Source organism: Anoxybacillus sp. P3H1B (assembly GCF_001560855.1).
Taxonomy (GTDB): domain Bacteria; phylum Bacillota; class Bacilli; order Bacillales; family Anoxybacillaceae; genus Anoxybacteroides; species Anoxybacteroides rupiense.
In genome coordinates this window covers 230,037-287,707 of the sequence record NZ_LPUG01000009.1, presented here as the reverse complement: position 1 = coordinate 287,707, position 57,671 = coordinate 230,037, and the positions used below count along the sequence as shown (strand labels likewise).

The 57,671-nt window shown below is 43.4% G+C and carries 60 protein-coding genes, 3 pseudogenes and 1 riboswitch (1 of these 64 only partly in view); of the genes and pseudogenes, 54 read left to right on the top strand and 9 right to left on the bottom strand.

Annotated elements, in window-relative coordinates; genetic code table 11:
• Positions 1–101: 101 nt before the first annotated feature.
• From AT864_RS01765 to AT864_RS01735, 7 genes are all read left to right on the top strand, one after another.
• The gene (locus tag AT864_RS01765) at positions 102–1,559 is read left to right on the top strand and encodes a spore germination protein (RefSeq protein ID WP_066146543.1); all 1,458 of its coding nucleotides are present in this window, start codon (positions 102–104) and stop codon (positions 1,557–1,559) included.
• A 338-nt stretch (positions 1,560–1,897) separates the two neighbouring features.
• Positions 1,898–2,110 carry a YqgQ family protein gene (locus tag AT864_RS01760; RefSeq protein ID WP_044744522.1) on the top strand — a complete coding sequence of 71 codons (213 nt, stop codon included), beginning with the start codon at positions 1,898–1,900 and terminating at the stop codon, positions 2,108–2,110.
• A gap of 7 nt (positions 2,111–2,117) precedes the next feature.
• The gene (locus tag AT864_RS01755; RefSeq protein WP_066145852.1) at positions 2,118–3,074 is read left to right on the top strand and encodes an ROK family glucokinase; all 957 of its coding nucleotides are present in this window, start codon (positions 2,118–2,120) and stop codon (positions 3,072–3,074) included.
• Between the two features lie 233 nt (positions 3,075–3,307).
• Positions 3,308–4,759 carry a 4-hydroxyphenylacetate 3-monooxygenase, oxygenase component gene (gene hpaB / locus AT864_RS01750; RefSeq protein WP_066145849.1) on the top strand — a complete coding sequence of 484 codons (1,452 nt, stop codon included), beginning with the start codon at positions 3,308–3,310 and terminating at the stop codon, positions 4,757–4,759.
• Between the two features lie 1,001 nt (positions 4,760–5,760).
• Positions 5,761–7,623 carry an LTA synthase family protein gene (locus AT864_RS01745; protein ID WP_066145846.1) on the top strand — a complete coding sequence of 621 codons (1,863 nt, stop codon included), beginning with the start codon at positions 5,761–5,763 and terminating at the stop codon, positions 7,621–7,623.
• A gap of 322 nt (positions 7,624–7,945) precedes the next feature.
• Entirely contained in the window at positions 7,946–9,112 is a 1,167-nt protein-coding gene (locus AT864_RS01740; RefSeq protein WP_066145843.1) for a M14 family metallocarboxypeptidase, read from the top strand.
• Positions 9,113–9,178: 66 nt separating this feature from the next.
• Positions 9,179–9,535 carry an MTH1187 family thiamine-binding protein gene (locus AT864_RS01735; RefSeq protein WP_044744517.1) on the top strand — a complete coding sequence of 119 codons (357 nt, stop codon included), beginning with the start codon at positions 9,179–9,181 and terminating at the stop codon, positions 9,533–9,535.
• Between the two features lie 63 nt (positions 9,536–9,598).
• Here AT864_RS01735 and AT864_RS17410 read toward each other — a convergent pair whose 3' ends face one another.
• Together AT864_RS17410 and AT864_RS01730 are read right to left on the bottom strand one after the other, a co-directional pair.
• Entirely contained in the window at positions 9,599–9,775 is a 177-nt protein-coding gene (locus AT864_RS17410) for a DUF2759 domain-containing protein (protein WP_044744516.1), read from the bottom strand.
• Between the two features lie 63 nt (positions 9,776–9,838).
• Positions 9,839–10,261, bottom strand: coding sequence for a hypothetical protein (locus AT864_RS01730; protein ID WP_066145840.1), 423 nt, complete (start codon positions 10,259–10,261; stop codon positions 9,839–9,841).
• Positions 10,262–10,347: 86 nt separating this feature from the next.
• Between AT864_RS01730 and AT864_RS01725 the strand changes: the two genes are divergently transcribed.
• The gene (locus AT864_RS01725; RefSeq protein WP_066146540.1) at positions 10,348–10,980 is read left to right on the top strand and encodes an MBL fold metallo-hydrolase; all 633 of its coding nucleotides are present in this window, start codon (positions 10,348–10,350) and stop codon (positions 10,978–10,980) included.
• Positions 10,981–11,138: 158 nt separating this feature from the next.
• Entirely contained in the window at positions 11,139–12,266 is a 1,128-nt protein-coding gene (locus AT864_RS01720; protein ID WP_066145837.1) for a class I SAM-dependent methyltransferase, read from the top strand.
• A gap of 233 nt (positions 12,267–12,499) precedes the next feature.
• On the opposite strand, the gene AT864_RS01715 is transcribed toward AT864_RS01720, so the two are convergent.
• Positions 12,500–12,742, bottom strand: coding sequence for a DUF2626 domain-containing protein (locus AT864_RS01715; RefSeq protein ID WP_044744513.1), 243 nt, complete (start codon positions 12,740–12,742; stop codon positions 12,500–12,502).
• A gap of 138 nt (positions 12,743–12,880) precedes the next feature.
• Positions 12,881–13,588 carry a metalloregulator ArsR/SmtB family transcription factor gene (locus tag AT864_RS01710; protein ID WP_066145834.1) on the bottom strand — a complete coding sequence of 236 codons (708 nt, stop codon included), beginning with the start codon at positions 13,586–13,588 and terminating at the stop codon, positions 12,881–12,883.
• A gap of 241 nt (positions 13,589–13,829) precedes the next feature.
• On the opposite strand from AT864_RS01710, the gene comGA reads away from it, so the two are divergent.
• The 9 genes from comGA to AT864_RS01665 all read left to right on the top strand — a co-directional run bounded on the left by comGA (position 13,830) and on the right by AT864_RS01665 (position 18,970).
• Positions 13,830–14,894: a competence type IV pilus ATPase ComGA gene (gene comGA / locus AT864_RS01705; protein ID WP_066145831.1), complete on the top strand. Its 1,065-nt coding sequence runs from the start codon at positions 13,830–13,832 to the stop codon at positions 14,892–14,894.
• Positions 14,887–15,915, top strand: coding sequence for a competence type IV pilus assembly protein ComGB (gene comGB / locus AT864_RS01700; protein ID WP_066145828.1), 1,029 nt, complete (start codon positions 14,887–14,889; stop codon positions 15,913–15,915). Before comGA ends, comGB begins: the two co-directional genes overlap by 8 nt.
• Before the next feature lie 17 nt (positions 15,916–15,932).
• Positions 15,933–16,229, top strand: a complete 297-nt coding sequence (gene comGC / locus AT864_RS01695; protein ID WP_080862312.1) for a competence type IV pilus major pilin ComGC — start codon at positions 15,933–15,935, stop codon at positions 16,227–16,229.
• The gene (gene comGD, locus AT864_RS01690; RefSeq protein WP_066145823.1) at positions 16,213–16,659 is read left to right on the top strand and encodes a competence type IV pilus minor pilin ComGD; all 447 of its coding nucleotides are present in this window, start codon (positions 16,213–16,215) and stop codon (positions 16,657–16,659) included. Before comGC ends, comGD begins: the two co-directional genes overlap by 17 nt.
• On the top strand, positions 16,643–16,996 hold the full coding sequence (gene comGE / locus AT864_RS01685; RefSeq protein WP_066145820.1) for a competence type IV pilus minor pilin ComGE: 354 nt from the start codon (positions 16,643–16,645) through the stop codon (positions 16,994–16,996). Before comGD ends, comGE begins: the two co-directional genes overlap by 17 nt.
• Positions 16,947–17,405 carry a competence type IV pilus minor pilin ComGF gene (gene comGF / locus AT864_RS01680; RefSeq protein ID WP_231734572.1) on the top strand — a complete coding sequence of 153 codons (459 nt, stop codon included), beginning with the start codon at positions 16,947–16,949 and terminating at the stop codon, positions 17,403–17,405. The genes comGE and comGF overlap by 50 nt, the downstream gene beginning before the upstream one ends.
• Positions 17,402–17,788, top strand: coding sequence for a competence type IV pilus minor pilin ComGG (gene comGG, locus AT864_RS01675; protein ID WP_066145817.1), 387 nt, complete (start codon positions 17,402–17,404; stop codon positions 17,786–17,788). Before comGF ends, comGG begins: the two co-directional genes overlap by 4 nt.
• Before the next feature lie 462 nt (positions 17,789–18,250).
• Positions 18,251–18,766 (top strand): shikimate kinase, encoded by a 516-nt coding sequence (locus AT864_RS01670; protein ID WP_044744504.1) that lies wholly within the window; start codon positions 18,251–18,253, stop codon positions 18,764–18,766.
• A gap of 24 nt (positions 18,767–18,790) precedes the next feature.
• Positions 18,791–18,970, top strand: a complete 180-nt coding sequence (locus AT864_RS01665; protein ID WP_044744503.1) for a YqzE family protein — start codon at positions 18,791–18,793, stop codon at positions 18,968–18,970.
• Between the two features lie 292 nt (positions 18,971–19,262).
• Here AT864_RS01665 and AT864_RS01660 read toward each other — a convergent pair whose 3' ends face one another.
• Both AT864_RS01660 and AT864_RS01655 read right to left on the bottom strand, forming a co-directional pair.
• Positions 19,263–20,057, bottom strand: coding sequence for a YqhG family protein (locus tag AT864_RS01660; protein ID WP_044744502.1), 795 nt, complete (start codon positions 20,055–20,057; stop codon positions 19,263–19,265).
• Positions 20,044–21,705, bottom strand: coding sequence for a DEAD/DEAH box helicase (locus tag AT864_RS01655; protein ID WP_369815481.1), 1,662 nt, complete (start codon positions 21,703–21,705; stop codon positions 20,044–20,046). The genes AT864_RS01660 and AT864_RS01655 overlap by 14 nt, the downstream gene beginning before the upstream one ends.
• A 243-nt stretch (positions 21,706–21,948) precedes the next feature.
• A riboswitch (glycine riboswitch) is annotated at positions 21,949–22,037 on the top strand.
• Between the two features lie 156 nt (positions 22,038–22,193).
• On the opposite strand from AT864_RS01655, the gene gcvT reads away from it, so the two are divergent.
• Genes gcvT through gcvPB form a run of 3 tightly spaced genes read left to right on the top strand, consistent with a single transcriptional unit; the run spans position 22,194 to position 26,105 of the window.
• Entirely contained in the window at positions 22,194–23,288 is a 1,095-nt protein-coding gene (gene gcvT / locus AT864_RS01650; RefSeq protein ID WP_066145810.1) for a glycine cleavage system aminomethyltransferase GcvT, read from the top strand.
• Between the two features lie 23 nt (positions 23,289–23,311).
• A complete protein-coding gene (gene gcvPA / locus AT864_RS01645) occupies positions 23,312–24,658 on the top strand; it encodes an aminomethyl-transferring glycine dehydrogenase subunit GcvPA (protein WP_066145807.1) in 1,347 nt (448 codons plus the stop codon).
• Positions 24,651–26,105 carry an aminomethyl-transferring glycine dehydrogenase subunit GcvPB gene (gene gcvPB, locus AT864_RS01640; RefSeq protein WP_066145804.1) on the top strand — a complete coding sequence of 485 codons (1,455 nt, stop codon included), beginning with the start codon at positions 24,651–24,653 and terminating at the stop codon, positions 26,103–26,105. The genes gcvPA and gcvPB overlap by 8 nt, the downstream gene beginning before the upstream one ends.
• 612 nt (positions 26,106–26,717) lie before the next feature.
• Here gcvPB and AT864_RS01635 read toward each other — a convergent pair.
• Entirely contained in the window at positions 26,718–27,041 is a 324-nt protein-coding gene (locus tag AT864_RS01635) for a rhodanese-like domain-containing protein (protein ID WP_275900426.1), read from the bottom strand.
• Between the two features lie 195 nt (positions 27,042–27,236).
• Here AT864_RS01635 and AT864_RS01630 point away from each other — a divergent pair, with 195 nt between their 5' ends.
• The 9 genes and pseudogenes from AT864_RS01630 to AT864_RS01590 all read left to right on the top strand — a co-directional run bounded on the left by AT864_RS01630 (position 27,237) and on the right by AT864_RS01590 (position 36,735).
• A complete protein-coding gene (locus AT864_RS01630; RefSeq protein ID WP_066145801.1) occupies positions 27,237–28,073 on the top strand; it encodes a biotin/lipoate A/B protein ligase family protein in 837 nt (278 codons plus the stop codon).
• A gap of 295 nt (positions 28,074–28,368) precedes the next feature.
• Positions 28,369–29,154: pseudogene (locus tag AT864_RS01625) on the top strand (ribonucleotide reductase N-terminal alpha domain-containing protein); the annotation flags it as partial.
• A gap of 357 nt (positions 29,155–29,511) precedes the next feature.
• Positions 29,512–30,678: pseudogene (locus AT864_RS01620) on the top strand (ribonucleotide-diphosphate reductase subunit alpha); the annotation flags it as partial.
• Between the two features lie 770 nt (positions 30,679–31,448).
• A complete protein-coding gene (locus AT864_RS18610; RefSeq protein WP_080862319.1) occupies positions 31,449–31,766 on the top strand; it encodes an HNH endonuclease in 318 nt (105 codons plus the stop codon).
• Between the two features lie 85 nt (positions 31,767–31,851).
• Positions 31,852–32,466, top strand: a pseudogene (locus AT864_RS01610) (hypothetical protein); the annotation flags it as partial.
• Between the two features lie 110 nt (positions 32,467–32,576).
• Positions 32,577–33,986, top strand: a complete 1,410-nt coding sequence (locus tag AT864_RS01605; protein WP_066145795.1) for a LysM peptidoglycan-binding domain-containing protein — start codon at positions 32,577–32,579, stop codon at positions 33,984–33,986.
• A 219-nt stretch (positions 33,987–34,205) separates the two neighbouring features.
• Positions 34,206–35,231 (top strand): spore photoproduct lyase, encoded by a 1,026-nt coding sequence (splB, locus tag AT864_RS01600; RefSeq protein WP_066145793.1) that lies wholly within the window; start codon positions 34,206–34,208, stop codon positions 35,229–35,231.
• 94 nt (positions 35,232–35,325) lie between these two features.
• Positions 35,326–35,754 (top strand): transcriptional regulator MntR, encoded by a 429-nt coding sequence (gene mntR / locus AT864_RS01595; protein ID WP_066145790.1) that lies wholly within the window; start codon positions 35,326–35,328, stop codon positions 35,752–35,754.
• A gap of 96 nt (positions 35,755–35,850) precedes the next feature.
• Positions 35,851–36,735, top strand: coding sequence for a patatin-like phospholipase family protein (locus AT864_RS01590; protein ID WP_066145786.1), 885 nt, complete (start codon positions 35,851–35,853; stop codon positions 36,733–36,735).
• 15 nt (positions 36,736–36,750) lie between these two features.
• Here AT864_RS01590 and AT864_RS01585 read toward each other — a convergent pair whose 3' ends face one another.
• Together AT864_RS01585 and AT864_RS01580 are read right to left on the bottom strand one after the other, a co-directional pair.
• The gene (locus AT864_RS01585; protein ID WP_066145783.1) at positions 36,751–37,125 is read right to left on the bottom strand and encodes an SA1362 family protein; all 375 of its coding nucleotides are present in this window, start codon (positions 37,123–37,125) and stop codon (positions 36,751–36,753) included.
• A gap of 22 nt (positions 37,126–37,147) precedes the next feature.
• Positions 37,148–38,080, bottom strand: a complete 933-nt coding sequence (locus tag AT864_RS01580; RefSeq protein ID WP_082741630.1) for a DUF1385 domain-containing protein — start codon at positions 38,078–38,080, stop codon at positions 37,148–37,150.
• A gap of 726 nt (positions 38,081–38,806) precedes the next feature.
• On the opposite strand from AT864_RS01580, the gene AT864_RS01575 reads away from it, so the two are divergent.
• The 24 genes from AT864_RS01575 to ahrC all read left to right on the top strand — a co-directional run.
• A complete protein-coding gene (locus AT864_RS01575; RefSeq protein ID WP_066145776.1) occupies positions 38,807–39,316 on the top strand; it encodes a YqhR family membrane protein in 510 nt (169 codons plus the stop codon).
• Positions 39,317–39,390: 74 nt separating this feature from the next.
• Entirely contained in the window at positions 39,391–39,849 is a 459-nt protein-coding gene (aroQ, locus tag AT864_RS01570; protein WP_066145773.1) for a type II 3-dehydroquinate dehydratase, read from the top strand.
• Complete coding sequence (locus AT864_RS01565; RefSeq protein ID WP_066145770.1) at positions 39,837–40,898, top strand: Xaa-Pro peptidase family protein; 1,062 nt, start codon at positions 39,837–39,839, stop codon at positions 40,896–40,898. The genes aroQ and AT864_RS01565 overlap by 13 nt, the downstream gene beginning before the upstream one ends.
• 27 nt (positions 40,899–40,925) lie before the next feature.
• Entirely contained in the window at positions 40,926–41,483 is a 558-nt protein-coding gene (gene efp / locus AT864_RS01560) for an elongation factor P (protein ID WP_044744485.1), read from the top strand.
• 314 nt (positions 41,484–41,797) lie between these two features.
• On the top strand, positions 41,798–42,079 hold the full coding sequence (locus AT864_RS01555; RefSeq protein ID WP_044744484.1) for a YqhV family protein: 282 nt from the start codon (positions 41,798–41,800) through the stop codon (positions 42,077–42,079).
• Positions 42,080–42,112: 33 nt separating this feature from the next.
• Positions 42,113–43,036: a stage III sporulation protein AA gene (spoIIIAA, locus tag AT864_RS01550; RefSeq protein ID WP_066145767.1), complete on the top strand. Its 924-nt coding sequence runs from the start codon at positions 42,113–42,115 to the stop codon at positions 43,034–43,036.
• Positions 43,033–43,545, top strand: a complete 513-nt coding sequence (gene spoIIIAB, locus AT864_RS01545; protein WP_066145764.1) for a stage III sporulation protein SpoIIIAB — start codon at positions 43,033–43,035, stop codon at positions 43,543–43,545. The genes spoIIIAA and spoIIIAB overlap by 4 nt, the downstream gene beginning before the upstream one ends.
• A gap of 16 nt (positions 43,546–43,561) precedes the next feature.
• A complete protein-coding gene (spoIIIAC, locus tag AT864_RS01540; RefSeq protein WP_027407755.1) occupies positions 43,562–43,768 on the top strand; it encodes a stage III sporulation protein AC in 207 nt (68 codons plus the stop codon).
• 22 nt (positions 43,769–43,790) lie between these two features.
• A complete protein-coding gene (gene spoIIIAD, locus AT864_RS01535; RefSeq protein ID WP_066145761.1) occupies positions 43,791–44,174 on the top strand; it encodes a stage III sporulation protein AD in 384 nt (127 codons plus the stop codon).
• A 16-nt stretch (positions 44,175–44,190) separates the two neighbouring features.
• Positions 44,191–45,357, top strand: a complete 1,167-nt coding sequence (gene spoIIIAE / locus AT864_RS01530; RefSeq protein ID WP_066145758.1) for a stage III sporulation protein AE — start codon at positions 44,191–44,193, stop codon at positions 45,355–45,357.
• Between the two features lie 14 nt (positions 45,358–45,371).
• Positions 45,372–46,004 carry a stage III sporulation protein AF gene (spoIIIAF, locus tag AT864_RS01525; protein ID WP_066145754.1) on the top strand — a complete coding sequence of 211 codons (633 nt, stop codon included), beginning with the start codon at positions 45,372–45,374 and terminating at the stop codon, positions 46,002–46,004.
• Entirely contained in the window at positions 45,988–46,623 is a 636-nt protein-coding gene (gene spoIIIAG, locus AT864_RS01520; protein ID WP_044744478.1) for a stage III sporulation protein AG, read from the top strand. The genes spoIIIAF and spoIIIAG overlap by 17 nt, the downstream gene beginning before the upstream one ends.
• 16 nt (positions 46,624–46,639) lie before the next feature.
• Positions 46,640–47,224, top strand: coding sequence for a SpoIIIAH-like family protein (locus tag AT864_RS01515; RefSeq protein WP_044744686.1), 585 nt, complete (start codon positions 46,640–46,642; stop codon positions 47,222–47,224).
• 548 nt (positions 47,225–47,772) lie between these two features.
• Positions 47,773–48,282 carry an acetyl-CoA carboxylase biotin carboxyl carrier protein gene (gene accB, locus AT864_RS01510; RefSeq protein ID WP_066145752.1) on the top strand — a complete coding sequence of 170 codons (510 nt, stop codon included), beginning with the start codon at positions 47,773–47,775 and terminating at the stop codon, positions 48,280–48,282.
• Between the two features lie 14 nt (positions 48,283–48,296).
• On the top strand, positions 48,297–49,652 hold the full coding sequence (accC, locus tag AT864_RS01505) for an acetyl-CoA carboxylase biotin carboxylase subunit (RefSeq protein ID WP_044744476.1): 1,356 nt from the start codon (positions 48,297–48,299) through the stop codon (positions 49,650–49,652).
• Positions 49,653–49,666: 14 nt separating this feature from the next.
• A complete protein-coding gene (locus AT864_RS01500; protein ID WP_044744475.1) occupies positions 49,667–50,068 on the top strand; it encodes an Asp23/Gls24 family envelope stress response protein in 402 nt (133 codons plus the stop codon).
• Positions 50,069–50,288: 220 nt separating this feature from the next.
• Complete coding sequence (gene nusB / locus AT864_RS01495; RefSeq protein WP_044744474.1) at positions 50,289–50,696, top strand: transcription antitermination factor NusB; 408 nt, start codon at positions 50,289–50,291, stop codon at positions 50,694–50,696.
• Between the two features lie 379 nt (positions 50,697–51,075).
• The gene (gene folD, locus AT864_RS01490) at positions 51,076–51,942 is read left to right on the top strand and encodes a bifunctional methylenetetrahydrofolate dehydrogenase/methenyltetrahydrofolate cyclohydrolase FolD (RefSeq protein ID WP_066145749.1); all 867 of its coding nucleotides are present in this window, start codon (positions 51,076–51,078) and stop codon (positions 51,940–51,942) included.
• 14 nt (positions 51,943–51,956) lie between these two features.
• Positions 51,957–53,309 (top strand): exodeoxyribonuclease VII large subunit, encoded by a 1,353-nt coding sequence (gene xseA, locus AT864_RS01485; protein ID WP_066145746.1) that lies wholly within the window; start codon positions 51,957–51,959, stop codon positions 53,307–53,309.
• Entirely contained in the window at positions 53,302–53,532 is a 231-nt protein-coding gene (locus AT864_RS01480) for an exodeoxyribonuclease VII small subunit (protein ID WP_044744471.1), read from the top strand. Before xseA ends, AT864_RS01480 begins: the two co-directional genes overlap by 8 nt.
• A gap of 6 nt (positions 53,533–53,538) precedes the next feature.
• The gene (locus tag AT864_RS01475; protein ID WP_066146533.1) at positions 53,539–54,414 is read left to right on the top strand and encodes a polyprenyl synthetase family protein; all 876 of its coding nucleotides are present in this window, start codon (positions 53,539–53,541) and stop codon (positions 54,412–54,414) included.
• 224 nt (positions 54,415–54,638) lie between these two features.
• Positions 54,639–56,531, top strand: coding sequence for a 1-deoxy-D-xylulose-5-phosphate synthase (dxs, locus tag AT864_RS01470; RefSeq protein ID WP_066145743.1), 1,893 nt, complete (start codon positions 54,639–54,641; stop codon positions 56,529–56,531).
• 3 nt (positions 56,532–56,534) lie between these two features.
• On the top strand, positions 56,535–57,377 hold the full coding sequence (locus AT864_RS01465; protein WP_044744469.1) for a TlyA family RNA methyltransferase: 843 nt from the start codon (positions 56,535–56,537) through the stop codon (positions 57,375–57,377).
• Between the two features lie 55 nt (positions 57,378–57,432).
• Positions 57,433–57,671, top strand: the 5' portion of a protein-coding gene (gene ahrC / locus AT864_RS01460) for a transcriptional regulator AhrC/ArgR (RefSeq protein WP_044744684.1). 211 nt of this gene lie beyond the right edge of the window; only the first 239 of its 450 coding nucleotides appear in the window; it begins with the start codon at positions 57,433–57,435; its stop codon lies beyond the right edge, outside the window.

Here is a 57,671-nt window from a genome sequence, read left to right as displayed (position 1 = left end):
TTTCACCAATGTATATGCAGAGAATTTGGAAAATATGTATGAATTCTCGCGCGTCTGTCAATGCTGGAGGATAAATGAGAGATCGTGCAGGTGAAAAAACGATGGAACGAACAAAGCGGGCTATTTCCACATCATTGTCTGAAAATGTTGCTTATTTGCGTGAGCGTCTAGGTGTTGGCAAAAGTTTTGATGTTATTCATTTAGATGTAGAATATGCAGGACGCAGCATGGCTTTTTTTATGATTGATGGATTTGTCAAAGATGATATCTTGCACTATATCATGAAGTTTTTAGCAACCCTTGATCAACAAGCGCTTCAGGAAAGTCCGATCGAGAAATTGTTAAAAACATATTTGCCTTATGTTGAATTAGAAAAGACGGATGATTTAAATCGAATTGTCGATGGAGTGCTTTCAGGTCCTACGGCATTAATGATTGATGGGATCGCTTATGCTATTTTGATTGATGCTCGCACGTATCCGGTTCGCGGACCGCAAGAGCCGGATATGGAACGGGTGGTCCGCGGCGCACGTGACGGCTTTGTCGAAACCATTGTTTTTAATACGGCGTTGACGAGAAGGAGAGTGCGCGACCGAACGCTGCGTATGGAATATATGCAAGTAGGGAGGCGATCCAAAACCGACATTTGTGTCTGTTATATTGAGGATATCGCAAATCCGGAAATTGTTCGTAGTGTGAAGGAATCGATTTCCAAAATTGATACAGATGGGCTGCCAATGGGAGAAAAAACACTTGAAGAATTTATTTCTGGACGACATTGGAATCCTTATCCGGTTGTCCGGTACACGGAACGGCCAGATACGGCGGCCGTTCATTTATATGAAGGTCATGTCTTGGTCATGGTTGACGGCTCACCCAGTGTCTTGATTATGCCAGCGACATTTTGGCACCATTTACAGCATGCGGAGGAGTATCGCAATAAACCCATTGTTGGCGCCTATTTGCGCTTGGTCCGCTTTTTAGCTGTTTGGGCCTCGCTTTTTCTGCTGCCGCTATGGTATTGGGCGATGACTAATTCTGATCAGCTGCCTAGTGCCCTTTCCTTTATTGGGAAAGCAAGTACAGGAGATCTTCCGTTATTTGCCCAGCTCATTGTGATTGAACTCGGTATTGATATGCTAAGAATGGCGGCGATTCATACGCCTTCCTCCTTAGCGACGGCACTGGGACTTGTGGCGGCTCTGATGATTGGGGGAATTGCTGTAGAGGTCGGCATTTTTTCCAATGAAGTCGTTCTTTATTTTTCTATTGCAGCGATTGGTACATTTGCGACACCAAGCTATGAGCTGGGATTGGCGAACCGCCTTGTGCGCATTGGCTTACTCATTGCTACCTCTTTATTTGGCGTTTACGGTTATATCGTTGGAATTACGTTGTGGGTTATGATGCTAGCGCGCATGAAATCCTTTACGATTCCTTATTTATGGCCCTTTATTCCGTTTTCCTACCGGGCGATGCGCGACGTGTTGATCCGCTCTCCTATTCCGTTAAAAAATCGAAGACCGACCGTGCTGCATCCGCGTGATCCCGATCGATAAAAAGGCTTATCTTTTCGTAAGATAAGCCTTTAACTGTTGATAAACGCTTTCATTCTGCATTACTGGTTTCGCTCGTCTCCTACATTTTGTTCGATTTGCATCTTCCCTCGTCTATGTTTCTTGTTAACCAAGCATTTTCAAGCGAATCTGATATAGAAAAATCATAATTAATTTAAATAATGACCGGCAAAGCCAAAAGTGACTTTTTCTACAATCTGAAGCCTTCTTTTATGTTTTTTATAGTAGGGATCGTTTCCTTTCTTGACGGCTTGCTCCGTTTGTTTATAAATTTATAATATGTACAAAAACGATATATAACATATAGCGCGGGTGAAAAGATGAAAACGGTTTATGATGTTCAGCAGCTTTTAAAAAAGTTTGGAACGATTATTTATGTAGGCGATCGGGTAGCTGATTTAGAGTTAATGGAGGAGGAGCTAAAGGAGCTATATCAATCGCAGCTGATTGATGTGCAGGAATACCAAATGGCGCTGTTGATCGTGAGGCATGAGGCACAAATGGAACGAGAAAAACGAATGAAAAAGGGATGAATAGAACATGGAAAAATGGTTAGCAGGTGTTGATTTAGGTGGCACAACAATTAAAATGGCGTTTATCAATATATATGGGGAAATGATTGATAAATGGGAAATCGATACAAATCATACTGATCACGGAAAACATATTGTTACTGATATTGCTAAAGCAATTGATCAAAGGTTGGAAAAGCACGGTCAAGGAAGAGAGAAGCTACTAGGGATCGGCATGGGGGCGCCTGGTCCTATCAAAGGAGACACAGGAGTCGTTTATGAGACAGTCAATATTGGCTGGAAAAACTACCCTTTGAAAAACCTGCTTGAGGCGGAAACATCGCTTCCTGTTGTTGTGGATAACGATGCTAATATGGCAGCCATTGGCGAGATGTGGAAAGGAGCAGGGAATGGCGCAAAAAATTTAGTTTGTGTCACGCTTGGGACAGGAGTTGGCGGCGGTGTGATTGCCAATGGTCAAATCGTGCGCGGAACGAATGGTGCAGGTGGTGAAATTGGCCATATTACCTCCATCCCGGACGGAGGAGCTGCTTGTAATTGCGGAAAAACGGGCTGCTTAGAAACGATCGCTTCGGCAACAGGAATTGTGCGTATCGCAAAAGAAAAGCTGACCAATAGCGAAGCTGATAGTATATTGCGGCAAGCAGAACATGTAACGGCCAAAGATGTATTTGACGCAGCTAAAGCCAATGACAGATTGGCGCTTGAAATCGTTGACTTTGTCACCTTTCATCTGGGACTGGCTCTCGCTCATGTTGCCAATGCCTTGAATCCGGAAAAAATTGTCATTGGCGGCGGTGTATCCAAAGCTGGTGACATATTAGTTCAGCATACCGGCCATTATTTTAGACGTTTTGCTTTTCCTCGTGTAGCAGAGGGAGCTTCTATTGTTACGGCAACGCTCGGCAATGATGCTGGAGTGATTGGCGGTGCTTGGCTGGCCAAACAAGCGTTTTTATTATAGCAGCATAAAAGACTGATTGTTTCATGCAATCAGCCTTTTTCTTATATGAACCGCATGGCCAAGTTTATTCGTCATTTTAAAGAGACGAAGGGAAAGAACGGCTGACATGTAGTAAAATGAGCGATCTCTCCATAAAAATAGAATGATGGTTCATGGTGAAATCACTCGTACATCCTTCTGAGCATACAATACTCGTAAATATTTTGGGGCAGCGGCCAGAAGGAGGAAGAACCATGGGGATTATTAGAGGAAGCGAGTATATTGAAAGGATTGACAATCAGCAGGCGGATGTTTGGATCGATGGTACCCCCGTCACGGGGAAACGATCTGAGCATCCAGCTTTCTCGGGAATTATGCGCAGTCAAGCGAAATTGTATGATGCTCAGCATCATCCAGATAAGCAACACATTCTTACGTTCCGGGCTCCAAACGGCGAATTAGTAGGTGCTTCTTTTTTGCGTCCGACGACAAAAGAGGATTTGGAAAAAAGACGTCTCATGTTTCAGGAGTGGGCGAAAATCAGTGCCGGCATGATGGGAAGATCACCTGACTACATGAATACAGCTGTCATGGCCTTAGCTGCTGCTGCCGATATGTTTGCGGAGCAACGACCTGAGTATGGCGAGCATGTACGTCATTTATATGAGCAAGCAATGAAACATGATTGGTCTTTTACACATACGTTTATTAATCCTCAGAAAAACCGTTCTCTTGGTTATATAGAAGATAATGAGGAGATTGTGGCGGCTAAGGTCGTCGATGAAACAGCCGATGGCATTGTCTTAAAAGGAGCGCGTCTTTTGGCTACTCAGGGAGGAATCACGGATGAGCTCCTCGTTTTGCCTGCTGGCGGCAATTATATTGGTGATGAGTATATTTACGCATTTTCTCTTCCGACAAACACGTCAGGATTAAAGTTTATTTGTCGCCCATCGTTTGCAGGCGGCTCGTCGGCGTTTAATTATCCGCTAAGTTCGCGATTTGATGAAGTGGATGCGCTTGTTGTTTTTGATCATGTGCTTGTACCGTGGGACCGTGTATTTTTATATAAAAATGCATGGCTGGCTAAAGAACTGTATACAGAGAGCCATTTATCGGCGATGCTTTTGCATCAGGTACTTTCCAGGAGAGTAGTCAAGACGGAATATTTTCTTGGGGTCGTGCATTTGCTGATTGAATCAATTCAAATTGGGGAATATCAGCATGTCAAAGAAAAAGCAAGTGAAATTGCTGCTGCATTAGAAGCGTTAAAGGCATTGCTGCTGGCATCAGAAAGGGAGGCGAAACCAGATCGCCGCGGTACGATGATTCCTGCCCTAGAACCGTTATCTGCGTCAGCCTTTTTATATCCGCGAATGTATCCGCGTTTTGCAGAAATTGTTCAATTGCTTGGCGCCAGCGGCCTCGTTTGTTTGCCGACAGAAAAGGATTTTGCTTCTCCTATTCGTTCAGATTTAGATCGCTATTTACAGGCAGCGACGCTGGAGGCTGAAGATCGGGTACAATTGTTTCGCTTGGCATGGGATATGACCATGAGCGCGTTTGGAACAAGACAAACGCTTTATGAACGCTTTTTTTTCGGTGATCCTGTGAAGTTTTCCGTCAGTTTTTACAACGGGTATGATAAAACGAAATGTGTTCAAATGGTGCAGCAGTTTTTAGAAAGTACGAATGCTAACGGATAAAGCGAATGGAACTCTCCAACCTGCCATCTTACAAAACTAAACATAAGGTTAGACCTTATTGATAAAACGGACGATTGGTTCATAAAGGCAGAGGGAGCTTCTATTGTTCCTAATCCCCACTTAGGAAAGAAGTCTCCCTTTTTAAGCGTGTAAAAATGGTAAGGAGAGATAAATTTCGGTGGGCGATCACCCCGATTTTTGCTATATTCGATCGCTCATGTTCTTTGTTCGCCGGATATATGGGGTGTCTGGAGAAAAAGCGTGCGAAAACCAAGCATTTTTTCATGCACAAAATATCCTAAGTACGAAAGCACTCGAATTGTCGGATACTAAGCGATCAAATCACCCAAAGGAACGTTGAGGACCATTTTCGTTGTGGAGCAGAGAAGCTTCTATGTTCAAGCGTTAGGGTAATCCCCAGAAGAAGAATCCCTATTTTCTCGACGATCGGCTCCCTGTTAAAATCAGATCATCCCCTGCTCACTTTGGAACAAAGATGGACGCATCTCCCTATTATGATGATTGAACAAATCCAAGTGAAACTTTTTCTTGGTGACAAACGTATATCCATGATGCATGCAGTACCTTCAGAAAGGCCCTTTTTACATAGAAATGTGGCTTGCGAGTCAAATGGCTAATAGACTGCTAGCATGAAAAGTTTTGTCGCGACTCTGGAAGGGTTGAATGACTAGCTCTCTATATCAAACTGAAAAAATATGTCCGGAAGGTTCTGAGCCCTATCGCTTTCAGGCCCATGGATGGTTCTGTGAAGCAGCATTGCTTGATCGTTCGACTGTCAACAAACAGTTTTTACCCTCTATTTATACAAAAATGAACGTGTCGAGTTACATCTATAGGAAGTTGTTGCAAAAAGTTTATGTATCGGCCATATAACAAAAATAAGTTGCCTTTTTGTCAAAAGAATATTAAGATATATGGTGGAAAATAGGAATAATATCCATTTTATGGTTTGTTTCTGGTAGAAGAAAGGATGGAACAAAATGATCAGAAAGCATCGCTTTTTGCTGATCGCCATAGTTTGGTTATGGCTGAAGACATATATTGTCTATAAAACTAGCTTTGATATTGAAATTGAGTCATCGCTTCAAGAGTTTATCTTATTTATTAATCCATTAAGCTTTTTATTGCTTGTTTTCGGATTTGCTTTATTTATGAAAGAAAAATGGCGCAACCGCTACATTGTTGCCATTAGCTTTTTAGTCACCGTTTTGTTGTATATTAATGTAATGTTCTATCGATTTTTTAACGATTTTATTACGCTTCCCGTACTGTTTCAAACGAGTAATTTAGGGGATTTAGGGAATAGCGTGTTTGAGTTGTTCCACTTTGCTGATTTATTGATGTTTGTCGATGTTGCTCTATTTGCATGGTTGGTTTGGAAAAAATCGTCGTTTGTGGCATTTGAGCGCGTGACAAAAACAGAACGCTCTGCTTACTTTTTAATATTGACCGCGCTTGTTTTAGTGAATCTCGATCTTGCAGAAGGACAAAGACCGGAGCTATTAACGAGAACGTTTGACAGAAAAATGCTGGTCAAAAATATCGGCATGTACAACTATTTAATTTATGATGCCGTTTTGCAATCGAAGACAAAAGCGCAAAGAGTGTTAGCGAATGGCAACGAGCTCGCTGAAATTGAAAACTATATTCGCGCGAATGAAAAGGAACCAGATCAGCAATTGTTTGGCATCGCTAAAGACCGCAACGTGATTATTGTGTCAATGGAATCGTTGCAGAGCTTTGTGATCAATAACCAGGTCAATGGACAAGAGATTACTCCGTTTTTAAATGATTTTATCAAGGAAAGCTACTATTTTGATCATTTCTATCATCAAACAGGACAAGGGAAGACATCTGATGCGGAGTTTTTAATTGAAAACTCCTTGTATCCGCTTGGACGCGGCGCGGTTTTCTTTACTCATGCGACCAATGAATACCATGCCACTCCGGAAATTCTAAAAAACAAGGGCTATTATACCGCCGTATTTCATGCTAATAATAAAAGTTTTTGGAATCGCGACGTAATGTACCATTCGCTTGGTTATGACCGATATTTTTCCTTGGATGATTTTCATGTGACAGAAGAAAATTCGGTAGGTTGGGGATTAAAGGATCAGCATTTCTTTGAGCAATCCGTTGCGCATTTAAAAACATTGCCGCAGCCGTTTTACGTTAAGCTGATTACGCTGACTAACCATTTTCCATTTGAATTAGAGGAAGAGGATCGAATGGTGCCGGAGTATACGTCGAATGATCGGACTGTCAATCGCTATTTCCCGACGGTTCGTTATATGGATGAGTCGCTGAAAATGTTTGTTGAATGGCTGAAGAAGGAAGGGCTCTACGAAAACTCTGTCATTATTTTATACGGCGATCACTATGGCATTTCGGAAAACCATAATGAAGCGATGGCGCAGTATTTAGGAAAAGAGGAGATTACTCCTGTCGACCATGTTCAATTACAGCGGGTTCCTTTAATCATCCATATTCCAGGGGTGACCGATCAGCATCCAAAAGTCATTTCGAAAGTAGCGGGACAAATCGATGTGAAGCCAACTTTGCTTCATTTATTAGGAATTGACACGAAAAATGATATTCATTTTGGTCAGGATTTGTTTGCTCAAGACAAGCTAAATTTGGCGATATTGCGAGATGGAAGCTTTGTTACAAAAGATTATGTTTATAAAGATAATACTTGTTATGATAAAAAGACAGGATTGAAAACAGATAACTCACAGTGCGAGCCGTATGCGGAAAAAGTGAAGCAGGAACTTGATTATTCCGATAAAATTATATATGGAGATTTACTCCGTTTTTATAATGAAAAAGCGGAAAACGAGTAGTCGCTTGCCGACTACGGCAGAAAAGTCAGGAATCTAGCGTATCAATCGGGTTGATTGGATGATCCACACACTGGTTATGTTATATCTAAATGTAGTTTGTCGGTTGAAAAAATTCGTGGCTCCCAATCTAATTGCTTCACTTATTGTCTTCGGGTGGTAATCAATATGGTGAATGAACGGTAACTGTCAAAACTCATTAGACAGAAAGCGCTACAGGCCCCATTCATGATGGAATGGGGCCTGCGCTTGTTTATCGGTCATTTTCTTTTCACTCCATCATATGTTGAAAAGAAGGAAAGAAATGAAGGAGGCGATACAACGGATGATTCGTGCCCGACAAGGCGATACGTTGCATATGTATAGCCAATGGCTGGCTATTCCGCACGAGTTAATAGCGGAAGCAAATCCGCATGTAAGTAATGAATTGCATGATGGTGAAATCATTCAAATTCCAGGATATGATGTCGTCGCGTATCATAGTCAAACATCAGAAACACTGGAGCAAATCGCCTGCTCGGCTTCGCTGCCTACAGAAGTGCTGCAGCGAATGAACGATGACCGTCTTCCATTACGAATTCCCCGGCGGATTGAGGCGACATTGGTTAATGGACAAAAACCGTATGATTTTGCTAGTATGAAACAAGATATTGACGACCTATGCACACATTACCCCTTTATTAAACAAAAAGTAATTGGAACAAGTGTATTAGGGCAGCCGATCATAGAGTTGACGATTGGATGCGGCCCGAAAAAAATTCATTTGAATGGCTCCTTTCATGCGAATGAATGGATCACGACGGCGGCCATTATGTCATTTATTAATGAGTATGTACTGGCATTGACAAATGGAAATGTCTTGTTTGGACATACGCTAATGGATTATTACAAAAAAGTAACATTGTCAATTGTGCCGATGGTCAATCCAGATGGAGTAGATTTAGTGTTGAACGGACCGCCAAATCAAGAACCATATCGAAGCGAAGTATTGCGGATCAATCAAGGAGAACGAGATTTTTCGCAATGGAAAGCGAATATTCGCGGAGTCGATTTAAACAATCAGTTTCCAGCTAAATGGGAAATAGAACAAGCCAGAAAAATCCCGAAATCACCTGCCCCTCGCGACTTTCCGGGATTTTCCCCTCTGACAGAGCCTGAGGCGAAAGCCATGGCAGATTTAGCCTACAATCGTGATTTTGAAATAATAGTGGCGTTTCATACCCAAGGAAAAGAAATTTATTGGGGATATGAAGGCTGGGAACCGGAAGACGCGGAACCGATTGTAAACGCATTAGCAAAAGCGAGCGGATATCAAGCAGTCCGTTATATTGATAGCCATGCCGGTTATCGTGATTGGTTTATTCAAGAATGGAAACGTCCAGGCTATACGGTTGAGTTGGGTGAAGGAGTCAATCCGTTGCCGCTCGAACAGTTCGGACAAATTAAAGAGCATGCTTTAAAAATGCTGCTTTCCTTATTGGCCATCAGTTGAAGAAACGAAGCTCCTCCGATTATAATTGAGGTAGAAAAAGAAACTGAGATAAAGGGAGCTAGACAAATGGCCATTGTTGATGTAACAGTAATTCCAATCGGAACGCAAGGACCAAGCGTAAGTGAGTATGTAGCTGAAATTCAAAAAGTGTTGGAAGTGTATAAACGAGAGGGAAAGATTGATTTTATGCTGACGCCAATGAATACGATCATTGAAGGGGAGCTTTCCGTATTGTTTGAAGTCATTCAAGCGATCCATGAGGTTCCATTTTCCAATGGAATTCAGCGGGTAGCGACCAATATACGAATTGATGACCGACGCGATAAAAAACGAAGCATGGCTGAAAAAGTGACAAGTGTCCGCGAAAAATTAAACGAAAATAAAAACTCAAGCCCGTCTCGTGTGGACATATCACCTGAATAGAGACCGCGTAAAAATGGTTGTAGACAAAGCCGATTTTGACTTTGTCTACAACCTGTTCTTGTTTTAATGTGTGCCCGTTGGAAATCCGTGATGAATGACGGTCATAATGGTAAACCAGCCGAATACAGCCGCTGTTCCTAAACCAAATAATAAAGCAAGTATATTCTTTTGACGCAATGAACGTACAATTCCGTAAAGCGCTAACAATGTCACAAGTGCAAAAATGATGACCAATCCCATTATACTTACCCCCCTTTTCGCAAGTAAAACTGTATGTAAAGAAATGAAGAATCACTTTACATTTTAATCGTTTTTTCCCATTTTGTCGAGGTCGAAAATGTGAATAACAACATGGTAGACCGCTGCGTTTTTCACCAGCAATTCCTCATATTGCCCATCGATCCAATAGATGATGGTGCCTGTTGACTCTTGGGCAATCATGTATTCTTCAAGCTGAAGCAGAAACATGTCGATTTCCAAAGGATCGCCATCCACAATGGAAAAGGCAGTGACCAAAGATGCAAACAGGTAGAAGCGCCCATTTGCTGAGAGAAAGCCATAATCGCTAAACAACGATGTAGTGGTAGTCGGCTGTTCCAGCTCAAAAAGCGTTTCATAGCTGGAGATCAAGTTAGGGAGCTGTGAAACAATGACCCATTCCTCATCTTGATCAAGGATCGTGCTGTTTATTTGTTCGAACGGCGAAAGCGCATATCGCTTTATCATATGATTCCCTCTTCTTTTTCTTTTTATTGTAACAAATAAAGAGGTAGAGTAAAATGATGGATATAAAGAATGAAGGGAGTATGTTTATGAAATGGAACCGCATTCCGCTTGGACCACTGGAAACTAATGCCTATATTTTATCTCACTCTGATGGAACGTGCCTCATTTTTGATCCCGGAAGCGAAGGGGAGAAGCTGATCCGTTCGATTGAACAGCAAGGATGGGAGCCGTTGGCGATTTTGCTGACACATGCTCATTTTGACCATATTGGAGCGATCAATGACTTGCTAATCAGATGGAAGCTTCCGATTTATTTGCATGAGAAAGAAAAAGCTTGGCTCTCTAACCCATCATTAAATGGATCTGCCTATTTTATCGGTGAGAAGGTGCAGGTTGCACATGAGCCACATTGTTTGCAAAACGAAACAACGTTGACGATCGGCTCATTTGCCTTGGAGGTTTTGGAAACGCCAGGGCATTCACCAGGCAGTGTTTCCTACTATTGTCCTGAGATAGAAGCGGTGTTTTCGGGAGATGTATTATTTGCTGGAAGCATCGGGCGCACGGATTTACTAGGAGGAAACTATGAAGAGCTTATGCGGAGCATTCATGAGCGCTTGCTTGTTTTACCGGAAGAAACAGCGTTATTACCGGGACACGGACCGGAAACAACCATTGGAACGGAAATGGACACCAATCCATTTTTGCATGGTTTTTAAAAGGGCTTCATAAAAAAAGCCCTTCTCAATAATTGAGAAGGGACTTTGGGGGATGTTCTATCCATATAATGGGAGGGGATATAGTTAAGCTACTATCATAACAATATAATAATATTTTCACTATGTCAATAGTGAAAAACTCCAAAGGAGAAAATAAAATGTGTAATTTTTTGTTGGAGAAGCTTAAGGCATCGCCAAATCAACGAATGTCATATGCCGATTACATGAATGCAGCTTTATATGACGAACAGCATGGCTATTATATGAACGAGCGTATAAAAATTGGCCGTCATGGTGATTTTTATACGAGCAGCCATGTATCGAGTGTGTTTGGCACATTATTTGCGTCTTTATTCATTAAACTAGTGGAAACGGGGCGCATTCCTCCATGTATTTGCGAACTCGGCGGGGGAGATGGGGTTTTTGCTCGTGCTGTTTTGCAGGAATGGAAAAATCAATCACCGCATACTTACCAATCATTAACCTATATACTCATTGAAATTAGTCCATACCAGCGAACAAGGCAAGCAGAAATACTAGGAGAATTCGCTGAAAGAGTGATACAGTACCGGCATTTTGACGATTTTTGTAAAAAGCATGCGCCGTTTTCAGGAATTATGTTTAGCAATGAATTTTTTGATGCGCTTCCTGTGCATGTGATAAAGAAAGAAAAGGGACAGATATATGAGCTGTTTGTCGCTTTGCGTGAGAATGAACTGGTAGAAGAGCCGCATATGTTGCAAAATGAACAGATTATCGTTTATTTGCAGGAACGAAATATTGTTCTAAAAGAAGGGCAACGATTGGAAGTTCCGCTTGCTATGAAATCTTTTCTATTAGAAAATGCTCATGTATTTGCGGAATGTGTGATGATTACTGTCGATTATGGCTACACCGATGAAGAATGGGCAAACCCCGCCCGTCATCAAGGAAGCTTGAGGGGGTATTATCAACATCGGCTTATCCGAGATCCTCTCGCTTATCCCGGACAAATGGATCTAACCGCTCATATCCAATGGGATGCCCTGAGAATGTATGGAAATATCGCTGGATGGGAATGGGTGCAAACCATTAGGCAGGATCGTTTTTTATTGGCGGCAGGAATATTAACACAATTAAAGGAGCATGATGGCAGCGACCCGTTTTCAGAACAAAGCAAGCGTAACCGAGCGATTCGTTCGCTGATGATGGATGAAGGGATGAGCGCATTTTTCCAAGTGATGATTCAGCAGAAAAATCTCCAAATGGATTGGGAGAAAATTTGGGTGGAGCCTAGCTTTTTATAAGTGCCGCCACGCAAAAAAGCGATGGAATTCCATCGCTTCAGACTATTGACAAACGCTTTCATCCTTTGTCAAGGACCTCGTTCGTTTTGGTTTGATTCGCGTCTTCATTCGGCAGCGTTTTTTGTCTACCAAGCATGTTCAAACCAGTTTGATGTGAAACCATCACTGTCCATGAAGAGGGTGAAAATGATGATAGACAAAGCCAAGGTTGGCTTTGTCTATCATTTTGTAGGTTATTCCCCTACTCCGGGCACAAGCATAAATGTGGTCCAATACGTAAAGGCCGCGAAGAAAATCGTTAAGTATGCACCAAAAATATAGATGTACATCCGCTCTGTCAGCTTTAAGTAGCCTAACAATAAGAAGAACAGCGTTTGGCCGAAGAAAATCAAGGAAGTGGTATGCATATGGCCAAGGTAAAACATTACTGCAAAAATACCAGTCCAGAACGATAAAACACGGAACATGCGGTCCATCTTATGTATCCCTCCTTTTTGCCCTAATAGCTGCCTCTACATATTATAATGTACAGATTATAGCTGTGTAAACAGCGCTTTCAATTTTCGGAAAGAAGGCCGACCGCAGCGGATGAAACGATGGCCTTCCAAGCGCATTTATTCGCAAGCGGATGCGAATTCTGCGCGATAAGAGCAGGAATCGCATCCGTTTGCCATATTATCAAGTTCGATTAGCTCCACGTTATCAAAAAGCGCTTCAAACATGCCGCGCAAAAAAGCATGATGCATGCCACAGACCGTTTGTGGATGATGCAAAGCGATCTCTTTAAATGGACAGTTAAAAATTTGAAAATAAATTTTCTGCGTTGTTTCGTTATAATCAAACGAAGGATAAAATCCAGCGGCTTCAGCCGCTTCTTTTAAAAGCTGAACTTTTTCGGCAAATGATAAATGGGCGATTGGCCGATCATGTGGAAAGCGTTGCTGAACCATCTCTTTTCCAAAGTTTTTTCCTGTTTCATATAGCGCCTGTTTCCCCTGTTCCCCTAATGACATCATTGTCTGAATCGCGATTTTGGCAAGAAGCTGATAATCGCGAAACGGGAAATGCAGATGAATCACATCCTCCGACAAACGGTATAGCCGGCTTGGACGTCCTCCTTTTCCAGTCTTTTGCGTCTCCGAAACAAGCATGTTCACATCTTCCAGCTTTGTTAAATGAAGCCGTGCCACATTTGGATGGATGCTGAACACCTCTGCAATTTCCTGAACGGACACTTCTTTGTGTTTTTTCGTAATGTATTCATAGATATGATACCGGGTTGGATCAGCTAATACATTTGTAATTTTTAAAACTTGATCCATGGTTATTCACTCCTACACAATCGGATGCTATTTCTATTATATTACATTTAATTTTCCATTGGAATGATATTTATAGTAATTAATGGTCTTATTGATGCAAAATTCATAAATTATTCACGATTTTGCTTCCACATCAATCAAAGGATGAAAAAATTTTTTAGATGAAGATGCAGGAATTTGTAGAAAAATGGAGAATTTATAATTTGGTGCTGATTCTATCTAAGAGAAAAGGGGTGAATGGATGAACGAAATTGAACAATTAGCGGATCGTCTCGTAAAAGAGGCGAGCGAAATCGGTGCCTCAGATATTCATATCGTTCCAAGACGAGATGATGCCCTCATCCAGTTCCGCATGGATGGAGCGCTCGTTGTGAAGGACATGCTGGAAAAGGGGTTATACGAGCGGCTGCTTGTTTATTTTAAGTTTTTGGCGGATATGGATATTGGAGAGCGGCGTCGCCCGCAAAGCGGAGCCATGGAAATCACTCAAAACGGAGTTCATGTCAGCTTGCGCTTATCTACGCTTCCGACGCTTCATGATGAAAGCCTCGTGATTCGTCTCCTTCCTCACAACTCACTTCTTCCTCTTTCACATCTTGCTTTATTTCCAAGCACAACGCGAATATTGCTGTCGCTTTTGCATCATTCCCACGGTTTGCTTATTTTTACGGGACCGACCGGTTCAGGAAAGACGACCACTTTATATACGCTGTTAGCAGCATGTCAGAAAAAGTGGCCGCGCAATGTCATTACCTTGGAAGATCCTGTGGAAAAACGGATCGAAAATATGTTGCAAGTTCAGGTCAATGAAAAGGCGGGGATCACGTATGCAACAGGGCTAAAGGCGATTTTGCGCCATGATCCCGATGTCGTGATCGTCGGCGAAATCCGCGATGAAGAAACGGCGAAAATCGCGGTACGCGCCGCTTTGACAGGACATTTAATCTTATCGACGATGCATACAAAAAATGCTATCGGTGCGATTTATCGCTTATTGGAGTTTGGCGTTTCTTGGCGGGAAATCGAACAAACGATGCTGGCTGTGACAGCCCAACGCCTTGTTGAACTGATGTGCCCATTTTGCAAAGAAGCGTGTTCGGCTTTTTGCCGCCGGCAAAGGAAGATCAGACGAGCGGCCGTTTACGAATGTTTGCATGGAGAGGCGCTGGCAAGAGCGATTCAAGCGGCAAGAGGCGAAGAGGTGGAGTATCGGTATCGCACGCTGCAGCACATGATGAAAAAAGGAGTGGCGCTCGGCTTTTTATCACCTTCCGTTTTCAAAAGAGAGATGATAGAAGATGCGTAAAAAAACATGGCCGCTTCAAGAGCAGGGACAATTTTTATGGCGGTTAGGTCAGCTTCTTGAAAAAGGCTACTCCTTATCTCAGGCGATAGAATTTTTAGAAATCCAGCAGCCCGTTTTGCGCCGTCGCGATTTGCAGCACGCTCTTTCCCTTCTTCGCTCCGGTTTCGCTTTTTATAAAGTGCTAGAAGCTCTTTCTTTTCATTCGGAAGCGGTAGGATCGATCTTTTTCGCTGAACAGCACGGAGATTTAGCTCAAGGACTGGCGGAAGCAGGGAAATTACTGCTCAGCAGGGCGCGCTATTGGCAACGAATTCGCAAAGCAGCTCGCTATCCTCTTTTTCTTCTTTGTGCGGTTGCGATCATGCTTGCCTTTATTCAGCAATTGCTTCTTCCGCAATTTGTGCAGTTGTCATCCTCTTTGGATTCTCATCGCTTTTCGTTTTCCCAAATCATTCTTCAGCTTTTTTCGATTTTCCCCTCTGTTTTCACTGCTCTTTCATTTCTTATTGGCGCAGCGATAGCCGGTTACTATTTTTGGCTGAAAAAGCTGCCTCCGATCGAACAAATCAAAATATATCTTCGCATCCCTTTTGTTCGTCATCTTTCCATGTTATATCACACCCATCTATTTGCTTTGCAGTTCAGTCATTTATTAAACAGCGGCTTATCTGTCTATGAAGCGCTTCAAGTATTTGAAAAGCAAGAAAATGTTCCATTTTTGAGAGCCGAAGGCGCAGCGTTGAAAGAACAGCTGGTTAAAGGACAACGATTAGAGGAGATGATTGGCAGCCGATCTTATTACGAGAAGGAATTAGGGCTTGTCATTCGTCACGGTCAATCCAATGGCGAGCTGGCGATGGAGCTGTTCCATTATAGCCGGCTAGTGCTCGAAAAGCTGGAAGAGAAACTTGAAAAATGGACACGTACGATTCAGCCGATCCTCTTTTCGTTTATTGGGCTACTCATCGTTTTGATGTATTTATCGATTTTGCTGCCGATGTTTGAAGCGATGAATAAGTGAAAAAGGAGGAACCGATGATGCAAGAAAAAGGATTCACATTGATCGAGATGCTTATCGTTTTGATGGTGATTTCAGTTTTATTGCTTATTGCCATTCCCAATATCGTCAAGCATAACCAAATGATTAACGATAAAGGATGCGAAGCATTTGTTAAAACCGTGCAAGCACAGGTTAAGGCCTATCAGATGGAGCATGATACACTTCCAACTATCCGACAGCTTGTTGATGGAAATTATATTAAATCGAATAAATGCCCTAACGGCCGCACCATTTATATCGATAGCAGCGGGGAAGTGCATGAGGGTGAGAAATAAACGCGGGTTTACCCTAATCGAGCTGCTCGTTGTTTTAACGGTTATCGGCGTTCTTACAGCGGTCTGTATCCCGCATATGGATCAATTTTTGCAGGCTAGTGAGGAGAAATACGTGATTGAGCAGCTGACAGATGATTTGTTGTATGCACAGCAATATGCACTTACTCATAAAACAGCTGTAATGCTCATCTTTTATAATGGTCAAAGGAAATATCGGATTACAGAAAGCTATACATTCGGAAGGACGTTGATTGAACGCCAACTTCCTTCGTCATGGATGATTGAGCTGGCAACCTTGCAAAGCCCCCTTTCTTTTTTGCCGAACGGAAATGTAAACAAATCAGGCACCGTCTTTTTTAAAAAGGGGTCATCCGTTTATAAAGTTGTATTTTTACTTGGAAAAGGGAGATTTTATGCACAAAAGCTGTAAAGGATTTACCTTAGTAGAAACCGTTATAGCGCTGTCTCTTTTATTGTTTGTTACGGCTATCTTGCTACCAGCTATTACTCAAGTGATGATGGAGCGGCAAAATCAAGCATTAAAGAGCCATGCCCAGCAGCTGCTGAACAAAGAAATGGGAAATCAGGAGCCAGTAATAGAAAAAGCCGTTGTGGTTGAAGGAGTAGAATACAAGGTTTTGCGAAGTCACAACGAAAATGGAGTGATGAAAATCTGCATTCAATGGCATGATTATATGGGAAGGAAGGCGGAAAGATGTGGATATTACAAAAACAGTGAGACAAAGCCGCGGCTTTACGATTATTGAGATGCTCATTGTGCTATCTGTTGTTTTGTTGATTGTTAGCTTTTTTCCAATATTGTTGGATATTCGTTGGCTGCGGACAGAGAAGCAGCCACAGTTTAATCGTTTGGAATGGCAAGTACTTCTTCAGCAATTAAAGCAAGAGGTGCGCGAGTCTCGACAGATTGCGAGCGATGGAGAAAAGCTGTATCTGTATAAGCGGGGAGGAGAAGAGGTTTGTTTGGAACAATATGGCTCGTTTATCCGTCGGCGAGTAAATGGTCAAGGGAATGAAATTGTCCTCCAATCTATTTCTAGCATTCAGTACAAATTGGAGGAAAATGGTGTAGAAGTAGTGGTAATAGCGAACGACGGAAAACGTTATTCAGCGTTTATTTCTACATTTTTCCCAATAAAGGTGAAGCGGCTGTGAGAAATGAAAAAGGAATGATTTTTCCGATGACCGTCATGTTTTCATGTGTCTTTCTCTTTTGTCTGCTTCATGTGCTGTGTTTATATGAAATGGAGCTGGAATTTGCTAAAGATGAGCAACAATCGTATGAGGCGGATTCATTAATGCAAATGGCTGTTGCCGACATCAAAGCGAGCATTGCATCCCATGTGCCGACTCAACAGACAAACAACGGAATGTTTGTTTACCCTAATGGCAGAGCGGAATATAGCTGGCAGCAATTAAGCAACGATCAAGTTAAAGCAAAAGTTTCTGTTTTTTCCAATGAAGGGGTTCGCTATACGGCTGAATTTACAGTCTCTTTCCCCAATTTGGAGCTTCTTGAGTGGAAAGAAAGCTTTTGATAGGACATATTTGGTGATGTCGGCTAAACACATGCAGCCTTCTACTTTAACACCATCTACCGAGAAGTCTCCCACCCCCAAACGAAGGGAAGGTGGGGGAAGCCTCATGATCGATCTTTCGGGGTATCAAGCTACCATCATTAAAAAATAGGATGTCCCAACAAATGGCCGCGATGAACAGCATTTAGCTTTTTATCGTCGGAGCGTCATATCGAGTGACCATTGGTTTTGCAGAGGCAGGCAATCCAACTGTGAACCGCTTCAAAGACTGATTCGTCGATCGAAAGCGAGCGCAGTTTGGATCTTGGCCATATGAATCCGTCATTGTCGTCTATTGATTTTTCAAAGACCATTCGTTCTAGTTCAAGCGGCATTTAGCGTAGCAAACGAACAAGAGGGGAGTTCACCATTCAGCGATGATGTGGTATGTTTGAGAAAAAGCGAAAGAAAAGGAGACGAACGATGCAACGAATTTATTTGACCGGTTTTATGGGAGCTGGAAAAACCACGATCGGCCAATGCTTAGCTAAGCGATTAGGCCTTTCGATGATCGATACAGACGAATACATTGAAGAGCAGATCGGAAAAACGATTAAGCGCATTTTTGCGGAAGAAGGGGAGGCGGCATTTCGGCAATATGAAAGGGAGTTTTTGCGCGCCTTGCCTCTTGATAAGATCATTGTGACAACAGGGGGCGGCATTGTCATTCAAAAGGAAAATCGTGATTGGATGAAGCGGACAGGAACGGTAATTTATTTGCATTGTGAGTTTGCCGAGCTCTTGAAAAGGTTGGAGCATGATGATACGCGCCCGCTTCTTTCCCAGCACCACCGTCAAGGTTTAGAAGAGCTGTGGCAGCAGCGTTTGCCGTATTATCAAGAAGCGGATTGGATCATTGATACGACGGGACAAAGCATTGAACAAATTGTGGATGAAATCACGAAAATGATTAAAAACGATCCGCCATGGAAATACTAATAGCCAAAAAAAGGCGGTGTGAGAATGTCTGCCAATGACTATGTTCGATTTGTTACTCAACAACTGGTGCGCTACATGGATCAGCCAAAGGAAGAACGGAAAAAAAGACGGGAAGAGCGAAAGCAAGGAAAGGAGCCGATTTTATATCGCTTATTTGGAATGATTCCTCTTTCCCTTAAACTTCTTTGGCGAAGAAAATCATAGCGAGAAAAATGCTCGATTGCGAAGTGACTCATATGGTAGACGAAAGAAGTATCATATAGATGTAACTTACCATCTTAATATTTGCCATGATATGAAACCGTTTGTTCACAGCCTAAGAGCTCAGATATCAAATCTGAGCTCTATTTTCTTAAAAAAGCCATCTTTTTTGGAGGTATATTCCGCATTCACACGACAAAGAAAAAAGCGGTGATTTTTTCAAATGCTGAAACGGTTTCCTCCTTTTTTTCTGATTCTGCTTGCTCTATCTTTAAGTTGAATGAAGAGCGTCAAGTTAAGCCGTGCGCGGTTGCAAATAAAACAGCCCTCCGTTAATAATAGAAACGGTAATTTTTGGCTTATATTGCTCCTCAAGCGCTTCTTCCTCAATATAGTAGCACTCCGGTTTTTCCGCTATATCTTCATAAAAATGGTCCAAAAGCGCCTTATCCTCTTGCCAACGTGCGATCGCTTCTTCTGCCCATGTATGATCGTCTTGGTCAATGATTCGTTTGACGTATTGCTCTAATCTTCCAATGCCGCTGCTTGGTTTAATAATGGGCGAAATGGTGAAGCAATAGTCAGGAATTTTAGGAGTCAGCGCAAGACGCTGCAGCTTCTCGTGAAATTGTTCGACAATCGCCCCGCTGATTAAATGTAAGCCAAGAGATAAAAATTGGTCTTTTTTTCGATCGCATTGATAGGAGATCCTCATATTTAAACCAAGCCAAGGATGGAGCGGAATAGAAGATGGCCCGATTGCTTGTGCCTGTTCATAAAGACGAATATAGCTGCCGCGGCGCTGCGCCGACTGAAAAATTTGATGAAGTCTAGGTGATCCGAAATGAAGCCGCTCTCCTGTGAGCGAGCGGGTTTGCTCATTTTGCTTCGTAATAAGCGTTAGCTTCATCGGTGCTGGCGTGCCGCCTGTCCGCTCAATATAATGCCAATAAAAGGGGCGGTTCATCAGTTCTTTATCTAATTCGACGGATAGCTGGACTGTGAGATGGCCGTCCGTTTCTTCCACAATGCTGCAATCGTTGGTTTGAAAATAGCGTTTCAGAAACTGTTGAATGTCATTTTGCTGCATAGTGCTCCCCCTTTGTTAGTTGATCAGCCAAATCAATCATAGAAGTTAGATTTTCCATTTTGATTTGCATTTCCCGTTCATTGTGTGAATGAAAGAATATATCATGCAAATAATTTTCTAGGTTATTCATATTCATTCTAGTTAAAATATCGTCTAATTCACCAACCACTCGTTCAAATAAGCGGATTTTGTCATAAAGAAGCTTTAAAATATGCTCTTCTACTGTATTTCTAACAGCGAAATTGTAAATGTGAACATCATTTGTTTGCCCTAGACGATGCACACGTCCAATTCGCTGCTCGAGGCGCATTGGATTCCAAGGCAAATCGTAGTTAATGACATGATGACAAAACTGCAAATTGATTCCTTCGCCTCCAGCTTCAGTTGCAATAAGAACTTGGACACGATTTTTAAACAGTTCTTTCATCCAGTCTTTTTTGCCGCGTTTAAATCCTCCGCGAAAGGGAACAGAAGAAATGCCATTTTGCTGTAAAAACCATTGTAAGTACAATTGGGTCGCTCGATATTCGGTGAAAATAATGACTTTGTCATCAATGCGGCGAATGAGTTCCAAAGCTTTTTCGGCCTTGGAATTGGCAGTGACAGCATTGATTTTTTCCATTAGTGCTTGAAAATATGAAGGGATATTTCCTTCGTATTTGTTGATCATGTTTTTAAGGGTGAAAAACAGGGCTTCGCGGCTGCTGCAAGCTTCACGAAGCATCGTGATGAGCGAAAACTGACTGTTAAGCATAGCGCCATTAGATTTCAGCATTTGTACAGCTTCGTATAGTTCGCGCTCTTCTTTTGAAAAGTCAATCATGACGGTTTCGACATGGCGCTTCGACCATTCAATGCCGGTATTGGCACGCCGGTTTCGGATCATTACTTTATTTACAAGCGCTTTTAAATGCTCATCTGTCTGTAATGACCGCTCTTTTCCATATGTTTCAGCAAAGTAAGTGGCATTTCCTAAATGTCCAGGCTTCAACAATGAAACAAGATGGAAAATTTCCTCTATCCGATTTTGGATAGGAGTAGCCGTTAATAATAAACAAAACTTCTTTTTTAAATTTTGGACAAACTCGTAATTTTTTGTTTTATTATTTTTTAACTTGTGCGCTTCATCGATAATGACCATATCATATTGCTGCTCGTAAATGATGTCGCGGTGAGGACTTCTTTTGGCTGTATCGATCGATGACACAACGACATCACATTGTTCCCAAACGTAACTCTTTTTTTGCGGGACGGCAGGGATGAAGAACTTTTCGTTTAATTCCATCGCCCATTGGGAAACGAGGGATGCCGGAACGAGGATGAGCACTTTTTTTACTAATCCGCGAATCATATACTCTTTTAAAATCAAACCCGCTTCGATCGTTTTTCCAAGTCCTACTTCATCCGCCAAAATTGCTTTGCCGTTCATTTGTTCAACCACCTGCTTTGCAACCTCCAACTGATGCGGCAAAGGAGTGAGATGAGGCAGATGTTTAGGAGCTTGCAAGCCATCAAACTCTGGAATGAGCAGATGCTCAGCAGCTTCTAATGCCAGCTGGTACATCTCCCAGCTAGCCCAAGGCCCATCCTTTTCGATTCGTTCCACAAATGATTCTTGCCAAGATGAATCAAATTCGATTTCGATCATCATTATCTTCTCCTTTAATAACGAACATTTTTATTTATGAAACATTGAATATGCGGTTAATTGTTAATTATTTACTTGGTTACGAAATAAAAAGTTCGGTTATTTTTCTTGTTTTTCAGCGAATTTTTATTGCTCTTATGCGCATGTTAATGGTAGTATAATAATAAATTAGAAAGTTAAAAAAATTATTTTCCTGCTTTTCCTATAGTTTGACCATTTTTATCGAATTTTATATACCGGCGAATGAGAGCAAGGGGAGAGACTACAAATTGTAGCGCCGAAGGAGCAAGTGGCAACACGAATCTCTCAGGCAAAAGAACTCTTGCTTGACGCAGCTCTGGAGAGTGTTCACTCATGTGAACCACCCAAGGGGAAACCTGTGTTTAAACGCGGGGAAACTTTCAGGTGAAAGGACAGAGACTTCTTTGCATTTTTATATGTGGGAGTCGTCTGTCCTTTTTTATGTATTTTAAGACAGGAGGTTCTATATGCTAAGACGCACACCTTTATTTTCTGTGTATGCCGAATACGGGGCAAAAACGATTGATTTTGGCGGTTGGGAGCTGCCTGTTCAATTCTCAAGCATTAAAGAAGAACATGAAGCCGTTCGTACACGCGCGGGATTATTTGATGTATCGCACATGGGTGAATTTGAGGTGAAGGGAAAAGATAGCCTTGCCTTTTTACAAAAAATGATGACAAACGACGTTTCGAAATTAGCAGACGGCCGGGCACAATATACGCTTATGTGCTATGAAAATGGCGGTGCGGTCGATGATTTGCTTATTTATAAGAAAGCGGACGACCATTATCTTCTCGTGGTTAATGCTGCAAACATCGAAAAGGATTTTCATTGGCTCCATGAACACCTTTTCGGCGATGTAGAACTTGTGAATATTTCCGATGAAATCGCACAGCTTGCTTTGCAAGGACCGCTTGCTGAGCGTGTACTGCAAAAATTAACGACTATTGATTTATCTGCGCTGAGATTTTTCGGCTTCCAAGATGATGTTGATTTACAGGGGGTAAAGGCCCTTGTGTCCCGTACAGGGTATACAGGTGAAGATGGTTTTGAAATTTATTGTCGCGCAGAAGATGCGGTGACGCTTTGGCATGGGATTTTAGAAGCTGGAAAAGGGGGAGGGGTGCTTCCGTGCGGTCTCGGTGCGCGCGATACGCTTCGATTTGAAGCATGCCTGCCGCTTTACGGCCAAGAGCTGTCTAAAGACATCACGCCTATTGAAGCAGGACTCGGTTTCGCTGTGAAAACGAATAAGGAAGTCGACTTTTTTGGAAAAAGTACATTGCAGCAACAAAAAGAAGCAGGAACGAGCCGAAAGCTTATCGGCATTGAAATGATTGATAAAGGCATTCCGCGCCATGGGTATGACGTGTTTTCAGAAGGAGAATGGATCGGGATTGTAACAACAGGAACACAATCGCCGACATTGAAGAAAAATATTGGCTTGGCGCTGATTCGAACAGAATGGGCTGATGTAGATACGGTGGTAGAGGTCGATATTCGCGGGAAACGCTTAAAAGCGAAGGTCGTCGCTACACCATTTTATAAACGAGCAAAATAGATCAAAAGAGGAGAGAGGATTTTATGCTTCATCGTTATTTGCCAATGACCGAAGACGACAAACAACAAATGCTAAAAGCCATTGGTGTCGAGTCGATTGATGAACTGTTCTCCGATATCCCAGAGAGCGTCCGCTTTAAGGGAGAGTATCGGATTAAGCAAGCAAAGTCAGAGCCGGAACTAATGAAAGAGCTGGCAGCGCTTGCAGCCCAAAATGCTGATCTTAAAAGTTACACTTCGTTTCTTGGTGCAGGTGTATACGACCATTACATTCCAGTTGTTGTTGATCATGTGATCTCCCGCTCTGAATTTTATACGGCATACACGCCGTATCAGCCGGAAATTTCCCAAGGGGAGCTGCAAGCCATTTTTGAATTCCAAACGATGATTTGTGAGTTAACGGGAATGGATGTGGCCAACTCGTCGATGTATGACGGTGGAACCGCGTTAGCTGAAGCAGCCTTATTAAGCGCAGCTCACACCAAAAAGAAGAAAGTCTTGCTGTCAAAAGCTGTTCATCCGGAATACCGAGATGTCGTTAACACATACGCAAAAGGTCCGGGGCTTGAAGTTGTTGAAATTCCGCTGCAAAATGGCGTGACGGATTTAGAAACGCTAAAAAAGGAAATGAACGATGATGTCGCCTGCGTCATTGTGCAATATCCGAACTTTTTTGGCCAAATTGAGCCATTAAAGGAAATGGAGCCGATTGCTCATTCAGGAAAAGGAATGCTGGTTGTAGCAAGCAATCCGCTTGCGTTAGGGGGATTGACACCTCCAGGAGCGTTTGGCGCTGATATTGTTGTTGGAGATGCGCAGCCTTTCGGAATCCCAGCTCAATTCGGGGGACCGCACTGCGGTTATTTCGCGGTCAAATCAGCGTTGATGCGAAAAATACCTGGGCGCCTTGTCGGGCAAACGACAGATGAAGAAGGTCGCCGCGGCTTCGTGTTGACGTTGCAAGCGCGCGAACAGCACATTCGCCGCGATAAAGCGACTTCTAACATTTGCTCGAATCAAGCGTTGAATGCGCTAGCAGCCTCTGTAGCGATGACAGCCCTTGGCAAACAGGGAGTCAAAGAAATGGCGTTGATGAATATTCAAAAAGCGCATTATGCCAAAAATGCCTTTGTTGAACGCGGCTTTACAGTGCCATTTACGGGCCCATTCTTTAACGAGTTTGTAATCAAGGTAAATAAACCAGTGAGGGAAGTCAATCAACGGCTGCTTGAAAAAGGCATCATCGGCGGCTACGACCTTGGACGCGATTATCCAGAACTAGAAAATCACATGCTTGTGGCGGTCACAGAGTTGCGGACAAAAGAAGAAATCGACATGCTTGTGAAGGAATTGGGGGATTGTCATGCATAAAGATCAACCGCTTATTTTTGAATTAAGCAAACCGGGACGAATTGGTTACAGCTTACCGGAGTTGGATGTTCCTGCAGTAGATGTTGCTGAAATGATTCCAAGCGATTATATTCGCATGGAAGCAGCGGAGCTTCCTGAGGTGTCGGAGCTTGATATTATGCGTCATTACACTGCCTTATCGAAACGCAACCATGGCGTGGATTCCGGCTTTTATCCGCTTGGATCTTGCACGATGAAATATAACCCGAAAATTAACGAAAACGTGGCGCGGCTTGCCGGCTTTGCCCATCTTCACCCGCTTCAGCCGGAGGAGACGGTGCAAGGGGCACTTGAACTTATGTATGATTTGCAAGAGCATCTAAAAGAAATCACTGGAATGGACGCGGTGACGCTGCAGCCAGCAGCGGGAGCGCATGGAGAATGGACAGGGCTGATGATGATTCGCGCGTATCATGAAGCAAACGGCGATTTCAACCGCACGAAAGTGATTGTTCCGGACACCGCGCACGGAACGAACCCGGCGTCGGCGACGGTTGCTGGATTTGAAACGGTCACCGTTAAATCGACGGAGGAAGGGCTTGTCGATTTAGAAGATTTAAAACGGGTAGTTGGCCCGGATACAGCGGCATTGATGCTGACAAATCCGAACACGTTAGGTCTTTTTGAAGAGAATATTTTAGAGATGGCGGAAATTGTGCACAGCGCTGGCGGTAAATTATATTACGACGGCGCCAATTTGAATGCGGTATTAAGTAAAGCAAGACCTGGGGATATGGGCTTTGATGTTGTGCATTTAAATCTTCACAAAACATTTACCGGCCCTCACGGCGGCGGTGGACCTGGTTCAGGACTAGTAGGCGTCAAAGCAGATTTCATTCCATTTTTGCCAAAGCCGACCGTTGAAAAGGGAGAAAACGGCTACTACTTTGATTACGATAGACCGCAGGCGATCGGCCGCGTCAAGCCGTTTTACGGAAACTTTGGCATCAACGTCCGCGCTTATACGTATATTCGCTCGATGGGGCCAGACGGCTTAAAAGCGGTGACCGAATACGCTGTATTAAATGCGAATTACATGATGCGCCGCTTGGCAGAATATTATGATTTGCCATATGATCGCCATTGCAAGCACGAGTTTGTTTTATCAGGCAAACGCCAGAAGAAGCTCGGTGTCCGCACGCTTGATATCGCAAAACGTCTGCTGGATTTTGGCTATCATCCGCCGACCATTTACTTCCCATTGATCGTTGAGGAATGTATGATGATTGAACCGACGGAAACCGAATCCAAAGAAACGCTTGATGCGTTTATTGATGCGATGATTCAAATTGCGAAAGAAGCAGCAGAAACGCCAGAAATTGTGCAAGAAGCGCCTCATACAACTGTTGTGAAGCGTCTTGATGAAACCACAGCAGCACGAAAGCCGATTTTACGCTATCAGAAATAAAAGAGAGAAGGTTATTTTGCTTTATACAGACTGACTTGGAAAAGATTAGCAGTGAAGAAACGCAGCCGAGCGAAGCCAGTGACACAAGGTACCCCCGTTGTTGGTTAACAATCTAAAAGAGCAGGCGCATGCCTGCTCTTTTAGGTGTATATGGTTGCTTTTTTCTAAAAGCCATTAGGGCTGCAAAACGATTCTTATACTTTTCAATCAATGAATAGAGTCGATCAAGTGATCTACTTAGTCTCTGCTATATATAAGTGATGAATAATTTCGATTCACTTGTGGATGATATTTACCCAACGAGAAGATCGAGCATATGGTCGATTCAAAAGCAGGATCGATGGTCAAAGACAATCAGTGGATTGGTTAAGTCACACTAAAGCGTGACCTGAAGGCGCTGTTGTTTCATCGCCCAGTCGCCTGCTTATTTGAGGGGGATATTGTGACACAGGCAATGAAATTTGTATCGTGAACGGTCAGTGCCACTAAATGGCGCTGTTAAAATGGAAAGAGTATGGATGGCCTAATTCAAAAGGGGGGAAGAAGGGCGCAACGGGAGCTGTTGTTTGCATGCGAAAGTAAAAAGGGTGACAAAAACAGTCTGTCACCCGATCAAGCTTTTTTCTTCACTTTTCCCGTCCATGTTTTAAAGCCACCTTTTAAGTGGTAAAGATCGCGGTAGCCTTTGCGGTAAAGCATTTGTGCTGCTCTTCCACTACGCAGCCCGCTTTGGCAATATAAATAAATAGGCTGATCCTTTCGCAATTCCTTCATTCGCATTCGCATTTGCGTTAGCGGGATATTGCGCGCCCCTAAAATGTGCCCAGACGCATATTCATCTGCTTCACGTACATCGATCAGCTGCGCTTTGCGGTAGCCTGCACGAAACTCTTCTTCTGTTAGCGCTTTTACCATTCTGCGCTGCATAAAGTACATGGTTACTGAATAGACGATGATGGCGCCAAGCAAAATCCATATCCACTGCACGAGCAGAAAGCCCCCTTTTCCTCAACTTTCGACAACTTCTATTATATAGATGTCGAGCCTATGACGCAAAGTATTTTCACTTTTCTTTGCTTCTTTTGTTTGTTAAACTTATAAGCGCAAATAAGGAAAAAAGAAGGGTTGAAAATGGGAAAAGAAAGATGGCGATTTATCGATTCTGGAGATTGTTCTCCAGCGTTTAATATGGCTTTAGACGAAGCGCTGCTTGAGTGGCACAGCGAAGGCAAAATTCCGCCGACCGTTCGTTTTTATGGCTGGAATCCGCCGACGCTGTCGGTTGGTTATTTCCAAAAAGTTGAAAAAGAAATCGATATGGATGCAGTACGAAAAAACGGCCTAGGCTTTATCAGAAGGCCGACAGGTGGACGAGGAGTGCTTCACGACAAAGAGCTCACCTATAGCGTCATTGTGTCTGAAGCGCATCCAGCTATGCCGGAAACGGTGACAGAGGCATATCGCGTCATTTCGCAAGGAATTTTAGAAGGGTTCCGTTTGCTAGGGCTTGACGCTTACTTTGCTGTCCCAAAAACGGAGGAAGAAAAGGCTAGTTTAAAAAATCCGCGCTCCGCTGTCTGTTTTGATGCTCCATCCTGGTACGAGCTTGTGGTGGAAGGAAGAAAAGTGGCTGGAAGTGCACAAACAAGACAAAAAGGAGTTATTTTGCAGCATGGCTCGATTTTGCTTGATTTAGATGAAGATTTGCTATTTAGCTTATTCAAGTATCCGAACGAGCGAGTCAAAGCTCGCCTGCAGAAAAATTTTAAAAATAAAGCGGTAGCTATTAATGAGCTCACCGATCGAAAAGTGACGATTTCGGAAGCAAAGGAAGCGTTTTATCAAGGATTTGAAAAAGGCCTTGATATCATTTTGGAGCCATACACGCTATCAGAAGCGGAAATTGAGTATGTCAACGAACTCGCTAGAAAAAAATATGAGAGCGACGAATGGAATTTTAAGCGATAAACGCGGGCGACCACCGCGTTTTTCCGTTTTTTTATAAAGGCAACTGGCAAAATGTTTCGTTTATCAGCAAAATGGCTTGAATTTTAACGATTTTCTTCTTTTTTCTCTAGTTTCTATTGTTTTTTTTATTTGACAAAATGAAAGAGAGTTGACCAATCATACAATATATAGTAGGTGTTGTTAAAAAAATAATACTATATATTGTTTTTTTGCTGGCGGTATGGTAATTTAATCTAGACAGAATTTGCAGGCAGAAAGATCATGTAGAATTAGAAAGAAGAGGAGAGATTGGAGAATGACGGTTGCGTCTTCGAAAAAAATGGGCATTAATATTGAAAAGCTGAATGAGGATATTCGCCTTTTTCCGCAAGTGCACCCAATTACAGAAGATATGAACATTACGCATAAAGGCGTGTCCCGTTTAGTGATGCTGGACCGCTACTCATTTAAGGACACGGAAAAGCTAACGATGAGCGTGGGCGATTTTGTTGTATTGACGGTCAAAGAGGATCCGAAGTTTCCAGCGCGTGGACTTGGCTTTATTGTCGATATGGATTGGGAAACGAAAAAAGCGAAGGTGCTGGTTGAAGAAGACTATCGCGGCGTGCTAGATGGTGAGGAAGCAGAAACGGGAATTGTCGTTCGCTCGTTAGATACGATTGACAAGCCGCTTGAAATTTTTTATGAGCAAATTGCCAAGCGAAATGCAACAGGGCTTGCAGCTGTGGAAGCAACAGAAGAAAAGCGGAAGGAATGGTTTAACAAGTTTTATCAAGAATTGTCCAGCCTCAATTTTATTCCGGCAGGACGCGTATTATACGGTGCTGGGTCGGGAACAGAAGTAACCTACTTTAACTGCTATGTCATGCCGTTTGTTAAAGATTCGCGCGAGGGGATTTCCGAGCATCGCAAGCAGGTAATGGAAATTATGAGCCGCGGTGGTGGTGTCGGTACAAATGGTTCGACACTTCGTCCAAGAAATGCGCTGGCCCGCGGCGTAAACGGAAAATCATCCGGATCGGTCTCATGGCTTGATGATATTGCCAAGCTTACCCACCTTGTTGAGCAAGGAGGCTCCCGTTAACCAAGCGCCACCGGCGGGAGTAAAATCTCGTGAATTGCTGGGACGCCCTAAAGCCAACTTGACCACAACGTAGCTGGCAACGGCAAGCGTGACGGTTGAAAAACAAGTTGGATGAAACAATGGGCTATCAGCAGCCAAGCTTCTCTGGAAACGGAGATGAAGGTTCAGAGACGATCGAAACCTCCTAAGACACTTAGCGTTAAGGAGGGAGTAGACTAAGCGGGCGGCAACGCTCGTTTAGAGCGCGAGACAAGGAGATACGTTCTCTTTGATGATAGAGTCCGACCTCTAGTGAAAGCTAGAGAGCTAGGCAGAAATGGCCTAGCCCGCTCCGATCGAGCGAGTAACAAAGAGCGAGGCGCACAAATGATTATGCTGGCAGACTGGCATCCGGATGTGATTGAGTTTATCATTTCGAAGATGCAAAATCCGCGCATTCTGCGTTATTTACTAGAAAATACAGAAGATGAGGGCATTCAAAAAGCGGCGAAAGAAAAATTGAAATTCACTCCGCTTACCGAGCAAGAGCGTGCGATGTACCAAGGAATTGTGAACTACAAAAATATGCCGGGATATGGCGGATTTTCCGAAAAGATTATTAAAGAAGCGGAAGAAAAGCTGCGGACGGGTGGCACTTACACCGTGCATAATCCAGATTTTCTAACAGGAGCAAACATTTCTATTTGCTTAACAAAAGAGTTTATGCAAGCGGTTGAGAACGATCAAGAATATGAATTGCGCTTCCCAGATGTTGAGACATATTCAGAAGAAGAAATGCGCATTTACAACGAAAAATGGCATGAAGTTGGCGATGTACGTGAATGGGAAAAGATGGGGTATCGCATCCGTGTCTATCGCAAAATCCGTGCCCGCGAGTTGTGGAAGCTGATTAACATTTGCGCTACATACTCTGCGGAACCAGGTATTTTCTTTATCGACAATGCCAATGACATGACAAATGCAAGAGCGTACGGCCAAAAAGTCGTAGCGACGAATCCATGTGGTGAGCAGCCACTTGCACCATATTCTGTCTGCAACTTGGCAGCTATCAACTTGGCGAATATGGTCGATAAAGAAACAAAAACGGTTAACTATGACAAACTGAAACAAACGGTAGAAATTGGCGTAAGAATGCAAGATAATGTCATTGATGCAACACCATACTTCCTTGAAGAAAATAAAAAGCAAGCACTTGGTGAACGCCGCGTCGGCCTTGGCGTAATGGGATTGGCCGATTTGCTCATTTACTGCGAAAAGGAATACGGCTCCGAAGAAGGTAACCAACTTGTTGATGAAGTATTCAAAATGATCGCGACGACGGCATATCGCGCCTCGATTGAACTGGCGAAAGAAAAAGGCAGCTTCCCGTTCTTGGTTGGCGAGACGGAAGAAGAAACGATGAAGCTGCGCGAAGCGTTGATTAATACCGGCTATATGAAAAAAATGCCGGATGATATTCGCGAAGACATTTTAAAATATGGCATTCGCAATTCGCATTTGCTAACGGTGGCTCCGACGGGTAAATAGTTGCCCCCTGTATTTGTAAAAATACAGTGAAAACTCGGCTGTATGCGGGGAACTCTGGCGTATCTCTTGCTACCTGTGCCTTGCCAGCACACAAAGAGGTAAAAATGCAAGAGTGTTGGATGAATCCTACCAGACAATCCGCAGGGAAGTCGTGGCTGACCCCTCAACGACTATACGCCGAGCAACCAAAATTCTTAACAGGAACACAAGTTCGTTGTATAATAATCTTATGGGAATATTAAAAAAGAGGTGTTCCTGTGAAAAAGAAATGTCTAAATTGCGATGGACAAATTTATGTAAAACCAAGCCAAGTTGAGAGAAAAAAGTTCTGTTCTCGGTCTTGTAAAGCTGAATATTTTAAAAAACCCCCCATCGTTTTGGAAAGAAATGAGTAAGAAAAGACTCGTTAATTGCTCATTCTGCGGGAAAGGAATCATCCGCAAACCTTCTGAAATTAGAGAAACCAACTTTTGTGATAGACATTGTAGAAGGAAGTATCTATAGCAAATAACGATAAAATTAATCAACACTTAAAAAGAAGGGTAGAGCTAAATTGCAAATTTTGTGGACAAAAGGTTAGTGTTCCGAAAAATAGGGCGTTAAGCGCAAAATATTGTTCTAAACATTGCTTAGTCAAGGCAAATGGACAGAGAGGAAAGGTTCAATATTCAAAAAGAGTTATTGTCGTATGTAATAACTGCGGAACAAAATTTGAAAAAAAGCCTTCTGTTGTTAGGAACTTAAATTTTTGTTCTATAAAATGTATGGGGGATTATTATGGAAAGAGTGGAATGTTTTCCGGAGAAAATAGCGGCACTTGGGCAGGTGGAGATATAGAATATTACGGGCCCAATTGGAGAATTCAGCGTAGAAAGGCTAGAGAACGAGATAATTTTACTTGTCAAGATTGCGGAATAACAGAAGCAGAATACGGACAAGAACTCTCAGTTCATCACATTATACCTTTCAGAGCCTTCAACGGCGACTGGAAAAGAGCCAATGACTTGTCAAATTTAATAACTCTATGTGAACACCCTTGTCATCGCAAGAGACATTCAAAAGAATTTTGGTTGAAGATATAGTCTGACCCATATGGCGACATATGGAGCAGGTAGCAATCTTACCTGCCTTCTGTCCAATGTTGTATAGATAGAAGTAACACAAGTGAGTACCGGAACCATGGTCGGCGTTTCAACAGGATTAGAGCCTTACTTTTCCTTCTCTTATTACCGAAGCGGCCGTCTCGGCAAGTTTATTGAAGTGAAGGCCGATATTGTGCAAGAATATTTGGACAGCCATCCAGAGGCAGATCCAAACAACCTGCCTCACTGGTTTGTAACGGCAATGGATTTATCGCCAGAGGCGCACGCGGATGTGCAATGCATCATCCAGCGCTGGGTTGACTCCAGCCTTTCGAAAACGGTCAATGCGCCGCGAGGCTATACAGTTGAACAGGTACAAAAAGTGTACGAGCGTTTATGGCGCGGCGGCGCGAAGGGCGGCACCGTCTATGTTGACGGCAGTCGAGATGCGCAAGTATTGACGTTGAAAGCAGAAGAAAACACATTTGAAGAACAGCTTGAATTAATTCCAGAAGAAGAAAAAGAAACAAAACGGGCGGTTGTATTAATTGATACGATCCAAGATTTGCGCACGACCGATGTGACGATCGGTTCGGAAGTCGGCAACATTTGTCCGGTATGCCGTGAAGGAACGGTTGAAGAAATCGGCGGCTGCAACACATGCACAAGTTGCGGCGCACAACTGAAATGTGGTCTGTAAGCAATAAAAAACTGGCTCCAATCAATCGTGGAGCCAGTTTTTTATTCATAAAACGATGAAAGAGCAAATATAGTAGTATGAGGCATAATGAATAAATAAGGGGGAGAACGATGCTGATCCATGTTGTACAGAGGGGGGAAGCGCTCTGGACGATTTCTCAGCGTTACGGAGTATCGATCGAGGCGATTATTACAGCTAATAAGCTGAAAGATGCTAACCGTCTTGCGATCGGACAGGAGCTCGTCGTTCCATCTTTATACCGCTATCATACGGTTCGTACAGGAGAAACATTATGGGCTATTGCTAGACAATACGGCGTTTCGCTTGAGTCTATTATTCAAGCTAATCACATCAGCAACCCGTCTGTTCTTTATTCGGGCACAGTCCTTCTGATTCCGCCAAGAACTCACACCGTACAGCGAGGAGAGACGCTATCACAGATCGCTGCTCGTTATGGAACGACTGTGCAAGACATCGCGCGAGCTAATCAGATTGCTGATCCGAATAGGATTGTCGCTGGCATGGCATTGATGATTCCTCATCCTAAACCAACTATTGAAGTGAACGCTTTTACGATTGATGGAGGGGAAAAAGGAGCGCAACAAGTCCGAGAGGTAGGGCGTTATTTAACATACGCCTCTCCATTTGCTTATACGATGAGAGCCGATGGCGGACTTAATCCGCCTAATGATGCTGCCATTATTGAAGCGGCAAGGTCGGAAAACGTTGTTCCGATGATGGCGATCACGAATTTTACGTATACAGACCCAGGCTCACGATTGGCGCAGACGATCCTTTCCAATCCGCAATTACAAAACCGGCTGCTTGATCATATAGTTCGTACGATGCACGAAAAAGGCTACCGTGGAGTGAATATCGATTTTGAAAATGTCTATCCATCTGATCGTGAACGGTATAACCAATTTTTGCAAAACGCTGTCGAGAGACTTCATCGTGAGGGCTACTTTGTTTCTACTTCCCTTGCTCCTAAAGTAAGTGGAGAACAACAAGGAATCTTATATGAGGCACATGATTACCCAGCGCATGGAAGAATTGTCGACTTTGTTGTGTTAATGACGTATGAATGGGGATACAGGTTTGGGCCGCCGCAGGCTATTTCCCCAGTTCATCAAATTAGAAGGGTGCTTGATTATGCCGTTAGTGTCATTCCGCGGAATAAAATTTTTATGGGGTTTCAAATTTATGCGCGGGATTGGGTTCTTCCTCATGTACAAGGACAAGAAGCGGAGACATTCAGTCCGCAAGAAGCAGTGGAACGCGCGATTCGTTATGGTGCGGTGATTCAGTATGATTATACAGCCCAGTCACCGTTTTATCGCTATGTCGACAGTCAAGGAAGAACACGTGAAGTTTGGTTTGAGAATGCTCGCAGCGCTCAAGCGAAGTTTGAACTAGTGAAAGAGTATCAGCTAAGAGGAATCAGCTATTGGGTTCTTGGTTATCCTTTTCCAGAAAACTGGGCGCTATTAGAAGACAATTTTCACATTCGTAAGCGATAATAAAAATGGTGCGTGTAAAGAAGGAAGATTCCGACGGCACGCACCTTTTCGTTTTGTTATTGACGGCAGGAAATATGCGCGTGCTGTCGCTGAAACCGATGGCATGGCCGCTGGTTTCGCTGGAAGCTTGATTAAACAAAAAAATCCCAAGCAACATCGCTGTTTTGTTGGTTCATACTAACCATAAGTATGAACAAAACAAGGAGGCGTACCTCAGCTATGGAACCATTTATTCCGCGGCTCGTTTATTTTGAACCAGAGGCGTTGCAATATTCTTTAGGCAAAGAGTTATATGAAAAATTCAAAAGTATGGATATTGAAATACGCGAGACAACGTCGCATAACCAAGTGCGCGGCATTCCTGGGGAAACGGAGTTGCAGCGGTACCGAAACGCGAAATCAACGCTCGTTGTCGGCATTAGGCGCACATTAAAGTTTGATACGTCCAAGCCGTCGGCAGAATACGCCATTCCGCTTGCGACAGGGTGTATGGGGCATTGCCATTATTGTTATTTGCAAACGACGCTCGGAAGCAAGCCTTATATCCGTGTATACGTCAATCTCGATGAAATTTTTTCCCAAGCGAAAAAGTACATCGATGAGCGCGCACCGGAAATTACCCGTTTTGAGGCCGCTTGTACGTCCGATATTGTCGGCATTGATCACTTAACTCATTCATTAAAAAAAGCGATCGAATTTATTGGAGCGACGGAATACGGACGGCTTCGCTTTGTCACGAAATATGAGCACGTCGATCATCTGCTTGATGCGAAGCATAATGGGAAAACCACCTTTCGTTTTAGTGTGAATTCGCGCTATGTCATTCGTCATTTCGAGCCGGGAACATCATCATTTGAAGCAAGGATGGAAGCGGCGCGAAAAGTGGCTCGCGCCGGTTATCCGCTCGGTTTTATTGTTGCTCCGATTTATCGGCATGATGGGTGGAGGGAAGGCTATTTAGAATTGTTCCAACGTTTGTCTGAACAGCTTGCAGGAGTCGAGACACCTCATCTTTCGTTTGAATTAATCCAGCATCGCTTTACGAAACCGGCAAAGGCAGTGATTCAAAAGCGTTATCCAAAAACAAAGCTGGATTTGGATGAAAGCAAGCGAAAATACAAATGGGGGCGCTACGGCATTGGCAAATATGTATATCCAGATTCAGAGGCCAAGCAGCTGAAAGAAGCACTCGAGTATTATATTGCACAATTTTTCCCTGAGGCAGAAATTCAATATTTTACGTGATTCGCTCTTTTCCTTGTCATTTCACTATAGCATGGTATAATAATACTGATTGTGATTTTTGGATGAGTACGGGTAAGTATGGGAGGGAATTATGATGCCGACACCAAGCATGGAGGACTATATCGAGCAAATTTATAATTTAATTGAAGAAAAAGGATACGCGAGAGTATCGGATATTGCCGAGGCATTGTCCGTTCATCCCTCCTCTGTTACAAAAATGGTGCAAAAACTTGATAAAGATGAATATTTAGTATATGAAAAATACCGTGGCCTTGTTTTAACCGCTAAAGGGAAAAAAATCGGCAAACGACTTGTATATCGTCATGAACTGCTTGAACAATTTATGCGCATCATTGGCGTAGATGAAGGGAACATTTATCAGGATGTAGAGGGAATTGAACATCATTTGAGCTGGAACGCTATTGATCGTATTGGGGATCTCGTTCAATACTTCCAAGAAGATCCAGTGCGTCTTCAAGCGCTCCGCAATATTCAAAAACAAAATGAACAACAGACAGAGTAAGGATTTTCTTACTCTTTTTTATTTTTGATACTAAATCTCTTCCTCCGCTCTTATACATATATAAGATACGAATCGTCGCAGAGAGGGGCTGGCAGCATGGAGATTGACATCGTGCTTTCGGGGGGAGGAGTAAAGGGATTCGCGCTAGTGGGCGCCTATGAAGCGATCGAGGCAAAAGGGCTCCAATTAAAGCGAATCGCCGGCACGAGCGCAGGTTCAATGATTGCAGCGCTCATTGCAGCAGGCTATACAAGCCAGCAAATGATTGAGTTGATTGATCATTTGGATTTAAAGCAGCTGCTGGATAAGCGCAAGGAAGTTCTTCCATTTTCATTAATGAAGTGGGTGTTTTTATATTGGAAAATGGGATTATATAAGGGACAGGTGCTGGAGGAATGGATGGAGGAGGTACTGGCAGCCAAGGGAATTCGAACGTTCGGCGATTTGCCAAAAGACCGTTTGTATATTGTGGCATCCGATGTAACAAGCGGACGTATTTTGGTGCTGCCGACTGATTTGCCGCAATATGGAATTGATCCTGATACGTTTTCAGTAGCAAAAGCGGTGCGCATGAGTGTCAGCATTCCTTATTTTTTTGAGCCTGTTAAGCTCCAGACGGATGCCGGGAAATTTGTGGTTGTCGATGGGGGAGTACTTAGCAATTTTCCTTTGTTTATTTTTGATGAAGAAAAAAAGGTGAAAAAGCGGCCTGTTCTTGGCGTTCAGCTTAGCGCTCGGCTTGATAAGCGGCCAAAAAAGCAAGTTCGCAATGCGATTGAGCTGTATGAAGCGCTATTCAGTGCCATGAAGGAGGCGCATGATGCTCGGTACATCTCGCGGCGGCATGAAAAAAACATTATTTTTATTCCTGTTCGTAACGTATTATCTACAGAATTTTCAATGACCGATGAGGAAAGAGACCATTTAATCGGCTATGGCAGACGCAAAACAGAGCTTTTTTTAAAAAAATGGACATACTAAAAAAGAAGAATCGAGCTAAAACAAAGCTCGATTCTTCTTTTTTCCTTTTTTCCCTTCGATGACTGTTAAGTGGGATGATGTTCGTTTTTTCGGTAAGCGGTGGTGCGTTCCTTTCTTCGAATAGGACAATGCTTTTGCTGAAGGTCTTCGGTCCCGGTTCACATGAAGCTTTTTCGATTGGTTGACCGCTCTTAAATAGGCGGCATTTTCTTTATTGAAACGCCGCTGGGAAATCCAACGAAAAAGCGCATATATAATGGCGATCGTAAGACCGATAAAGATGATGCGGCGGAGCAGTATCACCGGCTCGGAAAATAGTGTAAATGCCAGGCCGAAGGCTCCTAATAATAGAACAATCCCAATCAATGGATGAAATGTGCGACGGAACATTCCGCATCCACCTCCCTGATAATTACCGAACGGCTTTGGTTGCCTCCTGTCCTTCTTCTAGCCGAAGGAGCTCCTGAAATGAAGCAATCGCCACTTCCACTTGCTCGTCGCTCGGTTCTTTTGTTGTCAGCAGCTGCAGCCATAAGCCCGGATAGCCGAGCCAGCGCAGTACGGGAATGCTTCTTAACCGGTTAGTAAACTGCAGGACTTCGAAAGAGATCCCCAGCACGACCGGAATTAAGGCAATACGGTTAACAATTCTCAACCAAAGCGGATCTGTCGGAACAGCCAAGTAGACAAAGACACCGACAATAACAGTAAATAGAATAAAGCTGCTGCCGCACCGATAATGCAGGCGCGATTGCCGCTGAACATTTTCGATCGTAAGCGGAACGTTACTTTCAAAGGCGTTGATCACCTTATGCTCCGCTCCGTGGTATTGGAATACACGCTTAATTAACGGCGTCAGAGAAACAGCGTAAATATAAGCAAGCAACAGCAGTAGCTTAAACGCTCCTTCCACCAACACCTGCGCTGTTTTCGTCGGAAAAAGAGGTTTTGTAAAATTCGCTAAAAACACCGGAATAATGGTGAATAAAAATTTCCCGAACAGAAATGATAAGACGCCAATGACTGCTACGCTGAGAATCAAAGACAGCTTCGACTCTTCTTTTTTTGGCTCATTCAGCGTGTCGTCATCTTTTGGGTCTAAATCGTAGCGTTCACTAGCAAACTGAAAATGCTTGGCGCCGTTTGCGCTCGCTTCTAAGATAGCGACAATTCCGCGAATCAAAGGAATCCTTTTTAAAAATGATAATGTTGGATTTGTTTGGCGAAGCATATGAAAATATTCGATTGTCTGATCTTTTCGGCGAATCGCGGTTACAGAATGCTTTCTTCCTGCAAACATCACGCCCTCTACCACGGCTTGCCCGCCATATATCGGTTTGATCATTTTCTCCATCGTGTCGACACCAACCTATTTCGTTATTTATATTCTATTCTACAAGAAATAGCGAGAAACCTCTAGGTCGATGCTATGATTATCATTTCCAAAAATAAAAATGGATAGACATGCCAAACGAGTTTTTTTAAATTTATATGGATATAAATGCAACTTGTTGCGAATGGTCTCTATGGAACACCGACGGTCGGAGAAGTTTTGGGGAGCTTTTTGTCACGTGAGCATGTGGCAAGAATTCGAACAGCCGAATCATCTATGGATCGATGAAGCGGCGCTGTTCGTCCCTCAACCACATTGTTCAGATACATGTTAAAGTCTTAAGTTGCATCTATAATAGATACAGCTAAAAGGTTGAACCGATAGCCCATTCCAAAGCAGAGTCCCATTTTTTCAACGACTGAATGCAAGGCGGTGACGGATCTTCGTTATGCCAAAGCGCGGCGGAGTGCCCAACCGTCGAAAAATGTCCCCAACTTCCTATCGCTGCAAGTGCTAAGAGGTCAAGTTACATTTATATAGTCAGTTATGTTGATGATCCAACTAATATTGCCCGGTTCTTGGTTGTACGAGCCACTTGCTTGTCGACTGGACATGCTGACCGCTTATGTGTGGCCAGATGATTCTGTACGAAAATAATGGACAATCAACACTTGTGATATATAGTCATGAATTTGCCGATGAAGGGCCATACTAACAAAAAGGAGGTGTCAAGCATTCATGAAGGACAATGGGCAATCACTTGAACAAAATCAGCGTGAACAACCGATGTCGCTGTTAATGAAAGCGATGATTACTGGATTTGTCGGCGGTATATTTTGGAGTCTGCTGGGATATTTGGCTAGCTTTTTTCATTTTACGGAATTAAGTCCTAATATGCTTCTGCTTCCATGGAATTTTGGTGATTGGAAATATGGAAAGACGGGAAATTATCTTGCCGTTTTCCTCATCGGTTTATTATCTATATTAGTGGCTCTACTTTATTATGTGCTGTTGCGTAAAATAAAAAGCATGTGGGCGGGCATCGGATACGGTGTGGCATTATGGATTATTGTGTTTTATGTGCTGAATCCGCTGATTCCGGGATTGCGTTCTGTCTCTGAGCTTGAACGGAATACGGTTATTACAACCATCTGCTTGTATATTTTGTATGGTCTGTTCATCGGTTACTCCATTTCGTTTGAACATCAAGAAAGCGAGTATACGCAAACACAGGTAAGAAATGAGTAGTGGTCCAACCCTTTTTATGCTAAAATATGATTGTTTAAACATTTTGGCGATTTGGCTTAAAAGGGGTTGCGGAAATGGCACGTCTTCTTTTAATTAATGGTCCAAACTTAAATTTGCTTGGCAAACGAGAGCCTCATGTTTACGGAAGCGGAACTTTGCATGACTTAGAGCAGCAGTTAATCTCGTTTGCATCCGAACGGGAAACAGAACTGGCATGCGTTCAGAGCAATCACGAAGGAGACATCATCGAGCAAATTCATGCTGCCGATGGTGTGTATGATGGTGTGATTTTAAATGCAGGTGCATTTACTCATTATAGTTATGCCATTCGTGATGCCATTGCCAGTGTTAATGTCCCGGTCATTGAAGTACATATTTCCAACATCCATGCCCGCGAGCCGTTCCGCCATGAGTCGGTCATTGCACCGGTAGTGATCGGACAAATTGTGGGTCTTGGCGTGACCGGATATCGCTTAGCCATTTTAGCGCTATTGGACAAATTAGGGGAAGGGGAGAGAGCATGGAAAAACTAGAAAAACTACGTGCTTGTTTTGCTGAGTACGGCATTGATGGAATGTTGATTACAAACAGCTATAATCGCCGCTATATGACAGGCTTTACCGGAACGGCCGGCGTAGCGGTGATCAGCAAAACAGAAGCGGTATTTATTACGGACTTTCGTTATGCTGAACAAGCTGCCAAGCAAATTAAAGGATACGAGATTGTTCAGCATGCTGGTTCCATCATCGAAGAAGTAGCTAAACAGGCGGCCCGCCTTCAAATTAAAAAGCTTGGTTTTGAACAGGATCATCTATCCTATGCCACTTTTCAAGCCTATGAAAGAGAGGCGGAAGTGGTGCTTGTCCCTGTTTCCGGTTTAGTTGAAAAGTTACGCTTGATTAAGTCGGATTCAGAGATTAAGATATTAAAGGAAGCAGCGGAGATTGCTGATGCAGCGTTCGACCATATACTTCAGTTTATTCGCCCCGGGGTACGGGAAATCGAGGTTGCTCATGAATTAGAATTTTTTATGCGCAAGCAGGGCGCTATTTCGTCTTCGTTTGATATTATCGTTGCATCTGGCTATCGGTCAGCATTACCGCACGGAGTGGCAACTGACAAAATCATTGAAAAAGGGGAATTCGTCACGCTCGATTTTGGTGCTTATTACCACGGCTACTGTTCGGATATCACCCGAACCGTCGCGGTTGGTGAAGTCAGCGATGAGCTAAAAAAGATTTATGATATTGTATTAAAAGCACAGCTGCGCGGCATGGAAGGAATTAAGCCGGGCATGACTGGAAAAGAAGCAGATGCGCTGACCCGTGATTATATTTCGGAACAAGGATATGGCGAGCATTTCGGGCATTCCACCGGTCATGGAATCGGTCTGGAGATTCACGAAGGGCCGACACTATCGGTTCGTTCTGATGTAAGATTGGAGCCGGGCATGGTGGTGACGGTCGAACCAGGAATTTACATAGCAGGGCTTGGCGGTGTGCGTATTGAGGATGATACGGTTGTCACCGCGGATGGTAATGATCCGCTGACTCGCTCACCAAAAGAGTTGATCATTTTATAATACTTGTAAGTGGGAGGACATTCGTCAATGATTTCAGTGAACGATTTTCGTACAGGATTAACGATTGAAGTAGATGGCGATATTTGGCGCGTCATTGAATTCCAGCACGTAAAACCAGGAAAGGGAGCTGCATTTGTTCGTTCCAAGCTTCGCAACCTTCGCACAGGTGCTATTCAAGAAAAAACGTTCCGCGCCGGTGAAAAAGTCAACCGTGCGCAAATTGACAATCGCAAAATGCAATACTTATATGCAAACGGCGATCAGCACGTGTTTATGGATACAGAAACGTATGAGCAAATTGAGCTTTCCTCACAGCAAATCGAGTATGAGTTGAAATTTCTAAAAGAAAACATGGAAGTCTTTATTATGATGTATCAAGGCGAAACGATCGGTGTAGAGCTTCCAAATACAGTAGAGTTGAAAGTGGTGGAAACAGAGCCGGGCATTAAAGGTGATACGGCTTCTGGCGGTTCTAAACCAGCTACATTAGAAACAGGGCTTGTTGTTCAAGTGCCGTTCTTTGTAAATGAAGGAGATGTGCTCATTATCAATACAACAGACGGAACTTATGTTTCCCGCGCTTAAGCGAATGATAGGGATGGTAGGCAAAGCTAACTTAGCGTTTGCCTACCATCATTTTTATTTGTAGGCACTTTTTCGCATCAGTCCTGCTTAAAAACGCTCAACAGGGAAGCAACGAATCCGAATGCAGAGGAAATGGGAATAAAGAAGTTCATGAGCGGACGAATGCGGACAGTGACACGGGATGAAAGCGTTTTTTGTCAACCACCTGATTCCTTGCTTTTTAGCAAGGAGTTTTTTTATGCAAAAAATTGCTTCTGAAATGAATGAGCGTTGCATACGTTTGTACTAATCATTTTATTTATGAGGAGGAACCCATGAAGCGATGGTTGTCCATGATCGATTCAACGGTGCTTTCCATGGCTGGAATGCGTTTTTTGTCGGCGACAATTGAACTGACTGCTGCGATCATCATGCTTTGTCTCAATGACGTAAAAAAAGCGGTTGCCGTCAATGCGATGCTTGCCATTGTCGGCCCGATTATTTTTATAGTAACGATGACAATTGGCCTTCTTTCCGTAGCGGACGAGCTTTCATTTTCTAAATTATTTTGGATTGCCCTTGGTGTTGGTTTGATTTTAGTTGGCATCTATAAATAAGGGGTGTGCACTTATGGAAAAGGAGGGGGAAAGATGAATGAGATTATCGAGATTCTGCCAAAAACAATCAGCTCCGCTCTTTTGAAGCTGCCTCCTTCTTGGAAAGAGGAACTCGAAGAAATTCGGATCAGAATTCAGAAACCGCTTGAGGTAACGATGAAGGGGATGGTTCATTTTCTGCCGTACGAAGTGACCGCTGAAGATGGCACACATCTTCTGAATAAAATTAGCCACTATTCCATTTATGCGATGGAGGAAGAGCTGAAAAGAGGATTTATCACGATTCAAGGCGGCCATCGTGTAGGACTAGCCGGGAAAGTGATTACAGATGGAGGAAATGTGAAAGCGATCCGACATGTTACCTCCTTTAATATTCGCATAGCCAGACAAAAAGTTGGAATTGCTGAGCCGCTGATTCCATATGTATACGATGGTCGTTGGTGTAGCACGATGATTATTGGCTCTCCGCAAACAGGCAAAACGACACTGCTCCGCGATATCGCACGAATGGTCAGCACTGGCGTACCGATGAAGAAAATTCCTCCAAAAAAGGTCGGAATTGTGGATGAACGTTCAGAAATTGCCGGATGTGTGAAAGGCATTCCTCAATTTGATTTAGGTCACCGCATTGATGTATTAGATGCTTGTCCAAAGGCCGAAGGAATGATGATGATGATTCGTTCGATGAGCCCGGAGGTGTTAATTGTCGATGAAATTGGCCGTATAGAGGATAGCGAAGCCTTATTAGAAGCTGTTCATGCGGGAGTTTGCGTTTGGACGACAGTTCATGGGAAAAATTGGAACGATGTCGCTTTACGGCCAACATTACGTGCAATGATTGAACAGCGTGTATTTGATCGATTTATCGAATTAACAAACGAACGGGGACCAGGAACCGTTCGCCGCATCACAGATCAAAATGGAACGGTGCTCTATGAGGCGGTGGCAAGAAGATGAAATGGATTGGCGCTCTTCTTATTTTACTGGCGACAACATGGACAGGATTTGAAACAGCCAACAGACTCAGCGAGCGTCCGCGGCAATTGCGGCAATTAAAAACCGCATTGCAGGCACTCGAAGCAGAGATTATGTATGGGCATACACCGCTATCAGAAGCTGCCTTGCATTTGGCGAACCAGCTGCCTCTGCCTCTCTCGCGTTTTTTCCAGCAATTTGCGGAAACGCTCCAAACGGGGGAAACGAGCGTAAAAGAAGCATGGCAGGAAAGCTTGCAAAGCATCTGGGGAGCTACGGCGCTCAAACAAGGGGAGTTTGAAGTGATGAAGCAATTTGGCGAAACATTAGGGCAGTATGATCGAATGGCCCAGCAAAAGCAGATCGCTCTAGCAATCGTCCACCTTGAAAGAGAAGAACAAGATGCGCTAGAGAAAAAAGCGCGTTATGAAAAAATGGCTAAAAGCTTAGGTTTGCTCACAGGATTGCTCATTATTATTTTATTGATCTAATTAGGAGGAAGCAGCTATGGGAATTGATGTCGATATCATTTTTAAAATTGCTGGAGTTGGCATCGTTGTTGCGTTTTTGCATACCGTGCTGGACCAGATGGGGAAAAAGGAATATGCCCAATGGGTGACGCTGCTCGGCTTCATTTACATTTTATTTATGGTGGCCTCCATTGTTAGCGATTTATTTCAAAAAATTAAGGACGTATTTTTGTTTCAAAGCTAGGAGGGGAAGAGCCATTCAAATATTGCAAATTGTAGGGATCGGGCTGATTGCAACGTTTTTAGCCATTTTGCTTAAGGAGCAAAAATCCAGTGTGGCGTTTTTGTTGACCGTGTTTGTTGGTTGTGTGATTTTTCTGTTTTTGATTGATCAAATTAGCCATATTATTCATATGCTTCAAAAAATGGTCTCTGATACAAAGATTAATATGATTTATTTTGAAACGATTTTAAAAATTATTGGTATTGCTTATATTGCCGAATTTGCAGCGCAAATTTCGAAAGATGCCGGTCAAGGGGCGATTGCTTCCAAAATTGAGCTGGGGGGAAAAATTTTAATTTTGGCGATGGCCATCCCGATTTTAACCGCCATTATTGAAACGGTCATCGGGCTCATTCCTACGTCATAGCAAAGGGGGTGATGGATTGAAAAAAACGTTGATATCCCTGATCTGGTGCGGCTTCTTTTTTTTCATTCCGCACATTGTACAAGCTGCCGCTGATCATCAGCCGCTTATGCAAAAGCAGATAGAAGCGCTTGGAATTGATGAGGTGCAGCAATATTGGAATGAAATCGTGACAAAGTATGGCGGATTTTTGCCGGAAAGTCAAAAAGGATCACTTGTCCAGTTTTTGCAAGGACAAAAAGAGTGGTCGATGAAAGAATGGCTTCTGGCGTTGCTCAAATTTCTGATGTACGAGTTGCAAATGAATGGGAAACTTCTTGGTACGCTTATTTTATTAACCGTATTTAGCATGTTTTTGCAGTCGCTACAAACGGCTTTTGAGCAGCAGGCGGTTAGTAAGGTAGCTTATGCCGTTGTCTATATGGTGCTCATTATTATTGCTTTAAATAGCTTTCGTCTCGCGATGGAGTATGCGCATGAAGCCATCCAGACAATGACGCATTTTATGGTTGCCATGGTCCCTCTTTTGTTAGCCTTGCTCGCTTCTTCCGGCGGATTAATCTCTGCTGCGTTTTTTCATCCTATCATTCTATTTTTAATGAATACAACTGGAGTGGTTGTACAGTATGTGACGCTCCCTCTTTTATTTTTGGCAGCGCTATTAGGAATTGTCAGCACGATGTCTGAGCATTACAAAGTGACGCAACTGGCCGATTTGCTCACAAAGGTAGCCGTTGGGACGCTCGGCGCCATTTTAACGGTTTTTCTTGGCGTTATGTCTGTAAAAGGGACAACCTCGGCCGTTGCCGATGGCATTGCTTTACGAACGACAAAGTTTGTCACGGGAAATTTTGTTCCTGTCGTTGGAAAAATGTTTACGGATGCAGCTGATACCGTTGTCACCGCTTCTATGTTATTGAAAAACGCGGTAGGTATTGTCGGGGTAGCACTTTTGTTAATGATTGTCATTTTCCCGGCTTTAAAGATTTTTGTGATTGCTTTTATTTATAAGCTTTCAGCTGCGGTTTTACAGCCGCTTGGCGGCGGCGCCATTATATCGTGCTTGAATGTGATAAGCAAGAGCATTACTTATGTTTTTGCAGCATTAGCAATCGTATCATTGATGTTTTTTCTTAGTTTAACTGTGATCATTACAGCCGGAAATATCGCGATGATGGTGCGGTAGAAGGGGGAAACGGGATGCATGTGATTACAGAGTGGGTTACCAATATCATTCTATTCATCTTATTTGCGACGATTATCGACTTGCTGCTCCCTTCCTCTTCTTTTCAAAAATATGTAAAAATGGTGGTCGGACTGATTCTTCTTCTTGTTATGCTATCACCTCTTTTACATATTTTCTCGATTGATGTCAATCGTTTTCTCGCTGCCATTACAGAGGAAGACTACGGACAGCAAGATATGATGAAAAATGAACTAGAAAACAAGAAAAAAGAAATACAAGCCTCACAACGTGCATATATTTTAGAACAAACGGCTGTCCAGATGAAAAAACAAGTAGCTGAGGAGTTGATGAAGCAATATGGATTGACTGTCAAACAAATTGTTGTACAAACAAAAGAAAATGAACATGAATCATTACAAATTCCTGATGATATTCAAACCATTAAAGTCATTGTAAGTAAATCGCAAGATCCCGAAGCGGTTCAGCCTGTCGTGATTGATACGGCGAAATCGCTTGAACCATCAGCTGAAGAAACCGAACAAACAAAAAAGCTCGCTTCGTTCTTTGCAGCAAAATGGGATGTACATGAAGAAAAAATCGATGTACAAATCGAGGGGAGGGAATGGGGGGATGTTTCCGTTCATTAAACGCTGGCTAGAACCACAAGAAAAAGGAACTGGCGAAAAGAAGGCAACGCCGATTTCTTACGTTTTTGTGCTACTGCTGCTTGGTGTTTTGTTTATGCTAATGAGCCATAATTGGAAAAATGATGCGGCACCGGCGGACTCTGTCGCCGCTTTAAAACAGGAGACGGATGAGCAGGCTGTCGAGACCTTTGGACGCAACAAGGACACGAAAGCTAAGGTGATTGCCGAATATGAACAACGCTACGAGGAGCAGCTAAAATCAGCGCTTGAAGATATTCAAGGAGTGCGTGATGTCAAAGTTGTTGTCAACGTGGATGCTACAGAGATGCAAATATTAGAAAAAAACGAAGTAACTCAGCAGCAAACAACGGATGAAACAGACAAAGAAGGCGGGACACGTAAAATTCAAAATTATTCATCAAATGAACAAGTCGTCATTATACAGGATGGCGATAAAGAAACACCGATTGTCGTAACGACGAAAAAACCAGATATTCGCGGGGTGCTTGTTGTAGCTAAAGGAGCGGATAATCTGCAGGTGAAACAGTGGATTGTAGAAGCAGTAACGCGTGTGCTAAATGTGCCGAGCTACCGAGTTGCTGTACTGCCAAAAAAATAGGGGAGGATCGATGGAAATGTTAAAAAAGCAAACAGTTTGGTTATTAACAATGTTGAGTTTAGTTGTCGTATTATCGGTGTATTACGTAACAGCGCCAAAAGATATGAATGATCGCGTTGCTTTTACGGATGAGCAAAATCAAACAAACCAAACAGAAAAAACAGCTTCTACAAAAGAAGAGGCAAATGTCGCGGTGGATGAAGCGGAGGCAAAGGATGAAAAGGTCACTTCAAGCGCTACGAGCGATGACGATGTATTTACGGCATTGCGCTTACAAATTGAGGATGAACGCAGCCGCCAGCGAGATCAATTAAATACCATTGTTACTTCATCAAACACAACACCGGAGCAAAAGAATGACGCATATGAAAAAATGCAACAACTTCAAACGATCGCTAATAAAGAGGCAACATTAGAGACATTAATTAAATCCAAGGGTGGATACGAAGACGTACTCGTTCGTGCTGATGGCGACACAGTAAGAGTAATGGTAAAAGCAAAACAAAGCTCGACAAAAGCGGCTAATGAAATTATCCAGCTTGTAAAAAGCGAGATGAAGGATATGCAGGATATAGCTGTCGAGTTTCAGCCCGTCAAATAAGCAAGCGAAGAGCTGGCTTCCAAAAGGATGCCAGTTTTTTTATCCTCGCAGAATTTGTATTTAGACTTTTCAAAAAAAATAAGCTGCTGTCTAGCTTCAAGCGCCATCATCTCGAGTCGGATCTGCCCCACACTGCGGCGGCGACACGTGGAGTCCCGCCCGCCGCAGAATCAAGCTTGGCTTAGTTCGAGCTCTCCTTGGCGGACGCTTTGCGCTTTTCTTATCCTCGCTGATCGCCCCTTTCAATGCTTATGGCATGAGTGGGGGATAAAGAACTTCGTGTTGGTTAGTCGCGATTATCCCTACTCACATCTGGAACATATATAGAGGAATCAAGCGATCTCTAGTATTACCAGTGTTCATATATCAAATGAAGAGACATTTTATTTTTACAGTGGAAAAATTGTTTTTATGCTATATAATAGAAATTGTTTATATGACTAGGTAATAAATCAAACAGCCTAGTTAAATTCTACAGTTGAATATGAGGGAAGGTCTGTCGTATGATGGTAGTATATGAAATTATTTTGGGGCGAGAGGTGTGAACAATGTTGAAAATTCAAGAAATTCGCGAAATCATTCGACTTATTGACCAATCTAGTATTGAGGAATTTTTATATGAGCATGATGGAGTAAAGGTTCATATGAAGAAGCCAAATGGAAGCGTCCCGGTTGAAGCGGTTGCAAAAGCAGCAGTCGTAGAACCAGCACCAGTAGCTGTTGTGAAAGAAGCAGCGCCACAGGTGGAAGCAGCTCCAGCTGTTCCGGAGACAAAGCCGGCAGAAGCACCGAAGCAAGAAGCGGTGAAAGCAGAAAATTTACATAAAATTACTTCTCCGATGGTTGGTACATTCTATGCAGCTCCATCGCCAGATGCAGCGCCATATGTGAAGACGGGTGATAAAGTAAAGCCAAATACGGTTGTCTGCATTATTGAAGCAATGAAGCTATTTAATGAGATTGAGGCAGAAGTTAACGGTGAGATTGTAGAAATTCTTGTGCAAAACGGGCAGCTCGTCGAATATGGACAGCCTTTATTCCTTGTAAAAACTGAATAGGGAGAGGACGAGCCATGATCAAAAAATTATTAGTAGCGAACCGAGGCGAAATTGCTGTTCGCGTCATTCGTGCCTGCAAAGAGCTTGGCATTGAAACGGTAGCTGTATTTTCCGAAGCGGATCGGGAGGCGTTGCACGTCCAATTAGCTGATGAGGCGTATTGTATTGGACCAACAGCTTCTAAAGATAGCTATTTAAACTTTACGAATATTATGAGTGTCGCTACGCTAACAGGCAGTGATGCGATCCACCCAGGGTATGGTTTTTTGGCGGAAAATGCTGCATTTGCTGAGCTTTGCCGTGAGTGTAATGTGACATTTGTTGGTCCAAGTCCGGAAGCGATTACAAAAATGGGAATAAAGGATATTGCGCGCGAAACGATGCGCGAGGCCGGAGTCCCAATCGTTCCAGGTTCAAAAGGAATTATTGAAAGTATCGACGAAGCGCTTGCGTTGGCGAATGAAATTGGCTATCCTGTTATTATTAAAGCGACAGCAGGCGGAGGCGGAAAAGGAATTCGCGTGGCTAGAAACGAACAAGAATTAATAAAGGGAATTAATATCACGCAACAAGAAGCCGCCACTGCGTTTGGGAATCCGGGTGTATATATTGAGAAATACATTGAGGATTTTCGGCATGTCGAAATCCAAGTGCTTGCTGATGCTCACGGCAATGTGATTCATTTGGGAGAACGCGACTGTTCCATTCAGCGCCGTTTACAAAAGCTTGTAGAGGAAGCGCCGTCTCCAGCTCTTGACGAAAACATACGTGAACAGATGGGAGAAGCAGCAGTAAAAGCGGCCAAAGCGGTCAACTACACAGGCGCGGGAACCGTTGAGTTCATTTTTGACCATAAAGCTAAAAAATTCTATTTTATGGAAATGAACACGCGTATCCAAGTGGAACATCCTGTTACGGAACTGATTACAGGAGTTGATTTAATTAGAGAACAAATTCGTGTGGCATCAGGAGAAAAGCTTTCTCTTACACAAGAAGACGTGACGTTTAATGGCTGGGCAATCGAATGCCGCATTAATGCTGAAAATCCTGAGAAAAATTTCATGCCGTCTCCAGGTCGCATTCAAATGTACCTTCCTCCTGGAGGGTTAGGAGTTCGTGTGGATTCCGCGGCATATCCAGGCTACATGATTCCACCTTATTATGATTCCATGATCGCCAAACTGATTGTGCATGCTCCTACAAGAGAAGAAGCGATCGCGCGCATGAAACGAGCGCTAAGTGAATTTGTTATTGAAGGCATTCATACAACGATTCCATTCCACTTAAAATTATTAGAGCACGAAAAATTCGTGCAGGGGGACTTTAATACAAAGTTTCTTGAGTTGTATGATGTCATGAAATCATCATAAAGGAGGAGCGGTGAATGTCAGAAAATGTATTTGACATTGAGCAGGGAGCAGCAAGCTTAGGAAAAGTGGAAATTGCTCCAGAGGTCATTGAGGTCATTGCTGGAATCGCAGCAAACGAGGTTGAAGGAGTTGCGCAAATGCGCGGAAATTTTGCAGCTGGTGTTGTTGAGCGGTTCGGAAAGAAAAATCACGGAAAAGGCGTGAAGGTAGACGTAAAGGAAGAAGGAGTAGCGATCGATATTTATTGCCTTGTCCAATTCGGCGTTTCTATTCCAAATGTGGCTAAGAAAATTCAAGAAAATGTCCGTCAGGCACTCTTTAATATGACTGGACTGGAAACAAGCGAAATCAACGTTCACATTGTTGGAATTCAGCTTGAAACAGCGAAGCAGCAAGAACTAGAGGTTGAGCAATAAAAGGGCGAAAAGGGGGCTTTTCATGATATCATTCATGAGCCCCCTTGTATTTTTTTGAAACTTTGGTATCTTAATGGACAGATCCTTTTTCGAGATATGGAGAAAAGGCGATAATTTTTTGTGTCATCTAAATGATTTGTACGGATTATAGTGTCGTTTAGCGAAAAAATATGGTATGATCATCACATAACGTTCGTTTATTTGTAAAGGAGTGAACATAATGAAGAGGCATACAGCGAGAGAAAAAGCATTGCAAGCCTTGTTTCAAATTGATGTTGGCCATATCGAGCCGGAAGAGGCGATTCAAAATGTAATAAAAAAAGAGGAGGAAGCCGATCCGTTTTTACGTCAGCTTGTTTTCGGGGTAATGGAGCACCAAACAGAAATTGATGCGTTATTATCCGACCATTTAGAAAAATGGACGCTTCAACGAGTGGCTAACGTGGATCGAGCGATCTTGCGCATGGCGACATATGAAATGAAGTATACAGAGGATGTGCCTGTTAAAGTCATTTTGGACGAAGCCATTGAGTTGGCGAAAAAGTTTGGGGATGACAAATCAGGCCGATTTATTAACGGAGTTCTTTCAAAGGTAAAGGACGCATTATACGGGCCAGCGACAAAATGAGAGGCAGAACGCAAACAGCTCCTGTCTGTTTTATTGTGACAAAAATAAGCGGCCGATGCTTGGCGTGAATAAAGATCGGGGCCGTTAGAGACAGCAGCTGTTTCCTTAAGCGCTTTGGGAGAAAATAGGGAAATCAGGCGATTTTCATCGTGCTTTATTTGTTAACCGCTTATACTCGTGGTGTCAGATAAAATGGATTTTTTGTTGTCCGTGTCCTGTATGTAAAAGCTGCGTTTTCCCGACTATCAACATCAATGATCGCCTGTTCACACGGAGACAAATGTCGGGATAGCGTCGTGCTCAAACTAGCACCACGAGTGACTGATATCGGAAAAGTGACTAGATGAAACCTATCCTAAAATAAAGGGGAGCTAGAACGATGACGGCACAAATCATTAGTGGTACAGAATTAGCGAAAGAAAAGCGTGCACAATTAGCAAAAGAGGTAGAACAGCTGAAAAGCAAAGGAATTGAACCGGGGCTAGCCGTGATTCTTGTCGGTGATAATCCTGCTTCGCATTCCTATGTGAAGGGGAAACAAAAAGCGTGCGCTGAAGTCGGGATTCGCTCGATATTACTTACATTCCCTGATACCATTACCGAAGCCGCTTTATTAGAACAAATCAAGCAATTGAATGCGGATCCGTCCATTCATGGTATTTTAGTACAACTTCCGCTTCCGCCGCATATTGATGAGTTGAACGTGATTGAAACGATTGCCCCGGAAAAGGATGTTGATGGCTTCCATCCCATTAATATCGGTCGAATGATGATTGGACAAAAAGCGTTTCTTCCTTGCACTCCTTACGGCATTTTATTTATGGTACAGTCACTTGGCGTCGAAATTGCTGGGAAGCATGTAGTGGTGGTTGGCCGCAGCAATATTGTCGGTAAACCAGTTGGGCAACTCTTTTTGCGTGAGCATGCTACGGTTACCTATTGTCATTCTAAAACAAAGGATTTAGCAGCAATGACTCGTCAAGCTGATATTTTAATTGTAGCTGTCGGCCGAGCCAACATGATTGGAGCTGATCATGTGAAAGAAGGAGCCATTGTTATTGATGTCGGCGTCAATCGCTTGGAAAATGGCAAATTATGCGGGGATGTGCGCTTTGAAGAAGTGAAAGAGGTGGCAAGCTATTTGACCCCTGTGCCAAAGGGAGTCGGACCGATGACGATTACGATGCTTCTCCATAATACTGTTGAAGCGGCACGCGAATATGGGCATCAGCAAGTTCAGCGATAAGCGGGGATGATGTTGTGGCAGAAATTAAATATGTAACGGTTACAGCGCTGACAAAATATATTAAACGAAAGTTTGAAGTTGATCCGCATCTTCAGGATTTATGGATCAAAGGAGAAATCTCCAATTTTACGAGCCATTCGCGGGGGCATATGTATTTTACGCTCAAGGATGAAAATGCAAGAATTCAAGCGGTTATGTTTGCTGGCTATAATCGCTATTTGGCGTTTCGTCCCGAAAACGGGATGAAGGTGCTTGTACGCGGCGAAATTTCTGTCTATGAACCGAGCGGAAATTATCAAATTTATGTGAAAGAGATGCAGCCGGAAGGGATCGGAAATTTATATTTGGCGTATGAGCAGTTGAAAAAACAGTTGGAAGCAGAAGGGCTATTTGCCCCGGAGCATAAAAAGCCGATCCCCTTATTTCCTCGCTGCATCGGAGTGGTAACGTCTCCAACAGGAGCGGCGATTCGCGATATTATCACAACGATCCGGCGCCGCTATCCGCTTGGCACCGTCATTTTATTTCCAGCCATTGTCCAAGGGGAGCATGCAGCCGGGTCAATTGTTCAAGCGATTGAAAAAGCGAATGAATTCGGGAACGTGGATGTGTTAATTGTCGGCCGAGGCGGAGGATCGATCGAGGAGCTATGGGCGTTTAATGAGGAGCAGGTGGCACGGGCGATTTTTGCTTCTCGCATTCCGATTATTTCCGCAGTTGGACACGAAACAGATTTTACGATCGCTGACTTTGTCGCTGATTTGCGTGCGCCGACACCTACTGGAGCGGCTGAATTGGCAGCTCCTCACGTCGCCGAGCTGGCCGAAAGAATAACCCAACGAAAAGCAAGGCTGATTCGGGCAGTTAAGGAAAAAATCACCATCGAATCCGATCGGTTAAGCCGCTTGCAAAAGTCTTATGCCTTCCGCTATCCGAAGAAGCTATATGAGCAAAAAGAGCAGCAGCTCGATTCTTTCTTGGATCGCCTTAAACGGCAAACCCAGCGCCTTTTCGAGCGAAAGCAGGAGCGATTTGAGCAGCTTCATTTAAGGCTTGAAACCTATCATCCGGCAGAACAGCTAGCGCAAATGTCTGAGAAGCAGCGAATGCTGACAAAGTCACTTGAAAAAGAAATACAAGCGCTATTAAAGCAAAAACAGTGGCAATTTACTTCACTGCTGTCACAGCTGCAGGCATTGAGTCCGCTTAAAATTATGGAACGCGGCTATAGCTTAGTCTATAATGAAAAGGATGAGCTTGTGACGAGCGTGCGGCAGATTCAGCCAGGAGATGCGATCCAAGTTCGCTTGCAGGATGGACGGCTTGATTGCCACGTATGGGGAATGGAGGAAGCTTCTGATGAGTGAAGAAAAAGAATTAACGTTTGAAGAAGCGATGAAACAGCTTGAGGAAATTGTGGGAAAACTTGAAGAGGGAAACGTTCCTCTTGAACAAGCGATTTCGTTTTTTCAAGAAGGAATGAGGCTCTCAAAATGGTGCCATGACAAGCTGCAGCATGCTGAAAAGCAAATGGAGTATATTTTGCGGGAAGACGGGCAATTGGCGCCTTTTTCGATTGAGGAGGAGTAAGGATTGATAGAGCAATTTTTAAATGAAAACAAACCGCGCATCGACGCAGCGCTTTCCGCCTATATTGCCGGGCTTGATGCCCCGGATACGCTAAAGGATGCTATGTTGTACTCGCTTGAAGCAGGCGGAAAACGAATTCGTCCATTGCTTTTATTCGCAACGCTGCATGCATTTGGAAAGAAAAGCGAAATTGGACTCCCTGTCGCATGTGCCATTGAAATGATTCATACGTATTCCCTTATTCATGACGACCTGCCATGTATGGATAATGATGATTTGCGCAGAGGGAAACCAACGAATCATAAAGTGTTTGGTGAAGCGACTGCCATTTTGGCAGGAGATGGATTGCTTACATACGCATTTCAATTGATTGCTGGCATGGACAACCGCGTGTCCGCAGAAGTAAAGCTCAAACTGATCGCTGAACTGGCTAAAGCAGCGGGGCCAGAAGGAATGGTAGCTGGGCAAATGGCCGATATCGAAGGGGAAGGACAGCCGTTGTCGCTTTCGCAATTAGAATACATTCATCGTCATAAAACAGGAAAAATGCTGCAATATAGCGTATTAGCTGGCGCTTGGTTAGCGGGCGCAGACGATGCGCAAGTTGCACAGCTTGACGAGTTCGCTTCCCATTTAGGGCTTGCCTTTCAAATTCGCGATGACATTCTGGATATTGAAGGAACAGAAGAGAAAATGGGAAAAAAAGTCGGAAGCGATATTGAAAACGAAAAAGTCACGTACCCATCGCTATTAACGATGGATGGCGCAAAAGAAAAGCTGTATTTTCACATAGAAGCAGCGAAGCATTGTTTGAAGGCCGCTCGTGTTCAGGAAGAAATATTGCGCTATATATGCGATTTGGTCGCTACCCGTGACTATTAACATTTCAGGACGGATTTTGAAAATGGTTGATTCGATATTCTGATGCTATTATGTTATACTAAGAAAATGGAGACCACGTGCCGTTATCACATTTGTGTTAGCGGCTCTTTTTTCGCCTGTCTGATGAAATCGCAGCGGGACATTTTTCTTTAACCATTTATCATGTATAATAATAAGTAATCTTTATATGATATCAGTGATAAAACGAAAGCGAGTGATCTCGTTTGGAGCTAACCAATATTACTAATCCGCGCTTTTTGAAGTCGATGTCAAAAGAAGAACTGATTCAATTGAGCGCGAATATTCGTCAATTTCTAGTAGAGAAGCTCTCGAAAACAGGTGGACATATCGGCCCGAATCTTGGGGTTGTCGAGTTAACAATCGCGCTCCATAAAGTCTTTGACAGCCCGAAAGATAAACTGATTTGGGATGTCGGTCACCAATCTTATGTTCATAAAATTTTAACTGGACGTGCGAATGAATTTGATACATTGCGGCAATATAAAGGACTTTGCGGCTTTCCAAAGCGGAGTGAAAGCGATCATGATGTGTGGGAAACAGGACACAGCTCAACCTCGCTATCTGCGGCGATGGGCATGGCCATTGCCCGTGATTTAAAAGGAACGGATGAATATATTGTTCCTATTATTGGCGATGGTGCTCTTACCGGAGGAATGGCACTTGAAGCATTGAATCATATCGGACATGAGAAAAAAGATATGATCGTCATTCTCAACGATAATGAAATGTCGATTGCTCCGAATGTCGGGGCGCTTCATAATGTGCTAGGTCGCTTGCGCACAGCAGGGAAATATCAATGGGTAAAAGACGAACTGGAAATGCTTTTAAAAAAAATTCCGGCTGTGGGCGGAAAAATTGCGGCAACAGCTGAACGTCTAAAGGATAGTTTAAAGTATTTGCTTGTTTCCGGCGTGTTTTTTGAAGAGCTGGGCTTTACGTATCTTGGACCAGTAAATGGCCATGATTTTGATGATCTGTTTGAGAATTTGCATTATGCCAAAAAAATCAAAGGTCCGGTTTTGCTTCATGTCATCACGAAAAAAGGAAAGGGATATGAGCCAGCGGAAAACGATAAAACGGGCACATGGCATGGGACAGGTCCTTATAAAATTGAAACAGGGGACTTTTTAAAGTCGGCCGACCAAGCTCCATCATGGAGTAAGTTAGTAAGCGAAACAGTAAGAAAGCTTGCACGTACAGACGAACGTATTGTTGCCATTACTCCAGCTATGCCTGTCGGCTCCAAGCTGGAAGGCTTTGCTGCTGAGTTTCCGGACCGCATGTATGATGTTGGCATTGCCGAGCAGCATGCGACCACTTTGGCAGCAGGACTGGCTACACAAGGCATGAAACCATTTTTAGCGATTTATTCTACATTTTTGCAACGGGCGTATGACCAAGTGGTCCATGATGTCTGTAGACAAAATTTAAACGTGTTTTTTGCGATTGACCGTGCCGGTCTTGTCGGCGCAGATGGCGAAACGCACCAGGGGGTATTTGACATTGCCTTTTTGCGGCATGTGCCGAACCTTGTGCTGATGATGCCAAAGGATGAAAATGAAGGCCAACATATGGTTTATACGGCGATTCAATATGATGATGGGCCGATTGCGCTTCGCTTTCCGCGCGGAAACGGGCTTGGAGTAAAGATGGATGAAGAACTTCATGCCATCCCGATCGGAACATGGGAAACGCTGCGCGAAGGTCGCGATATTGCCATTTTAACGTTTGGAACGACCGTTCCGATGGCATTAGAAGCCGCCGAAAAGCTGGCAAAGGAAAATATATCGGTCAAAGTGGTCAATGCAAGATTTATTAAACCAATGGATGAATTGATGCTGCATGAGTTGCTGGAAAGTGGTATACCGATGCTAACGATTGAAGAAGCGGCACTCATGGGGGGATTTGGTAGTGCGGTGCTGGAGTTTGCTCATGATCACGGCTACCATCAAGCGATGATCCAGCGCATGGGCATCCCGGATCGCTTTATTGAGCATGGAAGCGTGAAAGAACTGCTTCAGGAAATCGGTTTAACAACCGCGCATGTCGTTGATCGCGTTAAGAAGATCATACCGAGAAAACAAAAAAGGGCATGAGAGATGAAAGGAAAAAAAGAACGTGTGGATGTGTTATTAGTTGAACGAGGATTAATGGAAACGCGGGAAAAAGCCAAACGGGCGATTATGGCAGGGCTTGTCTATTCTAATGAAATGCGCCTAGACAAGCCGGGAGAAAAGGTGCCTGCCGACATTCCGCTTACTGTGAAAGGAAATGCTTTGCCCTATGTGAGCCGAGGCGGATTAAAGCTTGAAAAAGCGTTGCGCCTATTTGATGTAAGCGTAAAGGATAAAATTCTTTTGGATATCGGTGCATCGACCGGGGGATTTACGGACTGCGCGTTGCAAAACGGAGCGAAAATGTCATATGCGCTTGATGTGGGATATAATCAATTAGCGTGGAAGCTTCGGCAAGATGAGAGGGTTGTCGTGATGGAACGAACGAATTTCCGCTATGTTACTCCTGCTCATTTTACTAAAGGGCTTCCAGAAATAGCAACGATCGATGTATCGTTTATTTCGCTTAAGCTGATTTTGCCTGTATTAAAAACCGTGCTCGTTCCAGAAAGCGATGTCATCGCTCTTGTCAAGCCGCAGTTTGAAGCGGGAAAGGAGCATGTCGGAAAAAAAGGAATTGTCCGTGATCCTAGCATCCATGAACTCGTTCTTGTTTCCATCATTGACTTCGCTCTTAGCGAAGGCTATGATGCACTTGATTTATCCTACTCTCCGATTACGGGAGGAGACGGAAACATTGAGTTTTTGCTTCACCTTCGTTGGGAAGGAGAACAAGAAGCGGGCAAAAATAAACTGTCGAAGCGGCCAGCTGACATTGTCAAACAGGCTCATAGTGAATTAAAAGCGGGCGCTGAGGAAAGGGAATAACAAAAGCGTTATTCCCGTTTTTGCGATAAATGAGGACAAGTGTGAGGTGTTAATCTTGAATAAAGGACAAAGGCACATTAAGATTCGCGAAATTATTACGAATTATGAAGTGGAAACGCAGGATGAGCTAGTCGATATGCTGAAGGAGGCTGGCTTTAATGTCACGCAGGCAACGGTTTCACGCGATATTAAAGAATTGCAGCTTGTAAAGGTGCCGATGATGAACGGCCGGTATAAATATAGCCTTCCTGCTGATCAGCGTTTTAACCCGTTGCAAAAATTAAAACGTGCTTT

Coding starts and splice junctions, on each gene's coding strand:
- AT864_RS01555 (WP_044744484.1), top strand. CDS start 41,798: ATGAAGCGATGGTTGTCCATGATCGATTCAACGGTGCTTTCCATGGCT.
- aroQ (WP_066145773.1), top strand. CDS start 39,391: ATGGCACGTCTTCTTTTAATTAATGGTCCAAACTTAAATTTGCTTGGC.
- comGA (WP_066145831.1), top strand. CDS start 13,830: ATGAACGAAATTGAACAATTAGCGGATCGTCTCGTAAAAGAGGCGAGC.
- AT864_RS01730 (WP_066145840.1), bottom strand. CDS start 10,261: ATGATAAAGCGATATGCGCTTTCGCCGTTCGAACAAATAAACAGCACG.
- AT864_RS01725 (WP_066146540.1), top strand. CDS start 10,348: ATGAAATGGAACCGCATTCCGCTTGGACCACTGGAAACTAATGCCTAT.
- AT864_RS01605 (WP_066145795.1), top strand. CDS start 32,577: ATGCTGATCCATGTTGTACAGAGGGGGGAAGCGCTCTGGACGATTTCT.
- AT864_RS17410 (WP_044744516.1), bottom strand. CDS start 9,775: ATGGGATTGGTCATCATTTTTGCACTTGTGACATTGTTAGCGCTTTAC.
- hpaB (WP_066145849.1), top strand. CDS start 3,308: ATGGGGATTATTAGAGGAAGCGAGTATATTGAAAGGATTGACAATCAG.
- AT864_RS01585 (WP_066145783.1), bottom strand. CDS start 37,125: ATGTTCCGTCGCACATTTCATCCATTGATTGGGATTGTTCTATTATTA.
- gcvPB (WP_066145804.1), top strand. CDS start 24,651: ATGCATAAAGATCAACCGCTTATTTTTGAATTAAGCAAACCGGGACGA.
- AT864_RS01515 (WP_044744686.1), top strand. CDS start 46,640: ATGTTAAAAAAGCAAACAGTTTGGTTATTAACAATGTTGAGTTTAGTT.
- splB (WP_066145793.1), top strand. CDS start 34,206: ATGGAACCATTTATTCCGCGGCTCGTTTATTTTGAACCAGAGGCGTTG.
- AT864_RS01745 (WP_066145846.1), top strand. CDS start 5,761: ATGATCAGAAAGCATCGCTTTTTGCTGATCGCCATAGTTTGGTTATGG.
- AT864_RS01500 (WP_044744475.1), top strand. CDS start 49,667: ATGTCAGAAAATGTATTTGACATTGAGCAGGGAGCAGCAAGCTTAGGA.
- AT864_RS01580 (WP_082741630.1), bottom strand. CDS start 38,080: ATGATCAAACCGATATATGGCGGGCAAGCCGTGGTAGAGGGCGTGATG.
- spoIIIAB (WP_066145764.1), top strand. CDS start 43,033: ATGAAATGGATTGGCGCTCTTCTTATTTTACTGGCGACAACATGGACA.
- AT864_RS01720 (WP_066145837.1), top strand. CDS start 11,139: ATGTGTAATTTTTTGTTGGAGAAGCTTAAGGCATCGCCAAATCAACGA.
- AT864_RS01765 (WP_066146543.1), top strand. CDS start 102: ATGGAACGAACAAAGCGGGCTATTTCCACATCATTGTCTGAAAATGTT.
- AT864_RS01655 (WP_369815481.1), bottom strand. CDS start 21,705: ATGATCGAAATCGAATTTGATTCATCTTGGCAAGAATCATTTGTGGAA.
- AT864_RS01630 (WP_066145801.1), top strand. CDS start 27,237: ATGGGAAAAGAAAGATGGCGATTTATCGATTCTGGAGATTGTTCTCCA.
- AT864_RS01740 (WP_066145843.1), top strand. CDS start 7,946: ATGATTCGTGCCCGACAAGGCGATACGTTGCATATGTATAGCCAATGG.
- spoIIIAF (WP_066145754.1), top strand. CDS start 45,372: ATGCATGTGATTACAGAGTGGGTTACCAATATCATTCTATTCATCTTA.
- AT864_RS01755 (WP_066145852.1), top strand. CDS start 2,118: ATGGAAAAATGGTTAGCAGGTGTTGATTTAGGTGGCACAACAATTAAA.
- AT864_RS01760 (WP_044744522.1), top strand. CDS start 1,898: ATGAAAACGGTTTATGATGTTCAGCAGCTTTTAAAAAAGTTTGGAACG.
- AT864_RS01670 (WP_044744504.1), top strand. CDS start 18,251: ATGCAACGAATTTATTTGACCGGTTTTATGGGAGCTGGAAAAACCACG.
- comGD (WP_066145823.1), top strand. CDS start 16,213: ATGAGGGTGAGAAATAAACGCGGGTTTACCCTAATCGAGCTGCTCGTT.
- AT864_RS01660 (WP_044744502.1), bottom strand. CDS start 20,057: ATGCAGCAAAATGACATTCAACAGTTTCTGAAACGCTATTTTCAAACC.
- nusB (WP_044744474.1), top strand. CDS start 50,289: ATGAAGAGGCATACAGCGAGAGAAAAAGCATTGCAAGCCTTGTTTCAA.
- AT864_RS01575 (WP_066145776.1), top strand. CDS start 38,807: ATGAAGGACAATGGGCAATCACTTGAACAAAATCAGCGTGAACAACCG.
- AT864_RS01665 (WP_044744503.1), top strand. CDS start 18,791: ATGTCTGCCAATGACTATGTTCGATTTGTTACTCAACAACTGGTGCGC.
- AT864_RS01590 (WP_066145786.1), top strand. CDS start 35,851: ATGGAGATTGACATCGTGCTTTCGGGGGGAGGAGTAAAGGGATTCGCG.
- gcvPA (WP_066145807.1), top strand. CDS start 23,312: ATGCTTCATCGTTATTTGCCAATGACCGAAGACGACAAACAACAAATG.
- mntR (WP_066145790.1), top strand. CDS start 35,326: ATGCCGACACCAAGCATGGAGGACTATATCGAGCAAATTTATAATTTA.
- accB (WP_066145752.1), top strand. CDS start 47,773: ATGTTGAAAATTCAAGAAATTCGCGAAATCATTCGACTTATTGACCAA.
- AT864_RS01565 (WP_066145770.1), top strand. CDS start 39,837: ATGGAAAAACTAGAAAAACTACGTGCTTGTTTTGCTGAGTACGGCATT.
- AT864_RS01635 (WP_275900426.1), bottom strand. CDS start 27,041: ATGTACTTTATGCAGCGCAGAATGGTAAAAGCGCTAACAGAAGAAGAG.
- spoIIIAA (WP_066145767.1), top strand. CDS start 42,113: ATGAATGAGATTATCGAGATTCTGCCAAAAACAATCAGCTCCGCTCTT.
- gcvT (WP_066145810.1), top strand. CDS start 22,194: ATGCTAAGACGCACACCTTTATTTTCTGTGTATGCCGAATACGGGGCA.
- spoIIIAG (WP_044744478.1), top strand. CDS start 45,988: ATGTTTCCGTTCATTAAACGCTGGCTAGAACCACAAGAAAAAGGAACT.
- AT864_RS01480 (WP_044744471.1), top strand. CDS start 53,302: ATGAGTGAAGAAAAAGAATTAACGTTTGAAGAAGCGATGAAACAGCTT.
- AT864_RS18610 (WP_080862319.1), top strand. CDS start 31,449: ATGGGGGATTATTATGGAAAGAGTGGAATGTTTTCCGGAGAAAATAGC.
- AT864_RS01735 (WP_044744517.1), top strand. CDS start 9,179: ATGGCCATTGTTGATGTAACAGTAATTCCAATCGGAACGCAAGGACCA.
- comGB (WP_066145828.1), top strand. CDS start 14,887: ATGCGTAAAAAAACATGGCCGCTTCAAGAGCAGGGACAATTTTTATGG.
- efp (WP_044744485.1), top strand. CDS start 40,926: ATGATTTCAGTGAACGATTTTCGTACAGGATTAACGATTGAAGTAGAT.
- comGC (WP_080862312.1), top strand. CDS start 15,933: ATGCAAGAAAAAGGATTCACATTGATCGAGATGCTTATCGTTTTGATG.
- AT864_RS01715 (WP_044744513.1), bottom strand. CDS start 12,742: ATGGACCGCATGTTCCGTGTTTTATCGTTCTGGACTGGTATTTTTGCA.
- AT864_RS01465 (WP_044744469.1), top strand. CDS start 56,535: ATGAAAGGAAAAAAAGAACGTGTGGATGTGTTATTAGTTGAACGAGGA.
- AT864_RS01710 (WP_066145834.1), bottom strand. CDS start 13,588: ATGGATCAAGTTTTAAAAATTACAAATGTATTAGCTGATCCAACCCGG.
- comGE (WP_066145820.1), top strand. CDS start 16,643: ATGCACAAAAGCTGTAAAGGATTTACCTTAGTAGAAACCGTTATAGCG.
- spoIIIAC (WP_027407755.1), top strand. CDS start 43,562: ATGGGAATTGATGTCGATATCATTTTTAAAATTGCTGGAGTTGGCATC.
- folD (WP_066145749.1), top strand. CDS start 51,076: ATGACGGCACAAATCATTAGTGGTACAGAATTAGCGAAAGAAAAGCGT.
- accC (WP_044744476.1), top strand. CDS start 48,297: ATGATCAAAAAATTATTAGTAGCGAACCGAGGCGAAATTGCTGTTCGC.